The organism is Bacillus sp. FSL K6-1033 (assembly GCF_038630765.1).
GTDB lineage: Bacteria > Bacillota > Bacilli > Bacillales > Bacillaceae > Bacillus > Bacillus altitudinis.
On record NZ_CP152041.1, the window covers coordinates 2,319,842 to 2,377,512 of the forward strand.

The following is a 57,671-nucleotide window of genomic DNA, read 5'->3' on the forward strand; positions in this document are numbered from 1 at the left end:
CAGCTCAACATGGAGCTTGAAAAAGTAAAGGAGTATATCGACATTCTCGACGGCCGAGAAAAAGAAGTGATCGTCGGCCGGTTCGGTTTGGACTTAAAGAAAGAAAAAACGCAGCGGGAAATAGCCAAAGAACTTGGCATATCGCGGAGTTATGTGTCTCGGATTGAGAAGCGAGCGCTGATGAAGATGTTTCATGAGTTTTACCGGGCGGAGAAGGAGAAACGGAAGCGGGAGAAGGGGAAGTGAAAATGAACTTCCCCTAACTTCTAACAAAAACAGACCTTATTAGGTCTGTTTTTTATTTCGGCACTAAGCTACTGTCTCGCTGCATTTCTTTTGATAATAGCTGCCGCCTTAGCCCTCAAGAACAATGGCAAGATTTTGGTGATGAATTTTGGGTCATGCACTTAGACATGAAGGAAATCAACTGATTACACCCCACTGTTTAGAGAATTGTGGAAAATGAAGGACAAACGGTTTGCATATAAGTTTTGTATTTCAACTTTTATGTTTAGAAAAATAATAGCTATTCAGACTTATAATAATTTCACAAATGAAATATCAGCACTTTTTAATGTTACATACGAATTCACCACCGAACGTTTCGTGACTTTAAACCCGTGCTATAAGTCATGAATTATTTCGTCTAATTTTGTCGAAAATCATCACTTCAACATTTTTTGTATTATAATGTTTCCTGTATTACTAAAATATGTATATAAAAGGGTGTAGACAAATGAAAAAAGCTAAACTAATTTTATTCTTATGCTTTATGGCAGTTCTAACTGCTTGTGGTAACACTAACAGCTCAACTGAGCCGGCAAAAAAAGAAGAAACGAGTAAAGAGGCTTCAAAAGAATCAACACAAAAAGAGAATAAACCAACATCAGGACTTCTAACCGAAATTGGCCAATGGGATAAAGATAAAAATGGTTCAACACTAACTTTGAAAAAGATAAATAACAAACAAAAAGAAATAGATTTAAGTCCTATTAAGATGAAAATACACGATGTTAAAGTATTTGAATACAGTAATTTAGGTGAACAAGATAAAGAGCTTCTTTCTTATAATAATTTTGAAAAAGATAAATACCATAGAATACAAATCACTTATACGACTGAAAACACTTCCGATAAAGATGTTTTGTTTTCTGGTGTTGATATTATTACCACTAATACAAAGAAACAAATTGAAGTCTATAAGACTAATTTGACTACGGATACAGGTGTTGGTTCTTTGTATGGTAAAGTCGAAAATGAAGGTATGGTTGTAGTTCCTTTACTGGTAGATGATGTTTCGGATTTGAATTCAATCACACTTCACTTAAGTGATGTCTATCTAAATGACGAACCTGAATTATTGCATGATGGGGCAAAAGTTAAATTCGATTTTTAAATTCTGCACCCCCCTTTTGACTTTAATAATGAAATCCTGATGCATTTACGCGCACTTAAAAAAACAAAAAAAGACGTCTCTCTGCATGACCCCATCGGTCAGGATAAAGAAGGAAACGAAATTTCATTAATTGCCTTCTTACCATCTGAAAATGAAGATGTGACTGATACCATTCAGCTCTACATGACCGGTCCGGTTTGAAGTTAAAGAAAGAGAAGGCGAATTGAGCAGGGAATTTTAATAGAAAACATTTTGCAACAGAACAGGCCTTATAAGGTCTGTTTTTATTTGTTTAGGCTCTTACCATTTATGGATTATCTTTTAATTTTAAATATGGTTTTTGTATATTTTTTTGCCCTTCAAATCTGAAAAGTATATAATTAATATACTTGTATGACAAATAAAGAGGGGTGATTTCTATTACATTCAATCCTGTTTCCAATAAAAAATTATACATACAAATTTATAATCAGATCCTTTCTGAAATACAGTTAGGCTCTTTTCAAATAGGAGATAAACTTCCTTCAGAAAGGGAATTATGCGAACAATTTGGTGTCAGCCGCGCACCTGTTAGACAAGCCCTCAGTGCACTAGAAATGAATGGTATTATTTATTCACGTCAAGGAGAAGGTGTTTTCGTTAAGAGTACGACCATACACAATGAAGGGTCCATCTCTATGACATCGGCATCACCTGAGGATATCGTGGAAGCTAGAATGCATATCGAGCCTTTAATTATTCATTTTGCTGCTTTGAGAGCGACTGACGAAGATATTTTAGAACTGAAACAAACCATCAAAAAAATGGAAGAAGAAACACATTCAGGTGTATACGTCCCGGCAACTGACGAGCAGCTACATATGGGAATTGCAAAAGCGTCACATAATGATTTATTCATTACCTTTATGTCTTCCATTACGAATGCTATGAAGCAGCAGGAAATGTGGAGGTTTATACGTGATCGAACCGTTACCCGTTCTGACTATCGTGAGGTCAACTTTCAGGAGCATAAACTGATTATAGAAGCACTCGAAGAACGGAACGCAGCAGAAGCTGTGAAACGTATGACTGCCCACATGCAAAACCTATATGATCGATATTGGAAAAGCTAGGATCTTCCACTTCCAAATACGATATGAGAAGCTTCTTTTTATTTAATCGAAAAATAAGACGCATACAACAAGTAGAAGCCTTGCTGTTATGCGTCTTTGTCTTTTTAAGTTCGTTTATTTTCCGATGCTCGGCACCCTTCGCATATTCCGTATAAGACTTTAACCCCTTCAGAGCCATAAGCGATGTCAATGATTTCTCCACACTCCCGGCAAACGATCGTATTTTGTGGTACATTTGTCTCTTTTTCCATGAAAATTTCAGCTCCAATCGTTTTATCCTCATGTATTGTCTCGTTTTCTTTCAGAACTTCTCCTGACAGCTAAATCACCACAATATTTCCCCTTACTACTTCCATCATAGTTTTTTTATGACCCTCGTTTAAATAGACTTTTCTATACTGGATTTTTCTGTACTTGCTTTTACAACTAGTGCTTTTCCTGACTGTTTAACTAAAAACACAATAATAAAAGAAGCCAGTATCATACTAATACCTAAAAAAATCATACTGATGTGAAAAGAACCTGTGACATCCTTAATGTACCCGACAATATATGGCCCAAAGAAACCGCCAAGATTGCCAATACTGTTGATTAGTGCGATCGCTCCACCGGCGGCTGCTCCTGTTAGAAAAGAAGGGGGAATGGCCCAAAATGGAGAATAAGCACCAAAGGCTCCGCACAAGGCAATGGTTAAAAACACAAAGGATAAGATCACACTGGAATTTGCTATATAACTGCTAATGATCATGGCCATCGCACTGACAGTTAAGCAGGCAGATACATGCCATCGCCTCTCGTTTTTCTTGTCAGAATGATTCCCGACCAGCACCATTACAATGATAGCGACGGTATACATGAAACCTAACAGCCAGCCCATTCCCTGCGTACTTAAGGAAATGGTGTCAGATAATCCTTTAGAGATTGTCGGCAAAAACATATTGATGCCGTAAAATCCAACCATCCAGCAGAAATAGCCTGCCGATAAAATGAGTACATCTCGATCTTTTAAAGCTTGAGTGAATGTATATCGCTTGACCTGTTCTTTTTCAAGCTTTTCTTTTGTTGTGACATTAATCAGCCACTCTTTTTCATCTTGATTCAGCCATTTTACATCTTCAAGTTTGTCATCCAAATAAAAGAATGCAATTACTCCAAGAATGAGTGCTGGAATGGCTTCTAAAATAAACAGCCACTGCCATCCAGACATATCCAGCCAATCAACACCTAATAGAAATGTAGAAAGTGGTGCACCTAGGGCATTCGCTCCCGGAATCGCCAGCATAAATCCAGCAATGGCTTTGGCATGATGTTTGGTTTGATAAAAACCGCTCAAATAAAACACCATACATGGATAAAAGCTAGCTTCTGCCGCACCCAATAAGAAACGTGCTGTATAAAACTGCCATGGTTCTTGGACAAAAGCCATTAAAATCGCAATAATTGCCCATGTCACCATAATTCGGCTGATCCATTTACTCGCACCGATCTTTGCCATAATGGCACTTCCCGGAACTTCTAATAAAAAATACCCTAAAAAGAATATTCCAGCCCCAAGTCCAAATACAGCATTTGAAAACCCTAAATCTTCATTCATTTGAAGAGCAGCAAATCCAATATTCACACGATCTAAAATAGCGATAACAAAACATAAGGATAAAAATGGGATAAGGCGAAGTGTAACTTTACGAGTCGTCGACTTTTCTAATGCTTGTTGATTCAACATGATTCCCCCTTCAAGTTGCTTTATCCAACTGCGTGAAGATGTCTAAATGGCATGGCACATCTTTATTAAGCGCTTACAAAATATCATTTCATCAATCATTTTGACTGTGACTCTACTTCCTTTTTATTTAAAATAGAGTCAGGCATGTTCATGTGCCTGCTCCATTTCTTTCTACTAGTCCATATGTGAACCACCATTGATATCGATTTCTTCTCCTGTAATGTAGGATGCTTCTTTAGTAGCCAAAAATGTAATAGCGGCTGCGATTTCTTTCGTTTCACCTGGTCGGCCAAGTGGTATATTATCAATTACTTTTTCGGCTTCATCGATAGGAAGTGACTTCCAAATATCCGTATTCACAAGGCCTGGTGCCACACAATTCACTGTGATACCATCTTTCCCTACTTCACGGGCAAGGTTTTTAGAAAAACCTAATACTGCTGCTTTGGAAGCTGAGTAATGTGCTCCTCCAAATACGCCTCCTCCCCTTTTAGCCGATACAGAAGACAGGTTGATAATACGCCCATATTGCTGCTTGATCATTGGTTCTAGCACGGCTTGTGTACACAAGAACAAACCAAACATATTTACATTAAATACTCTTGTCATATCTTCAAGTGTCATGTTCTGAACGGTTATTTTTTGAGAAATACCTGCATTATTCACCAATATGTCAATGCGGCCAAACGCCTCAAGCGTTACAGCCACCATTTGATCAATTGATTCCTTATTTGTTACATTTACTACTACGCCTAACGCTTTTCCTCCGGCTTTTTGAATGGCTTCTACTGTGAAGCGAATCCCTTCTTCATTGATATCTGCTACCACGACAGCAGCACCCTGTTTAGCAAGTGTTAGAGCGATTGTTCGGCCAATTCCTTTTTCAGAACCGCTCCCTGTTACAATAGCTACTTGATTGTTTAATGTAAACATTGTAAATAACCTACTTTCAAATGTGATTGTTCAGCATGTCTTTTGCTGTATTTATGATGTTTTCGATTGTTATTCCATTTATTTCCAAAAGTTTTTCGTAAGGTGCAGATTCTCCAAAACGGTCTTGCACTCCGATCCGTTTGACTTTTCCTCGACCTTCTTCTGCTGCTACTTCACATACAGCACTGCCTAATCCGTTCAAAATGTTATGATCCTCTACAGTGATCATACGTCCAATATCAAGACACTCCACAACCGCCTCTCGATCTAGAGGTTTGATCGTATGCATATCTAAAAGTGATGCTTCAATCCCTTGTTCTTCTAATTTTTTAACCGCTTCCAAAGCAAGATATACTGTATCACCATTTGCAATGATCGCAATATCTTTGCCAGACCTTAATTTTTTGGCTTTTCCAATCACAAACTCCTCATGTTCATCATAAATCATCGGCACAGCATCTCGGGTAAAGCGCAAATACATGGGGCCATACGTATTCGCTGCCTCTTTGATCAATTTTCTCGTCGAATAGTAATCAGAGCCCATGATGACCGTCATGTTGGGAAATGTTCTTAAAACGCCCATATCTTCTATCGCTTGATGACTTCCACCGTCATTTCCCGGTGTCAATCCTCCGTGCGAGCAGGCAATCTTTACATTCAAATTCGGATAGCATATTTCTTGGCGGATTTGCTCTGCCATGCGCAGCGAGCCAAAAACTGCGTAAGTGCTTACAAATGGAATTTTTCCAGTTGTCGCAAGACCAGCTGCCAGCCCGGCACCATTTTGTTCGGCAATTCCAACGTTCACATGCTGATTGGGAAGCTGCTTAATGAATTCTCCTGTTTTGCATGATTTGCCGATATCAATATCAATCACGTAAATATGTTGATTCTCTTTTCCTAACTTAACAATTTCATCACCGAAGGCTTCACGTGTCGCTTTTTTCTTAATGACCGCTTTTTCAGTTTGGCTCATGATCTCAAACCTCCTGCTAATTCTTCTAATGCTTGTTCATACTCTTTCTCATTTGGCGCAACACCGTGCCATGAGCAGATATTTTCCATGTAGGAAACGCCTTTGCCTTTAATCGTGTCTGCTACAATACATTTCGGCTTTCCATTTTTCATGTTTTTCACTTGATTCAATGTTTCGACTATCTCTTTCATCGAATGTCCGTCAATTCGCTTTGTTTCAAACCCGAATACTTCAAACTTCATTTCTATGTCTTGCAGCGGCATGATTTCCTCGCAGAAACCATCAATTTGCAGACGGTTATTGTCAACAAAAACAATTAAATTATCAAGACGATATTTGACTGCGGTTTGAACCGCTTCCCAAATTTGTCCTTCTTGACATTCGCCATCGCCTACCATCGCAAATACCCGATAATCTTTTTCATCCCGTTTACCCGCAAGCGCCATACCAACCCCACAAGAAAGTCCTTGGCCTAATGAACCTGTTGAAATATCAATTCCAGGGCATTTCTTCATATCAGGATGACCTTGGAACGGTGAACCGTACTGTCTCAATTTGTATACGTTTTCAAAAGGGACATAACCTTTTAGCGCTAAGGCAGCATATTGAATAGGTGCAACATGGCCTTTCGATAAAACAAAACGATCACGATCTTCCCAGTTAGGATTTTGGGGATCGATATTCATCTCTTTGAAATAAAGGGCCGTGATGATATCAGCAGCTGATAAAGAGCCGCCAGGATGCCCCGATTGCGCTTCATAAATCATCGTAATCGCCGTTTGTCTAAGTTCAATCGCTTTTGCTTTTAAATTCGCCAAACTTACATCTTTCACTGGATCACCTCATTTTATTATTTGAAATCCAATCTTATATCCTTAGTTACTTGTTCACTTGTATGACAAGTAATTTATGAGAACACTATACAATTCTTGCAAGCATTTGTCTATCTATTTTTTGAATTTTTAAACAATCAATGTGAATTTGTATTAGATGCTCTTTAGATTACATAGAGCAAAATTTTATAAAATCAGTATCCAACATAAAAAAACATCACTCGTCATTTTCATTGAGTGATGTTTCACATTCTGTATTTATCTCACTACCCCGTTTTCTTTTAAAAAACGCTCAAACAGCTGATTTCCTTCACCTTCAATTTTGTCATCTTCAATAGAATACTCGCCAATCAACAGCCCTAAATCTTCATATTTTTCATAATGCTTTAAAAGCGTGATCCCATACCATGTATGGTCAAAGAATAATTGCCACTTTCCTGTTTCTAAACTCTTAAAAAACACCCCTTCAACATCAAGACCATGTTCGTAATAGCCAACATGTACATGCATGGTATCATCTATACGACACATTTTATTCTCCTTCTCGTTCCTCGTAAGAATTTATAGATCTTGCTGAAAATCAATCGTCCTCAACTCCACCCATTCAACACTATCAGGTACCGATTTTGTTTTTAGAAAATGTTGAACGATTTCATAAGCTTGATGTCGATCGACGTAGCTGCATGAAGGTACATACAATGGTGCGCCTGCAACGACATGCTTGATCGTTTCTATCTTCTCTACTTTTTTAAAAGGAACCAAAAAATCTGGATATCTCATGAGAAAAAAGCCATAAGGTTCATGATAAAAGAAAACAAGACTTTCCGTTTCCCAATCTTCATCCACTTCAATAGAAGATTCTCCATTCCCTTGTTTCCAATAGTCTTCACCCTTATGGAAGAAGATTTCTTTCATCCATTCTTCTCCTGGATTTTCCACTGGAGCACCGGTTGGTCCATAATACAAAAACATTCCATTCTCTCCTTATTCATTTATTGATCCCTTGTTCTCTTTCCTTCAAATGTGTAAAATGCACGCGTCTGTTTATTTAATTTTAGCATGCTGAATAACTGTGGATTTAATTTTTCAGCATCTTGGGTGCTTACCCATTTTACTTCTTCAATATCATGATCAGGATCTAAAATGTTCATCTCTCCCCCAATGATTTCCGCAAAAAACGTAAAAATAAGTGCATGATGCATGTTATCTTGAAAAAGTATTTCTCTAACAGAATGAAGTTCATTTACTTTGATCACATATCCTGTTTCTTCTCTCACCTCACGGATCACAGCTTGCTGCAGATGTTCTCCTTTTTCCACTGCACCACCGGGAAACTCCCAATAACCTTTCACATTTTTCACCATGAGAATATGTTCATCCATGTCATAAATCAAAGCTGACACCACGTCTACTCTCTTCAACTGAATCCTCCTCACCCATTGTCGAAAATATAAAACGAGCTGTTAATATCAATCTTTTCTCATTATACTGTATCCTTGTTACGAAAGATTGGAGGGCTTAGCTCGTGGATCATTATGCTCTTACTGATTGTCCAAATCAGATTTACGAGGAACATCGTCTCTCTTTTGAGACAATTCAAGAAGTCAAACGAGAAAATCATTGAAAAACAGACAAGTAAAAAACCTCCTTCATTTAGCGGGAGGTTTGTTTATTTGATTCTCTTTCAATTGTTTCTCATCGTATAACAAATATCTGATCCGCTGTAGATAATGGAGCGCAATATAACCGAGACAGAACATAAGCCCGATCATTGAAAGTATATAGATGGGCAGCATCAAACTAGGTACATTGTTTATGACAAAAGCCAAACCAACCACTGTCAGCATAACGAGACTTAAAAATCTTATCAATACCACTTGAAGTCCCCCTTCATATTCACCATAACAGATTTTCCCTTTATTTTCATGACCTGCCTAAAAAAAGATGCGAATCCGCTAAGATTCACACCAAAAGGGGTATTACCTATTCGACTCACTTCTCTTCTCACGCGCTTCCTTCCACTGCTCAAGCTCAGACACCGTCAATAATTGATATCCTTGTTTGGTGAGTTCTTTGATAATCGTGACGGCTGCGTTGGCTGAGGTGTCATAGATGTCGTGCATTAAAATCGTTTCACCGCTAGATGCATGAGTTAGAATGTAGTTCGCGACGTATTGGCTGTTTCGATATTTCCAGTCTTCAGGATCCACATCCCAAAGGGTCACTTTCATGTGAAGAGCTTCGTTGATTTGCCCGTTTGTCCCGCCATATGGTGGTCTAAAATGAGTCGGTGTGAACCCGCTCGCTTTTTCAATGATTTGCTGCGTGTCTTCTACTTGTTTGACCGCTTGTTTTAAAGGAAGTCTTGTGAGCAAAGGGTGGTTATAGGAATGGTTTCCAATTTCATTTCCACCCTTTCTGATTTCACTTAACATATCGGGATAATACTGAACCCTGCTGCCTAATACAAAAAATGTGGCATGTCCTTTGTTCTCTTTTAATGCTGTTAAAATTTTTGAGGTCGTTGATGGATTGGGCCCATCATCAAATGTGAGTGCAATGGCTTTTTGATTCGGATGAAATGTGGATGTTTTCGGCAGTTTCACAATCTTTCTTGTTGGAATCGGTTCTTTTTTCTCGTTTTTGTTCATTTCTTTCTTCATATATTCAGGTTTTAATATTCCTTTCAGCAGTGTTTTCTTAATCGCTAACACTTGAGGGCCTTGATGATTTGGAGCGATTTGTCCTCTTGGAAAGTAGAATTCGATATAGCGATCCTTGATGGCAAAATACTGATAGTTCTTCGCCACAGGAGACGTTCCCTGTTTGAGCAGCGGCTGATTTTCAGCTAGCGTTCGATCTTTTTTTAATTCCTCAAAAGTCATATGAGATAATTTTTGAAGATTGTCCTTCTTTGATAGAAAGATATCGTTGATTGATAAAAATGTCTGTTTCTTGAAATCAAAGTTCATCACCTTCGTTTGATTGACGCCTTGCTTTCCGCCCTTCACTTCATATGTATTGAATTTGATTGCGACTGTTTGCTTGGCATAATGAATGATCTCATAATCGATGTTTAGTTCGTATCGTTTCTCTTCATTGACATCACTCGCTTGACTAAACGATGTTTTAAACCTTTCTAATGCTGTCTCTGCAAATCTTTTGATCTCCTGATCTAGTTTTTCTTGATGAAACAGCGGATAGTTGACAGCATATCTCATGAATTTCCCGTCATTCACAAGTGTAACTATTTCAACTTGTTTGTAGCTCGCATCTTGTTCTACTTTTTTTCTCTCTGTCCCGCTTGCTTGCTGGTTATGATAAAACGCAGCGATACCGATGACGGTCGCAAGTACACATAGGACGAGGCTGATCTTCCCTTTCGTTGACACAATGATTCTCCTCTCGTGATGCCGTCATGCCTAAATGGCGTGTGTTTGTAGGATAGACTTTTCTCAGCCTCTTTTTAGTTTGCAAAAAACACATTTGTCACATTTTCGACATATTTTACGAGAGACATATAAAAAGGGCTTGATCGCTCAGCCCTTATTTTTGCATATACAGTTGGAATAACTTTGTTTCTTCATCAATAGAGCGTGCCTGGTCAAAAGCTGCTCTGACTGTCTTTGAGTTGTTCACCAGCTCATACAGCATGGTGAGAACAAAAATAAATGACGCATTTCCATCAATGTAGTCATCGGGCGCTGTATAGGATATCGCCCCTGTTTCTAAAAAAGCTTCTGCCACCTTTTTTTCACCTAGTGTACAGCCTGTACATATAATGTGGACTCCATTTAACGAAGCATACCGCTTTATGTCATCCGCACCAAAAGCAGCACCTCTCGGCTCACCCTCTTCGTATACATCTTCTCCTAACTCCGGTATGAGAAACGCTCCTTCTTCCCCGTGAAAGGATAAAAGAATGAAGTCCGTCTCGCCTCTATTTTTCCCTGATAAAACATCAATCAGGTCATTCGGTCTGCCTATCCAATGCATATCGACTTTTGCGCCAAAGTTTTCAAGTGCTGCACGAAGCGCAAAGGATTCTAACTCACTATTTGGTCCTGCTGCCAATGTGATGTGCATGACTGGCTGGCTCATGTATATCCCCTCCAAACGATGATAGCATTAACACCATTTTTTCCTCATCTACATATGTACCATTTATTTTTAGTGCTTTTTCCTCTACCGCATATGACCTAAATCCAACAGACCTGTAAAGATGTTTGGCTGAGTCGTTTGTTGTGACCACTGTTAAATACAGTTGTTCGATATCTTTTTTTTCGCGTGCAAAAGAAAGAACTTTTGTCAGGAGCGCCTTCCCCATTCCTTTTCCACGTCCATTAGCCGTTACATACATCGCTGCCACATTGGCACGGTGCTTTAATTTCTGCAAGGTTTCTTGTATGAGTGTAACCGAGCCGACCAGCTGACCTTGATGAAAGGCGCCGAATGTCCACATAGATTGTGTAGAGGCAAAACGAGCCTTATATTTATTCTTCGTATCTAGCTTCTCTTCCTCGTAACTCATAGCAAAACTCTCTGGATTTAATCGGAGTGCTTCTAATCTCAAGTTCGCATATTCTTGAGCATCTTCTGGTGTTAACAATCGAATATTCAGAAAATCGCCTCCATCAGAATGAATTGATACTTCCAATTTTATCTTGAAAGGCGCTTTTGATCAAAATTTTTATACAAAAATAAAAAGGCATCCCATCACAGGATGCCTCACTTCTTTTTTTTACTATTAAACTACCACTTACAGCGTTTGACCGGGCGGCAGCAAGGATTCTTGATATCGCTGCCACAGTCATATTCTTCAACAATATACTCATTTCGAGTAGATTGCGTCACAGGGTAGTAGTTTTCAATTCTTTTGATGTTTTTATTGACGTTTGTGATATGAGTTGGATGAATTTTTCTAATCGTTTGTTCATTTGTTGTCGTGTTGACAATTTGACGTGTAGGGGATACAACCGTTTCAACTTCTCCATGATTCCCTCTGCGAGGCCCAAAGAAAAAATTGTCTAATCGATTCCGGCTCATTCTCAACACCCCTTCAAGTTGTCTTTCACTTACACTCTATCGTATGTAAGAAAGCTCCTTCGTGACTAGATGCTTGTCTATTTTTTAAAAAATCCACTATCCATCTCGTTTTCTCTTTCTTTACAAAAGGGCAATTTTAACATATTATACAAATGATATCTTGCGAGAAAGGACATCCATGAAAACAAAACATAAGCTTTTTTTATTCATTATATTACTTGTCATCATTATTGCTCTTCCACTGCTGTCGCCTATGGTTTTTACAAATGCGACTGAAAGAGGAGCGATACGGCAGGCGATCTATCAAGAAGGCTACCCTTACCAAAGCTATTTTGCTATTTTGCAAAAAAAGGACGATGTAGACCCTCAATATGGTCAGCTGTATGATGTGTATTGGCAGGCTAGGAAAAGCGAGACAGGAATGACACCTTCCGTCTGTTATTCAAAAAAGATAGAAGACCATGAATATAAGGTCAGCTGCGGAACTGCACCATAACATTTTTCAATAACTTTAAAATTAGAGGTGAACGATTTGATCAACACAACACAAACCATCGAACGAAACAAACTGGACATTGCACTTGAACTGACGCAATTGCATTTAAATCGATATGAAGCAAATCATCCTGATCAACTGAGTGAAATTTATGCGAAATATTATGCGCTTCTTGAAGTACTGGACGTATCCTCATCTGATCAATTAATGGATTTACTGCCAGATGAACTGAAACAAATACTTGATTAAAAAAGCCATCTATCCTGTGTGGATAGATGGTTTCCTTTAGACACGTGCAGCCATATCGGTTTCGATTTGTTCTAAGCTTCTTCCTTTTGTTTCAACTAATACAAAGCGCGTGAACAACAGGCCAATTAAGCAGATGACACCAAATGAGGAGAAAATGACGCCAAAGCTGAATTGGTCAGCCAAGATAGGGAACACAAGGCCAACTGCTAATGATCCCGTCCAGTTAAAGGCAGAGGAAATGCCCGCTCCAATACCCCTGACAGAAAGCGGAAAAATTTCACCAATGATAATCCATGTGATCGGTGCCCATGAGAAGGCATAGCACAAAATAAAGCAGCAAAGTGAAATCAATGTGACCCAGTTTAATATGCCTTCACTCACTCCGAGCGCACCTAATGCCGCTGGTGCAAAGAAAGACAGGGCCATCCCCGTTCCCCCAACTGTGAGAATCGTTCGGCGGTCAAACCGGTCGACGAATTGTAAAAAGATCACGGTCGTCACAACAAATATGACACCAACAATGACGGTAAAACCTGCGGCAACTTGCGGAGCAAGACCTACATTTCTTGCGATACTCGTTGCATAATACACAATGGAGTTTGCCCCCTGTATTTGCTGGAGTGTCGCCATTCCGACCCCAATAAAGAGAGCCATTCGGAATTTCTTTTGAAATAATTCACGAATGCCTGAGCGTTCTTCTTTTGCCACTTCTAAAATTTCTTGCATTTCTGCTTCAATCTCTTCACGTGATGAACGAAGTGATCCTAATACTTCACGTGCCTTATGAGCCATTCCGTGTTTAATTAAATATCTTGGAGATTCAGGAAGTTTCAGCATGCCAATATAAAGCACGATCGCAAATAAAGCAGCACTTCCCAGCATCCAGCGCCAGCTGTCTGGAATTGGTTCAAACACAAATGCGACGATATAGCTAAGCAATAATCCACTCACAATCATCAGCTGATTCAGGCCGGACAATTTCCCACGAATTTTGGCCGGAGCGATTTCAGACATGTAAGCAGGCACGAGCGATGAGGCTGTCCCTACAGCTGTTCCTAAGAAAATCCGGGCAATGGTTAATGAGATTTCTTCTGGTGCAATGGCTGAGCCAAGCGCACCGACAAAAAAGATAATCGATGACACCAAAATGAGTTTTCTGCGGCCAAACTTATCCCCCATCAGACCGCTTAAAATGGAACCAATGATCGCCCCGCCCATTAATGAAGAAACGACGATGCCAAGCCATAACGGGCTGAGCTGAAATTCTTCCTGAATGTGCCCTTCTGCCCCTGCGATAATACCAATATCATATCCAAATAAGATACCTGCAAAGGACCCGAAAAAGAAGATAAATTTACTTGATACTTTTTTCTCCAAGTGGATGACCCCCCTCACTTAATAAACCGCTTTCATTTCTCCCTGCCATTCTACCGTTCACAGTAGAATGCATTTCACCCTTCTTTATAAAACCACATATTCTGCATTCACAAGCTTTGCAAAATGAACAATTTGATCAACCGTTAAATTGAGAGATACGACTGTATGATGACCTCCGCCGTGCTTAATCCATGCTTTGATGCCATCTTGAAAGTTCGGTTTGATTTTCCAGAGGACTCGTGCCACCGGTAAATGTGGTGCTGCTTCCTGCGGCTCAAAGGCTTCCACTTCTTGAATCAGCCATTTGAAATGTGTTCCAAAATCAGCAATGGAGACAACAACGCCCTCGCCTGCTTTTCCATCAAACACAAGACGTGCTGGGTCTTCCCGGTTTCCAATGCCTAGCGGAGACACGACAATGACAGGTTTTGTATGTGCAAGCGCAGGATCTACTTCTAGCATATGAGATTGCAGCACCGCTTCCTGACCAGCAGTCATTTCATATGTGTAATCTTCCATAAAACCAGTCGATTGATGATGGCTCATCACCTTTAATAAACGATCCAGTGCGGCGGTTTTCCAATCCCCTTCACCCGCAAAGCCATATCCCTTTGCCATCAGCCGCTGAACGGCTAAACCCGGAAGCTGCTTCATGCCATGTAAATCTTCAAAGTTTGTCGTAAAGGCATTGTAGCCGCCTTCATCTAAAAAACGTTTGATGGCAATTTCATATCGTGCCTGCACTTTCACACTTTGTTCCCATTCTTCCGCCGAATAGCTCCCATAATCCACGTCATATAATGTTAAGTACTCAGCAAACAGAGCATCAACTTCTGTTTCTTCCACAGCATTTACATAGTTCACAAGATCGCCAATTCCAAAGTAATCAACGGTCCATCCCAGCTGGATCTGCGCTTCAATTTTATCTCCTTCTGTCACCGCAACGTGGCGCATATTGTCACCAAACCGAGCCACTTTAATGTGGAAGCTCTCATGATAGGCAGCCGCAACGTCCATCCAATCAGCGATTTGCTGCTTCACCTCCTGCTTCGACCAATGACCTGCAACGATTTGGTTTTGCTTATTTAAACGTGCATTGATATAACCGTACTCTCTGTCTCCATGTGCCGATTGATGGAGATTCATATAGTCCATATCAATCGTGTCCCACGGAATGTTTTCATAGTATTGCGTGACGAGATGCAAAAGAGGCTTTTGCAAAAGAGACGTACCACGTATCCACATTTTTGCTGGAGAAAACGTATGCATCCAAGTCATCACACCGATGACCTCATCACGATAGTTGACCTCTTTCATCAGCTCTGTGATTTGATCCGCACTGACCGCCAGTTCCTGCAGAATAATTGGATAAGGCAGCAAACCGCTCTCATTTAAGGCATCTGTTATCTTTTGCGCATCTGCCTTCACTTGCTTCAGTGCCTCGTCCCCATATAAGTGCTGTGACCCGACGACAAACCAACATTCCTTCTTCTGACTTGTTAACATAGAAATCCCTCTTTTCTTTATCTTGAAGGTTTTTGTCCGTAATACGCATGTGTTCCATGTTTTCTTAAATAATGTTTATCTAAAATCACCTGCGGAAGAGGCTCTGCATATTCGTTCAATTGCTTTGCAAACAGGTTCATTTTCGCTACTTCATCTAAAATGACACTGTTCGTTACCGCACTTTTTGCATCTTTTCCCCACGTAAAGGGACCATGACCTTGTAGCAAAATACCAGGAACCGCCATGACATCTATCTGTCTTTTCTCAAACGTTTCAATGATCAAGTGTCCTGTTTCCACCTCATACCCGCGATTCACCTCTTCTTCTGTGAGAAATCGAGCGCACGGAACAGGTCCGTAAAATGTATCTGCATGTGTTGTGCCCATTGCTGGTAAATCAAGTCCAGCTTGCGCCCATACCGTTGCCCACATTGAATGGCTATGTGAAATGCCGCCAATTTCCTCAAAGTGTTTGTAAAGAACAGCATGTGTGGCAGTATCGGAAGAAGGATTGAATTCTCCCTCGACCACTTGACCGTCAAAATCGACCACGACCATGTCTTTTGCTGATAATTTGTCATACGCTATGCCGCTTGGCTTAATGACAAACAGTCTACTGTCACGATCGCACGCACTGACATTGCCCCATGTAAATTTCACAAGTCCGTACTTTGGTAGATCTAGATTCGCTTGAAACACTTCTTCTTTTAACCGCTCTAACATACAGGTGCCGCTCCTTTCTGTGGCGTCAAATGTTCTACTGCCGCTTTTTCTATCGGGAGTCCTTCTTGATAGCGCTTTATAAATTCCTCAAAACCTTTAACATCCAGTGGATCAGGATCAATAAGCTCTTCTAATGTATGGGCAAATACTTGATGCTTGAGAAAATGGCTCAGTGTTTGCTGCTGGTGATTGATCATATATGAAGCAAGGACCGCCATCCCAAACGCACCGCCTTCTCCCGCCGTTGATACGACGGATACAGGTGTCCCAAGTGCAGCAGCGACCATTTTTTGCCCAACTATCGGTGTTTTAAATAAACCGCCATGTCCTAGTAAGCGATCAATCTTGACTTGTTCATGTGCTTTTAACCGATCCATCCCGATTTTCATTGCGCCAAATGCAGAGAAGAGATGCGTCCGAATGAAATTAGCAAGGGTAAACCGGCTTTGAGGAGATCTAACAAAAAGGGGTCTTCCTTCTTTTAGTCTCGTAATATTTTCACCAGAATAATAGCCATAGCTTAAAAGCCCGCCCCCATCATGATCTGCTTCTAAAGCTTGATTTAATAGGGTTTCGTACAATCTTTCTGTTTCAACTGGCTGACCCATTGCTTCAAACGCTTCTCTGAATAGATTCATCCAAGCATTGAGGTCACTTGTACAATTGTTGGCATGAACCATCGCGACTGGCAGGCCATCTGGTGTCGTGACAAGGTCCACTTCTGGGTACACACCTTTTAGATGTTGCTCTAACACAATCATGGCAAATACAGATGTCCCAACTGAAATATTCCCAGTTCTCTTTTCCACACTGTTTGTTGCGACCATCCCTGTTCCTGCATCACCCTCTGGCGGGCAAAAAGGGATACCTGGCTGCAACTGTTTGCCTTGGTCTAAAATCGCTGCTCCAGCTGCTGTTAACACACCAGCTTCTTCGCCTGCTAAATAGATGCGCGGCAAAAGATGACGAAGCTTCCACGGGTAGCCTTTTTCTGCAATCAATGCTTCAAATTGATGAAGCATCACTTCGTTGTAATCCTTCGTTTTTTCATCAATGGGGAACATTCCCGACGCATCGCCAATTCCGATGGCCTGCTTCCCTGTTAACAGCCAGTGAATGTAGCCGGACAAAGTGGTCACATACTCTAACCGGGACAGATGTTTTTCCTCTCCTAGTATCGCTTGGTATAAGTGAGCGATACTCCATCTTTCTGGAATATGAAATTGGAATACATCTGTTAGCTTTTGACTCGCCTCGGTCGTTGTTCCATTCCGCCACGTTCGAAACGGGACGAGGAGCTCTCCTGTATGATGACAGGCGACGTAGCCATGCATCATCGCAGATATCCCGATGGAGCCAATGGTTTGAATCGTCACCCCATACAATTGTGCAGCCTGTTCTTTCATCTGACGGTACGCCACTTGAAGACCTGTAATGATCTCAATTAAGTTGTACGTCCATATTCCTTCTTGAAGAGAACTTTCCCATTCAAATGCACCTTGCGCAATTGGCTGAAACTCTTCATCTATTAAAATGGCTTTAATTCGTGTCGAACCAAATTCAATACCCAAAGATGTCCTGCCTTCTCTAATGGCTTTGGCCGTCTCTTCACGATTCATTTTGTTCACCCCCATGATGATAGCGGTTTCAAATATCTTTTTCGTTTGATCCATCTTTACTTGTGCACAAAAACAATATAATATTTGTCCGTACATATGTCAATAATAAATATAGTTGTGCATACATAATCAGACAAAAACTTTCATATTCTCTAAGGATTAGACGGTAGACACTGCAAGCGCCTGTTTTTGATTAAGCAACCATGTTAAAATATGTCCATACAAGTTCTTCTCAATCCGAGTAGAGGATCAACTGTGAAAGAAGTGAAACGATGAAAAAGAAGTACCAGATCATTATGGATGATATAAAAAGCAAAATACTGACAGGGGATTACCGGATCGGGGAGCGTATTCCAACCGAATCAAGCTTACAAGAGATGTATCAAGTAAGCCGGCATACGGTGCGAAAAGCCATCTTAGAATTATCGAGTGAAGGTTTTTTACGAAGCGAAAAAGGCTCGGGCACATTTGTCACCAATCAATATCAAACAAAACCTGCTGGACATGCTCATATGAAAACGATTGGCGTCATCACCACATACATATCCGATTACATTTTCCCGTCGATCATTCGGGGCATCGAAAGCCGATTAAATGAAGAGAACTATTCTTTGTTACTGGCGAGTACAAATAACGATGTGGAGCAGGAGAAAAAAGCGCTTGAAATGATGCTGTCCTTTGGTGTGGACGGATTAATTGTCGAACCGACAAAAAGCAATTTATATAATCCAAACATTTCGTACTACCTATCCTTTAAAGAGCAGGATGTCCCGCTTATTATGATCAATGCCTACTATGAGCAGTTAGAGGTTCCCTTCCTTTGTTTGGATGATGTGAAGTCCAGCTATTTAGCGACAAAGGAGCTGATCACCTCTGGACATCAGCACATTGGACTGATTTCAAAAACAGATGATTTACAAGGAAAATATCGAATGAAAGGCTATATTCAGGCACTCGGTGAAGCAAAGCTCAATTTCCTACCAGAGCATGTCCTTTTTTTCGATACAGAATCGAAGCAGTATTTGGGGGATCATATCAAAACCTTTTTACAAGCGCACCAGCTTGAGCTGACCGCCCTTGTTTGCTATAACGATGAAGTCGGATTAGAAGTAGCAAATGTATGTAGTGAAATGGGTTTATCTATTCCAGATGATCTTTCCATTATTGGACAGGATAACTCGTATATTGCCCAAAAAAATGCCCATGTGAAACTGACAACGCTGACACACCCTCAAGAGCAAATGGGACGAGATGCGGCAGACTGGATGATTAAAAAAGTACAAGGGAAAAAGAATCTCCCTGATCAAACATTTTATGAGCCTGAACTCGTTCCTGGTGAAACGATTAAAACGCTGAACGCAAGAAAAAATGAGCCCTCTTCATAGGAGGCTCATTTGGCTTTAGGCTCTTGTTCAAGCATATTCATCACGTCATAGGCAATTCGGTCAGGAGAATCTTGCGTGATACGATTGCGATAGTTAGACAAGACGACCACTCCTGTTTTTGAATGAGGGCGGAAGCCCATGAAGCTGGAGAAACCAGAAGTTGCACCATTATGGCAAATCAATCCCGTATCATCTATGACCCACCCGAGTCCCATTGACATGTTTTTCCCTATCTTCACCTTTGGCTCGTGGGTCATTTTCCATGGAGAAGCGACGTCTGCACTCATATGTGCAGAGAGAAATGAAAGCAAATCAGTGATCGTCGAACGAATCGCACCAGCCCCTTGATAGTCATGCATCAGAAGCGGAGGAACCTCTTTTCCATTCTCTTGATGACCGAGGATCATCTTCTCTTTGACGTCCTCCTTGATCGTAATCAAGGTGTTCGATAGTTTCAGCTCATCCACGATATATTCAGTCAGCAGCTCTTCATATGTTTTGTGAAGAGACCATCCCATGATCAACCCGAGGAGTCCCATCCCTACATTGGAGTAACGAGATGGGTATTCCTTTCGCTCATTCCATTTTTTCGAGTGTAACAGTTTCATTAATTCATCAAGAGAGTATTGACAGTACATATCTCTTCTCACTTTTGGAAGGAACCTTAGTTGTAAATCTCTGAGAAAACGATGTGAAGGAAGTCCAGACGTATGGGTTGCCAGCTGTTCCAATTGGATGGGGTGATTCTTTCTTATTTCGGGACAATACAGTGAAATGGAATCGTCTAGCTTCATCTGCCCTTTTTGAATCATGCTTGCCAATATACTTGTCGTAAAGACTTTTGAAATAGAGCCGATTTCAAAAGTGACCTCCTCAGGCTGCATGCGCTGCTGTATGGGGTGATCTCCGAAATGAAAAACGTGTCTTTCTCCTTGATGAATCAGGCCGATCACGAGCAGTGCCTGTTTCTTTTTCTCCGTATAAGAAGAGGCAATTCGCTGTACTTCTTGTTTGAGCATCATCAATGGATCATCATCCTTCCCCTTCATTTTGATCTACAATCAATTGATCAAGCTTTGTATAAATGGATGTCAATGTGTTGATCTCTTCGAGGCTTAATTTTGAATAGTATTTTTCAATGATCGCAAGTTCTATCTTTCTCATATTCTCCAAGTACGTCTTTGCCTTTTCAGAAAGTTCAACGTGCAATTCCCGACGATTTTGCGGGTTGATGCTGCGGCGAACCCATTCTTTTTTTTCAAGCGTGTTTAACAACTGGCTCACAGCACTTTGGGTGATGCCTAGTTGCTGAGCAATCTGAATAGGTGAGCTCCCCCCTTTTTGCTCTACGAAATCAAGGACAATATGCTGCTTATCAGTTAACTCATCTACAAATAACTCTTCAAACTCTAATCGGAGCTTTTGATGGATGCGCGCTTCGATTTGGTTTAATTCTTGGATCATCGTTGTTTTGGATGTCACTGTCATCACCTTCATAATTAAGATAACTTAAGTATAAAGATATATTAATTATTAATCAACAAAAATCCCTATCTTTTATCAAAGATAGGGAAAATGCCGATTATACTTCTTCTTTAGGTGAAGGTACTGCACATACGCCATCTGCACATGCTTCTTCAAATGAAGCATCAGCCGCTTTCTCCGTTTGCACTGCCTCTTCTGTCCAAGCCGTTTCAAGGGCACGAAGGAACGTATCTGCTGGCTGTGCACCAGCAACCGAATATTTGTCATTGATCAAGAAAAAAGGCACAGCAGAAATCCCGAGCTGTCTTGCTTCTTTTTCATCTTCTCGTACATCGTCTGCAAATTCTTGCCCGTCTAGAACCTTTTGTACTTCGTTCTGATCAAGGCCTGCTTTTTCTGCGATATCTAAAAGGATTTGACGATCACCAACATGCTTTCCATCTGTAAAATACGCTTGAAACAGCTCGCCCATGACGAGATCGCCTTTTCCCATTTTTCCAGCATATTGTGCGAGCTGGTGGGCATCAAAGGTGTTTGTCAAAACGAGTGGATCGAATTGAAAATCGATTCCTTTCTCCTTGCCCGCCTGTTTCACCTGTTCATTCATCGCGATGGCCCGGCTACGGCTCATGCCATATTTTTTGACAAGCATATCATGCACATCATAATCCACTGCAACAGGTGCATTCGGATCAAGCTCAAAGCTTTTAAACTCTACTTCTACCTGTTCTTTATGAGGGAATTGCTCAAGCGCTGTTTCCAACTGTTTTTTTCCTATATAACAAAAAGGACAGGCGATATCTGACCAAATTTGTACTTTCATCTTCATCTTCCTTCCGTTGCTTACGTTTTTTCTTTCAAGATGTAACTATTATAGTTACATCTTGTCCTTTATGTCAAGTGATCCTTCTTTTTAAGTTTAAGAACCATGTATTAAAAAAACCTTTCCTTCAAAAAAGGAAAGGTTTTCATCACGGCTATTCTAAGTTCGCATGGTGACCGTACATTTTATGGGTGTCGAGCTTCTTCATTTCCATCAATCTCAAGATGACCGCATCGTACATAAGAAGCAAAGTTTGCTCAAATAATGAGCCCATCGGCTGAATCGTATGATGGTTTCCTTCATGTTGATCCTTTGGCGCACCTGACAGTAAGATGACTTCATCCGATAGATCAGCTATGGGTGACTCAGCTGAAAGTGTGAACGACGCCACGCTTCCGCCAATCGCCCTTGCCTTTTTCGCGAGCACAAGCAGCGTCTCTGTTCGGCCAGAACCGCTCCCGACAATCAATAAATCCTCAGATGTAAAAGCAGGCGTATTCGTTTCACCGATCACATAAGCTTCGACACCAATATGCGTGAGTCTCATCGCAAACGATTTCCCCATCAAACCAGACCTGCCAGCCCCTGCGACGAAGACCTTTCGAGCCGCTAAAATGCTTTTGACAAGCTGCTCTGCTTGTTCGTCTTGAATCGCGGGCGAGTGCTCAGAAAGCTCGCTTAGAATCGCCCTCACATAGTCACTTGTTTTCATGATTGTGCGATCAACTGCTTCATTTGCGCAGCCACTTCTGCTTTATTGTCTTGGCTCGCAATACCGCCGCCGACAATAATCAAATCAGGGTTTAATTTGACGACTTCAGGTAATGTATCAAGCTTAATACCGCCTGCAATCGCTGTTTTCGCCTGTTTGACCACTTGTTTAATGGTCATGAGGTCAGCAAATGAGTTTTGACCAACCGCTTGCAGGTCATAGCCTGTGTGCACACAAATATAATCTACCCCAAGCTCATCAAGCTCTTTCGCGCGGCCGGCGATATCCTTGATACCAATCATATCGACTAAAATTTGTTTCCCTCTTGCTTTTGCTTCTTTCACCGCTCCTTGGATAGACATATCTTCCGCTGCCGCAAGAATGGTGACGATATCCGCTCCAGCTTCAGATGCCTGCTGCACTTCATAACCGGCAGCATCCATAATTTTGAGATCCGCCAGCACACGTAAATTCGGAAACGCCTGTTTGACTTCTTTTACAGCACGAAGTCCTTCGTTGATCACAACAGGTGTCCCAATTTCCACCACATCAATAGACGCTTCTACTTCTTTGATCAGCTCGATCGCTTCTGGTATATTCACTAAATCTAACGCTAATTGTAATTTCATCTACATTCACTCCTGTTTCATCATTTCATCTTCAAGAGCTCCGCGGATGATGCATCTTGAATCTTTCTTGCATGAAACGAGTATAACAACAGGAATGGCGCAATCCTAGTACGCACTTTTTTTTTACATACTATACTTTTTCGCATATGGGCACAAAAAAGATACTGTCTTTCGACCAGTATCTCAGCGTGTAGACAAACCCTCATATTCGGTGTCAGTCCTGCGTGCTGGTGCTCACGAATGTGAAATTCGCTCCGCACCAGTACTCGTCCTTCCTAGGGCTGCAAAGGTTTTCTATCACGCTGAAAGGAAAACAAAGGGCTAAAATCAATTCATTTTAGCCCTTTGTCAACAATCTGAGATACTGTCTCTCGTTCAGTATCTATTTGTAGGTATTTCTATTTATCGTCCTTTAAAAAATTGCTGTCGAGATATTGTTTGCCCCAATCATACATCGCCTCTAAAATTGGCATTAAGCTTTCTCCGAGTTCTGTGAGAGAATACTCAACCTTTGGCGGAACGACAGGATAAACCTCCCGGTGCACAATGTGATCTTCCTCTAATTCTCTTAGCTGATTGACAAGCATTCTTTGCGTAATTCCAGGCATTAACGACTTTAACTCACCAAACCGTTTTGTCCCTTCTCTGCCAAGGTGCCATAAGATCAACATTTTCCACTTCCCGCCGATAATATTCAGCGTCAGCTCTTTTTCGCAATTGAACACTTTATTTTCCATACGTGATGACAACAACATACACTCCTTTAATTTCAAACCACTTTATCATATACTTCGGCAAAATGGATTGCCCTAGCATACAGTCTTTGTTATTGATTTTGTTTTTTGACGAAAGCCATCACAGCCTTTGTCATCTCTTGCGCTTCTTTTGGCGCTCTGTCAGATCCAAACCATTTATTTAAATCACTGTGGCTCAGCGAATGAACCCGAAACACAAACCGAGAGCCTTGATCATGATTCAGTTTTTCTGCAAATCGGTACACTTCAGGATTTTCCCAGCCTGTGACCAAATAAACAGGCGGTACATTCGTTTGATTCATATAAGTGACAGGTGATGCCTTTGTCCAGTTCTTCTCCTGTTTGCCAAACACTTTTTTATACGATGGAATGGCTTGTATAAATTGATTGATGTTTAACGGCCCATCTAAAATCACGATAGAATTGATCGTTTTTGGCGACAGCCCCACACGTTTTAAGTAAGTCGAATCTGTAGCAACCAATGCCGTCAAATGACCGCCCGCTGAGTGACCCATGACATTGATTTTTGACGAATCGATTTGATATTCATCTGCATGATCCTTCACCCATTTAATAGCACTTGCCGTATCATCTGCCATCTGCTCGAAGTTGGCATCAGGATGAAGCCTATAATTCATTGAAACAAACACATATCCTTGACCCGTAAAATAATCAGCTTTTGAAGCGACTCTATTCTTATCGCCGCCCGACCAGCCGCCGCCATGGAGATAGATCATGACTGGATGCTTCTTCTTTTTGTCTTCTTCTTTTCCCTTTGGCATATACATATCGAGTGTTTGTTGTTTGTTTTGTGTGTCTGCATAATGGATGTTTGTCGTCGGCTTAGGCTGGTTGAAACGGAACACAAAGAATGCGCATACCAATAAGCCAGCGATGACCGCCGCAAATAAGAGCCATTTCATGATTCGATTCAATGTCATTGCACCTTTCTGTGTTGGGATGGGGAAGACTGAATGTCCAATAAAAACTAGAATCGTCTGTTAAGTACAAACCTTTGATTTAAACAGAAGGTAGATTGGTGAATTTTAGATGTATGTCGGCTTGAATCACAGATTCAAATGGGTTGTGCACGTCAATACAATAGATCAAGTCGTTATGTTCATTATACTCTTTAAAGTAGTGAAATTCATTGATTTGCTTTAGATGATTGATTTTGAAATCAGGGATTTGTTTCTGGATTTTTTCATATAAAAACCAAAACATAATAAGTGATACCGCTTAAAATATTTCCAATTAGATAATAAGAAAAGCTGCCAAGTTTCCTTGACAGCTAACAATGGTTGCTTCAAAAAAGTTTCTCAACAAATTGTCAAATGAAAAACAGTTACTTTTCTTAGATTTCCCAAATTTGTATATTAATCAAAAGCTAATTCAGGAATAATTACTGGCTAACTCTCCCCAAAACTCGTCAAATTTTTTTCCATCACTAAATAGTAGCGCTAACCACTCTTTCAAATTACTATTCAGAGGTTTCCAACCATCTTCTGATAATAAATTTTGCATAGAATATTTTTTAGATTTTGTGGCTAAAATACAAATTTCCAAATCCCTATCTCCCCAAATTGCCCAATCCAAAGAATGAGATAACCAAACAACGATATTTGAGTTAGTGAAAATATCATCAGCTATAGAATCTTCTGGGCTAGTCCAAAGTGCATTTACATAATCCTCACCAGAAATTTCAACACTTGTTCTTAGCCAATTATAATAACCAAATTCCTTCAAATAATATTCTACTGGATCTGGCTTAAGGACCGCCGTTAAAAAGTCCTTATCTTGTGTTAAAACTGATAGCTTTTTTATTGTTGTTAAAACCTCATCACTCAATGCCCAATCAAACTCTTGAAACAAAAAATAATTAAAATTCTCTCGAAATACTTGATGAGGCAAATGTTTTTTTGTATAAAAAGCTTTTTCAATCATAACTTTATATTTCTTGAATTCATTATCTGAATTAATAAATAAAGCTTTACTGTTAACCAATAAAGAACACCTACTTCTTTAATCTTATTTTAAGAGAAGGACGCTTGGCTCCTTTTGGAATGTAATCAGCAGAAGGGCCATCATAATCTCTTGACTTATTTCTCAGTGTATATCTTGATCCTTTTTTACTCATAATGATTACTTGCCTATCTTTACTTATTGACTTTTTCCATCCTTGCCTTCTAAGATTTTTCTCAAAATTCCTTTTTGTTACATTAGTAGCCCTGTTATTAACTATAGCTGTTTTCTTTTTTACATTTCTATAACTAGAATATGTTCTTTTTGCTTTAACTTTCTTCCTTGAAAGTTTATAAGACTTCTTCCCAGCACTAAATACCTTTTTCGCTCCCTTTAACTTTCCACCACCCAAAAATCCTGATGCTGCTGCAACTGCTGTACCTTTCCAGCCTTTACCCGATTTATAAGCTTTGTATCCATCATATACAGCAAATCCTGCATTGACAACAAACCATACCCAATGACCATCCGGGTCAACATTCATGACTGGGTTGTTGTTTCCATAGGTATATCCGTTTTGATCTAGTGCATCTCCATCGCTTCCTGGGTCTGGGTCAAGTGATAGGAATACGCCATTTTTTGGTTCATAGTAGCGGGCGATTAGATAGTAAAGTCCTGTTTCTTCGTCGAAGCGGTAACCAGCATAGCGATATGGGTTTCCTTTTACTTCTTCATCTTCTTTTACTTTTGTTGGAACGCCCCATGTATCGTATTCGTACTCAGCAACGATTTTTCCTGCACTATTTGTGATGGCAATGACATCACCGTGTGCATTGTAGTGATAAAAATATTTATTTCCATTTTGTGTGAATGCAAGGAGTTGTCCACTCTCACCGTATGTGTATGCTTTTGTGACTACGTTGTCTCCATCTGTTTCGTATAAAACATTCAGGCTGTCGCCGTCATAAAAGTAATTTGTTACTTTTTCATTCACTGTTTTTTGAATTCTGTATCCACGCTCATCATATTTGTAAGTGACAAATGGGTTGTCTTCCCCTTTTTTCGTAATGGCCGTTATGTTATCTTCTGCATCCCATTCATAAAGGAATTGCCCGTCAGACGTTCGGTTGCCATTTTTGTCATAAGTTAAAGTCTCATCATTTACCTTTGTCAGTTGGTTCATGATGTTGAATGATGCGTTGATTGTTTTTTTAGTGCCATTTTTTTCAGTCGTGACTGTTTTTCTATTTCCAAACCCATCATATGTGTACTCAATGACCGTGCCATCTGGATGAGTTTCTTTGATCAATTGATCTAATTTTCCATATTCATAACGAATCTTCCCGTTGCTTCCTTGATCAACCGTTATTCTGTTTCCATTTTGATCATATTCGTAAGCTTCGTTTAAGATCGTTACCCCTTGGCTTGTTCCAATGTGCAAATCATTGATTAAATTGCGCTCATCATAAGCAAAGCTAGCACCACTGCCGTTACCTGTAATAAAGGACTGAACATTTCCATTTTCATCATAATCAAACGAATACGTAGAACTCGAATCCTTCATCTGCGTCATTTGATCAAGCTTATTGTAACTGAATTGGTTCGTTCCTTTTTGATTTCCGTGTGTCCATTCAAAGGATTTCAGTTTATCTGAATTGGCTGGATACGTCCAAGTTTGGCTGCTGTCACGCTCTGTTAACTTTGTGATGCGGTTTTGTTGGTCGAACGTTCTGTTTTTGGTTGTGTTTTGTTCTTTGTTAACAACCGTTGTTTCGTTTCCGTTTTTATCATAGCTAAAGTTATATTTTTCTGTCCCATTGTATGACTTGGATTTCACTCGGTCTGTTCCATCATACGTGAGAGACACTTCATGTCCATTAGCAGAAATCGTTTTGATTAAGTTGCTATTCGCATCATATTCACTTTTCAACACATTCCCTAATGGATCAATGGTTTTTGTCAATTTGCCCATTAGGTCGTATTCGAATTGATACGTCTGATCTGACTCTGCACGAATGGTTTTCGACTGTTCATTGCCCTCTTTATCATACGTTCTCACAATGGATGTCCCGTTAGATAAAGTGATTTTCTTCAGCTGATCAGCCTGATCATATTCAAATGTTGTTTTTTCGCCTTTCGCATCTGTTTCAGAAAGTTTTTTGCCTGTTTCATCGTAGGCAGATTGAGATGAGTAACCAAGCTCGTCCTCTTCTTTAACTGCATAGTTCCCTTTTTCGTCGTAAGTGGTTTTCGTTAAAAGACTTCCTTCTACTAGACGGATATCATCAAACCAAGCCGTTCCCGTCGCACTTTTTTGGAAAACGATCTGTACGTCGACTTTTTTCAATGGTTTTGTTTTTGGTATGACAACCGCTGCTCGGTTCCATTCCTGTGTACCGGTTGGGAATTTCGCATTAAATGTTCCTGTTGTGCCATCTGTATACGTAACGAACGCTTGAAGTGAGTAATCATTTTCATTTGAGGCTTTGACATTTTCAGCCTTAGACATCCCAGTCAATGTGACATATACAGATTGATCATTCGCACTTTGTTCAATCGGTACAGATTGTTTATAGATGGCATTTGCTTGAGTTGAAGAGGTTCTTGTCATTTTTAACGAAACGTCATCGTTAAAGCCTTCTTCATTATCTAATGAACCACCTGTTCCGCTCCAGCTTGTTGTTTTATCCGTAAAGGAATTATTTTTGACTGGATTATAACTTGATGAAACTTCGCCTTTTTCTAGCTGAATTTCATCGAACCAGGCTTTTCCTTTTCCAGCCTTATCTCGATGATCCACTTCCATATAGATCACAGCTTTGCCTGCATGAGATGGCGTCGTAAACGTGACTTGGCGTTTGGTCCAATCATTTTTGCCTGATAATGTGCTGTAGCCGTTGCTGATCCATTGAATTCGTTTGTTGTTTGTATCTCTTAAATCGATGTTAAAAAATGCTCTTGCTTTCGTTAGCTCTGTCTTGATTTTTCCACTCAGTGTATACGTCGTATTTGGCTCTAGTGTCACTTCTTGAGTAGCAGAAGAATAGCCAAGTTCTGTTCCTTCAGTTGTCGACTGTGAACTGACCTCTAATACTCTGCCGCCAGATAACGGACCACTTTTTTCAGCTGTTTGCGCTAATTTCCCATCATCCTTAGATGCTGTAAGCTTCCAGCCAGTTAGCGTATCTTCAAAACTGCCATTTTTCAATATACTCGCACCTGCAGCAAGTTCTTTACTCGTTTGTACCAAATTCCCGTACGAGTCATAAATACTTGCTGAAGACATATTTCCACTTTGATCCGTTTCAGATACAGCATCTAATCCATCGTAGGCGATATCTGTAATATCTCCTTCTGTATCTTTCACTTTAGTAACATCATTGTTTTTGTTATACTCGTAGGTTTCTGTCCCGTAAGCATCCTTAGCTTGAATGACGTTGCCATTTTTGTCATACGAATAGCTTTCTGTAGCTTTTCCTTTTTCTACATCATTGGGATCAGTTTCTTCTACGATTTGGTTGCCTTCATATTTCGTTTTAGTAGTAATTTTAAGCCCTTCCGTATCATCTACAACTTGAATTGGATTGGCTGCTTCATTATACGTATACTGTATTTTCCGGCCGTTTGGCTGCGTCAGCATGAGTGTCTTTTTAGACATATCATATGCATACTCAAAAGTTTCTTTTTTTGCATTGATTGCCTTAACTAAACGGTGATTTTCATATTGGTATTCTGTAAAAACAGGCTGATCTTCTGTGCTGTTTTGAGAGAATTGTTTAATCAATTTTCCTTCTTTGTCATATTCATATGAGATACTCGTTCCATCAGAATCAATGACTTTTCTTAGGAAGCCTGCATCATACTCATATGAAAGCTTTTTTCCTTTTGGTCCTTGGACCGAGATGATATGACCATCTTCATCATATTCCATTGTTATTTTTCGTCCAGATGCATCTTCCATTGAAGTGAGCTGATTGTTTTCGTTATATTTGTATGTCGTTGTATTTTTATGTCCATCTACAATCTTGGTGATTTTCCCACCATTTTTACTAAAGTGTGCAAAGGTTTGATCCTTCGTTTTTAACATGTATTCATCTTTTGATTCCGTTAATTCAAGGAAAATACCTGTTGGTGGTTGATACGTACCATCTGCTTTTTTTGTAAAAACATGGGTTGTGGCATCCTCATCAAGATAGATGGCACCTTCTTTTGTTGGCGTGATACTAGTTTCTACATCTGCGTACCACCCTTGTCCAAACAGGTGGTCAGCTGCATCTAAACTGTTGTAAGTTCGACCAATTCCAAGTCCTGGTCCTCTTCCATCAATCGACATTTCTTCTTCACTGACAATCACATTACCAGTTGCACCATTCAGCTGGCCGTCTGGTATATCAATAATCGACCAGTAATCCTCTGTCCCAAGGAATTCGGCACCTTCATGGAATGTCGGGTTAAAGGCTGGTGTCGGAATGGTTTCTCCATTTGCATCGTAAGCGGAAAGGGTAAAGGAGTAGTTCTTGCGTCCTTTATAATTTCCATTCGCATTTTCATAAACTGGTGATGGGTCTAGCGCTAATTCCCCGCCTTTACCATCTGTATGAAGCACATATTTCCCACTTTTAACTTCAGTAGGAGTCGGCCAAATATTCTTATTTTGTGTTGTCCAATGATCGACATCACCAACATCAAATGATTGATATGCCTTACCATTATAGATGTTAATTTTATATCCTTTTGCATTTTTTACTTTGTCCCAATGTAAATTGATATAACCTGTTTGGCTCTCTTTCGTATTCGTATAAGCATATCCAGATAAAGCTTTCGGTTTAGATAGATCAGGTAAAGTTGGTCCAGATGGCGGTGAAGCAATAGCTTCTCCATCTTTATTGTAGGCAATCACTCTGAAGGAATAATGTTTTTGAGCCGCATCTCCTCCAGCATTTTTATAAGTCGCACCAGGATGAATTGGAAGCTCAGCCCCTTTTCCATCTTGGAGGTGCAATGCAAATTTACCTGCTTTAATCTCAGCAGCTGTTGGCCATACTTTTTTTCCTTTTGTTGACCATGATGTTTGATTCCCGAGATCCAATGTCTCATAGCTTTTCCCATTAAACATTTGTATTTTATAACCGGTCGCACCGGAAACTGAAGTCCAAGAAAGATCAAAGTAACCTGTTGCGTTATTATTATTGAATCCTTTTGTACTAGGTGCTTTCGCTCTAGCCACATTCGGCACGACAGGTTTTACTTTTGCTGACATTGCGCCTTCACCTTGGTCAAAAATCGCACTTACAGCTACCCAATAATTTTTGCTTGTCGCATAATTACCACCTGAGTTTTTGTAAACCGGGGAAGGATCAACTGCTAATTCTGTCCCCCCTTTTCCATCTAAATGAAGTTTATATTTCTTAGCTGCAATCTCGCTTGCTGTCGGCCAAATATTCTTTCCTTTTGTACTCCATGATGCCACATTTCCAACTGAAATGGCTTCATATTCTTTTCCGTTGTATAACCACACTTTGTAACCTTTTGCGCCAGACACCTTTTTCCAGCTTAAGTTTAAGTAACCTGTCCCATTTCCATTACTAAAACCTTTTACAGTTGGTGCATTTGCTTGTGGAATGGTATACGTGACTTCAATGACTGGTTTTTTGGTTGAGTTTGTTGATGAGATTATTTTTTTCCAATGGTCTTGTCCATTTCCATTAGCATGTAATTTAAAGCCGTAGTTAGCTGTTCCGCTATTCCAAGCTTTGATGGTCGATGTCACATCATAACTCGCCCATTGTCCTTTATATACGTTGGCCTTACCGATGTTTTTAGAACTTGGTTTATTGTTCCATGTTAGCTTTGTATGATCATAGTTGGCATTCACTGTATCAAGCCAAAGACCAGTTGCTTTCGTCCCGTAATATGAATGAGCAACATACGTTTTGAGCGTCGCTTTTGTTACATTCATATTTTGAATCGGTTTGAATGAATTAAACTTCATGAACGCGTAGTTTGTACCAGTTGTTTTATCATAATAACCGGTTTTCAGGACATAACTTTTCAGATTAGCATCCCATTTTTGCGTAGATGTTGAATAGTTTGTTGTTGGGTATGCACTCATAATGAATGTGTCTGATGAAACAGATAAAGAAGTCGATGGATCGATAGACACAGGATAAACTCGTTCAGGATCCTTGAGCCATTTCTCATCAGCAGTTACACGAAGTAAATAGCCATCATCTTCTTTTTGCAATTCAAAGCTCACATCTTCTGATCGAGCCACTTCGCCTGACTTTTCATCTAGATTTGAATCGGTCATAAACGGTTTTGGAACTTGAAAAATGGTCTGTTTTTTCTGATCAAAAAATCTAATAGAGCCATCTTCCTCAATTTCTCCAGTTAGATCTGTCTTTATTTTAAAAATAAAAGAATTGTAGCCATCATATCGTTTGAGTACAATATCTTCTTTGATATTTTCATTAAAAGTAAATGATCGTAAATCAATATGTGGAAATACCTCTTCGTATGTAAGTTCGTTGGTGTTCTCTTTAAATTGTGCAGAGGTATCTTTGGAACGAATTTCTGATTTGTTTGTTCCTGAAGCTTTTAAAATTGAAAATTCAATTTGATGCTTCTTGTGTTCGAATGTAGCATAGAGCCCTTGCTTCATTTGTTTTTGAAAGGTTGAATCTAACCTTGCATTTTCCGTTTCTATTTCTTTTTTCGAAGTTGCTTTTAACTCTGGAGAGATGTCCTCCCACTCAGCATCTGGTGACTCTTTTATATGAATGGGGTCAGGATATACTTCTTGCGTAAATACTCCCTCTCCTTCATAGAAAAGTTTGCTATTGGCTGTTCTTTCCGAAAGAACTTCTCCGTCTTTTCCAATTTCATCTTCATCAATCCCTGCTATTTCAAGGGTTTTTGAATCGTCTGTTTCTGGCATGCTGTTATGACTTGATTTTGTATTTTCTACATGTTCTTCTGCAAAAATGTCAGAAGGTAACATTGATATAAGCATCACAAAGGCTAGTAGTGCCGCAATATTCCTTTTCCATTTTACTTTTCTTTTTAGGTTCATATTAATCTCCTTATCATATATTTGTAACATTTGTAACATTACGCCATATATAATAATACATTTGAAATGATACTTCAATATATTTCTATAAATATATCATTCTTTCAAACTAATCCATATATCATCAACTTATCTATATATCCCCTTTTTCACACATAAAAAAGCACCCTAAACGGATGCTTCCAACAAATGATATTTTTTCAAAATGCGATAGGTGATGTCTTTTGCTTCTATGCCGGTGCCTTCGATATTTGTAGCGAAAATGTAGGTTTTATTTTCATGTTTGATAAAGCCTGCGTACCAGCCGATTCCTGATCCGGAGCCTGTTTTTCCGTATAGCGTGGCGTGTTTCTCTTCTTCTTGTATCATCATTCGTTTGACGGTTCTCATAACAGATAGGTCAAATGGGAGACTTTCTTCATATAGCTGTTTAAGGAAATGGACTTGTTCTACTGGAGAAATGCGCAACGTACTGCTTAGCCAAAACTGATCAATTCCGCCAGATATGTCTTGATTCCCATAATGAATGGCTTTTATCCAATGGCCCATGCGTTCTTCCCCGATGTCACGTGCCATGGCTTGATAATACCAGACGACTGAATCTCTCATACCAGAGCCCAGTGTATGGTCCTTATTCCAGTTATCAATCTCTCTTTTTACTCCGTCCCAATATTTGATGTCGTATTCATCTTTAACTGCGCCAGTTTGAAGTCCGATTAAGGCATTTGCTATTTTAAACGTTGATTGTGGTGCAAAGCGCTTGTTCGCTCTTTTTTTGTTATACACCCATGGTGATTTTTCTTTTACTTCTTGAATCACAAATGTGCCTTCCCGCTCTTTCATGAATTCATCGACGGACCATTTTGGAGATGTTCCTTCACTTGATGCAGGCTTGCTCATACAAAGTACTGCAAGCATCACGCCAGCAATCAGCCATTTCATCTTCTTTTTTTGCAAACAATCACCCTCTTTGCTCATGATTGCAATCGATTGTAGCATGCCGACTGATCAGAAATAAGAGCCGCTCGTCCTCTTTTTCAATAAAAAAAGCCGGTTTTATCCGGCTTTCTGTTTATTGTACGTTCAATTTTTTCTCTTCAATCGCTTGCTTTGCAATTTTCGAAATCGTCATATCGTCCATTGGTGGGTTATGAAGGCCAGCACGAATGTCTCGATAGTAACGTTGAAGCGGGCAGCTAAGGCTTAAGCTTTTTGCACCGACTAAACGCATGGCTTTATCGACCACTTGCAGACTATCATTGACGACTGTATGCTTCACAGCACCGAATTCATTGATTAACAGCTCTCTTTTCTCTGGCTGCTCATACAATGTTGTCGTTGAATAGATGACATGGCGTGCTTGCTTTAGTAGTAAATCAATTTCGCCAATCAGTGTTTGGACATTTGGCAGTTCGCTAATCGTTCCGTTAATACTGTTCGGTGAATGGGTGATGGCATACTGAACAGCATAGTCTCTTGCCGCTTGTGCAATCCCTAAATAACAGGAAGGGATATGTGCGATCCAAGGGTTTAACGTACCGCCCCGAGGTCCTTTTTGCACTTCAACCAACATGTCATCTGGAACTTCCACATGATCTAGAATTAAATCATGGCTCTCTGTTCCTCTCATGCCGACAACATCCCACGTTTCTTCTATAGAAACACCTTTTGTATCACGGTGAATTAAGAAGAAGCCCATCGCTTCTTTTTCTTCGATCCATACACCGACGAGAAAATATGTGAGTGCTGGTGACATCGTTGTGAATGTTTTCCTGCCGCTGATCACCCATTGATCTCCTGATCTCGTTGCAGTTGTTCCAGGTTTGCCTCCTCTTGTTGGACTCCCTGTCTGCGCTTCACTGACAGCCCGGTTCACAAGAGCCCCATTTTTGATTTCTTCAGCAAAAAATTGCAGCTGCTTCTCATTCCATAGTTTCTTTTCATAAATTTCGCCAACAACTCCTTGGTGCCAGCCGATCGATAAGGCAGTTGCTCCATCCATACTTCCTAGTGTTTCTTGAAAAAGGACCATATCCTTTACAGATTGACCCCCGCCCCCGTACTCAACAGGCAGAGACAACGTTGTATAACCCAGTTCTACTAATAATTCGATATTCTGTTTAGGAAAATAGGCACCCTCATCATGTTCTTTTGCAGATTGTTCGATCGTTTCACGAAGGGATTCTAGTTGATCTAGCCAATTTTTTTGAAAATCTGTATCGACAAATAATGCTTTAGACAAAACGTATCCAACTCCTCTGTTTCTCGCAATCTATCATATCCGATTTATCCAATAGGTATTATTAAAACACACTTTACTTATAGGATTTAATGTGTTAAATTTTATCAATATTAAGTACATATGTCAAAGGAACGTGATGCTTTTATGATTTCTGCTACTAATCTACATAAATCCTATGGGTCAACTCATGTGTTAAAAGGAATTGATTTCACCGTACAAGAAGGTGAAGTGGTCGCCATTATTGGACCGAGCGGATCAGGAAAAACAACCCTTCTCCGCAGTTTAAACAGCCTTGATATCCCAGACAAAGGAACGCTGACAGTTGGAGAAGCCACGATTCAATTTGAACAATATCGAAAAAAAGATCTTCTAAAACTCAGACAGCAATCGTCTATGGTGTTTCAGCATTATCACTTGTTTCAAAATAAACGAGCACTTGAAAACATCACAGAAGGATTGATTGTGTCTCAAAACATGTCTAAAAAAGAGGCGGAAAAAATCGGAGAGCAATTGTTAACGCGAATTGGGCTGCTTCATAAAAAAGATGCGTTTCCAAGTGAATTATCCGGCGGTCAACAGCAGCGGATTGGGATTGCCCGTGCTCTTGCCATGAATCCTGCGGTGCTTTTGTTTGATGAACCAACGTCTGCACTGGACCCAGAGATGGTCGGAGAAATCCTTGAAATGATGAAAGATATTGCGAGCCAAGGCATGACGATGGTCATTGTGACGCATGAAATCTCGTTTGCAAAAGATGTAGCGGATACAGTGATCTTTATGGCAGATGGGGAAATCGTTGAAAAAGGCTCACCAGAAGACGTCCTGATGAAGCCTCAGCATGAACGGACGAAACAATTTTTATCAAGAATTCATCGCGGGATGTGGCAAGGATTGGAGGAAGACAGATGAAGCGCAAGACTTTATTCACTGCCGCTAGTATCCTTCTGTTTCTCCTCTCTCTCATTGGCTGCAGCAGTGTGAAAACGACAACAGATGATGGCAGACAAATTGTCAAAGTCGCACTAAGCGCAGAAGTCAATCCGCCTTTTTTAGCCACAAATGACCGCAACGAACCGATTGGCTATAACATCGATTATTTAAATGAAGTCGAGAAACGTTTGCCACACATTCATTTTGATTATATCTTTGGCGAGGAAGAATCCAATTTAATTGGGATCGGCGCTGGGAAATTTGAAATGGCGGCTAATTGGTTTTTTAGTAATCCTGAACGTGAAAAACGCTTTCTTTATCCTAAGGTTCCATACGGCTATTCGATGACAGGTTTAATTGTGAATGAATCAGAGCAAGATATTCAATCTCTAGACGATATGACATCAAAAAAGCTCGCTCCCGTCAGTCCTAGCGGCGGCCTTCGTTCCATATTAAATCAATATAATGAAGAAAATGATCGGAAAATTCCGCTCACGACCATTGAAAGTCCTTCAAACGAACTCAATTTAAAACGAGTCGAAAGCGGACGGTCCGATGCGGCTTTTATGAATATTTCGACCTTTGATACGATTCAAAAACATCTTCACCTGAAAGTCAAAGTGGGCGGCATTGTCTCAAAGGAACCTATTTATCTTGTCTTACAGCCTAGTCAAAAGAAACTAGCATCACAATTGGACCGAGTGACACAAGAGATGATAGAAGACGGAACATTACCTGACCTTGCGAAGAAATGGTTTGGCGTTGATTTCTTTCAAGATATTGACTATATATCAGAGCAAGGCTATCAATATGAAGAAAGGAAGGAAGTGCCATGACGTTTACAGCTGGAGATTGGTTAAGAATCTTTTTACAGGTGGTTGATCGCCTGCCACTCACATTTCTGATGATTGTGGTGTCATTGTTTTTTGCCATCATCATCGGATTGCTGTTTGCTTGCATTCGAATCAAACAAATTCCAGTGCTGAAACAATTGGCGGTCATTTATTTGTCATTTACACGAAGTACGCCGCTCATTGTTCAGTTATTTCTGATTTATTTTGGCCTGCCTCAGCTTTTACTCATGGCCGGAATTCAAATCAATCATTGGGATCGTGTGTTATTTGTGATGATCACATTCTCGTTACATACGGGCGCTTATTTATCTGAAGTCTTTCGCAGTGCATATTCCTCTGTTGGGAAAGATCAGCTTGAAGCAGCTTACATTGTTGGGATGACAGATTCGCAGGCATTAATGAGGATCATTATTCCGCAAGCCTTTCTCATTGCACTTCCGAACCTCGGAAATTACACCATTGATCTCGTGAAAGATACCGCCATTGCATTTACAATCGGACTCATTGATATGATGGGACAGGTCAAAATCATCCTAGGCAATAACTACGGGATAGGGATGTTTGAAGTGTACGTCATCATTGCAATTGTGTATTGGCTGATTTGCATCAGTATTGAACTGATCACGATGCTACTGGAAAGAAAATTTGTAAAAGGCCGCACCAGCCTGTCACGCTAAGGAGGCGATTTGATGCAAACCATTGATATATCATTTGCGATTGACCATATACCACATATTCTAAAAGGCGTTCCCTTTACCTTATTGATTGCACTTGTTTCTATGGCTGTGAGCCTTTTGATTGGATCTGTTTTTGCTTTCATTCGCCTCTTTCGTATCCCTGTGCTCCGCCAGCTGGTCACGCTCTATGTATCATTTTTTAGAGGAACACCTCTCATTGTTCAGTTGTTTGCTTTCTTTTATGGCATTCCATTTGTTCTGACCAAAATGAATAGCACTTTTGGGTTGACCTTTCACCCGGATATGGTCTCCCCGCTTACCGTTGCCCTTATCACCTTCAGCCTGCATTCAGCCGCACATTTAACAGAAGTGGTCCGCAGCGCACTCCTTGCGGTAGACAGAGGGCAGCTTGAAGCGGCGAAAATCGTTGGCATGACCACCAGACAGGCGATGATGCGCATTATTTTACCGCAAGCGTTTGTGGTTGCCCTGCCAAACCTTGGGAATCAGCTCATTCAGCTGTTAAAAGCCACATCCCTTTCGTTTACAATTGGTGTACTGGAAATCATGGGAATCTCGCGCATCATTGCAAATGATGGCTACAAGTTTTTAGAAACGTATCTTGTCTCTGCTTTGATCTATTGGATGCTTAGTATTTTCTTTGAACTCGCTTTTGCTTTGTTAGAGAAACGAGTCAGCGTGTACGGAAAATCTCTTGGACGTTAAAAAAAGAGAACGGCATCTGCCATTCTCTTTATCGTCCTACTTATTCAGCACTAACTAAAATTTTCACTTGATCTTTTTCATTGATTAATGCATGGAAGCCATCTTCGATCACATCGTCCAGCTTGATTTTCTTCGTGACGAGTGTATCTGCAGAGAAATAGCCTTTTCTCATTAAGTTTAATACAGATGGGAAAACATCTCTGTAGCCGATGATTCCTTTGACTGTACGTTCTTTAATGACAATGTCATTCGGCATAATTTCTGCGCCTTTTTCCCAAATGCTTACAATGACTGTTTCACCTGAAATTCTAGTTGATTGGATTGCTTGCTTCAATACAACAGGTACACCTGTCACTTCAAAAGAAACATCGACTCCACCATTTGTACGGCGTGAGATTTCTTGAACAACATCTTCATACTGAGAAGGATCTACAATGATCGCTCCAAGTTCTTTTGCTTTTTCTTGGCGCTCTTTTGATAATTCCACTGCATAAATGTCAGTAGCACCAGCTGCTTTTAATGCTTCAATGACAAGTAAACCGATTGGTCCACAGCCAAACACAGCTGCTGTATCACCAGCTTGTACTTTACTTGAACGAACGGCATATAAAGCAACTGCAGAAGGTTCAACAAGTGCACCTTGCTCATATGAAATTTCGTCTGGTAACAAATGAAGTAATTCTTCATCGACAGATACATATTCAGAGAATCCTCCACCGCCACCAGCAAGTCCTAAGAAGCCCATGTTTTCATCTAAGTTGTAAGCACCTTGGTGCCCGTGAGTTGCAAAAATAGGTTCAACAACCACTCGATCGCCTACTTTGTAATTACTCACGCCTTCTCCAACTTCTACAATTTCACCAGAGAACTCGTGTCCCAGTGTAATGGGTGCTTTTTCTTTTGTAAGTGGATGAGGTTCATTCACAGGAATGAAGATCGGTCCGCCTAAATATTCATGTAAATCACTACCACAAATGCCGCACCATTTTACTTTCAGTTTCACTTTTCCTGGAGCAACTGTTGGTTCGTCAATTTCCTCTAGTCGAATGTCCTTTTGATCGTGCCAGCGTAGTGCTTTCATTTGTAAGACTCCTTTTCTCATCAATTTAATTAACTTACTTAAATAATGATAACATAATTTTTTTAATTTTCTAAGTAAGATGCACTATTTTTTTGACAGTCAATGGACGAAAAATGACAAAACATAGCAACAGACAAATAAGAAGCATACATAGGCAGCCAATCATGACAGAAGTACGTATCGATAAAACATGCGCCAATGCGCCGCATATTCCTGTCATCATCATCGTCAGAACAGCTTCACATAACGCATAAAAACTTGCCACTCTCCCCATAACCTCTACCGGGATATTCGTTTGATAAAAAGTCATAAAACCGGTGTTTGCAAATGCTAAAAAGAAAGCGAGAACAAAAAAGCCAACTGCTGCGACTGTCAATGTGCTTGAAAAAGCATAGATCAAGTATCCAAAAGCCACAAACAAACTCCCCGCACCAAGCATCACTGAAATAGGCAGCCTTTCGACAATGACCGTATTGAGACATGCCCCTGCGATAATCCCTGCTCCAGCTACACTGACAAGAAACCCATATTCGGTATTGGTCAACATCAGCACTTCCTTTGCAAAAGCTGCTTCAAGTGAGTCAATCGCAGTCGGCAGCACTGTGATGGCGGCACTAAATAATAAATACACGGCCATCACTTGCCGGGATGTGAGACTGAAACGAAATACAAGTTTTGCATCTTCCTTTAATACTGAGAGAGAAAAGCCTTTTTGTGCCCCGGCTGCTTTTGACAAAATCGGTAAACACATCGTCAAAACAGCAGATATCAAAAGGCAGATTGCATTTACATAAATTGAAAGGACTGGTGTACCAATGAGAAAAAGCAACCCTGCTACGGCGGGTCCGAGTAAAAATCCACCAGACTGAAGCAAAGATCGAATGGCATTAAACCGTTTTCGTTTATCCGCCGGGATTAGTGCTGTCATATACACCATCGAAGCTGGATGAAACATGGCTTGTGCCATATGAATGAGAAATAGCATCACATATACGATCAATAAGTGGCCTGAAAATAAGGCAAAGGGTAAACAAGCAATCAGAATGGCCCGGCATAGATCTAGACTGATCATGACATTCCGCTGATTCAGTCTATCTATTAAACTACCAGACCAGCTATTTGTTAAAAGAGCCGAGACAGGTCTTAACATATAGACGGCTGTTACAGCAAGAACGGAGCCCGTTTCCTGAAAAATCAGCAGATGGAGAGCAATTATATAAATCCATTCTCCTATGTTCGCAATACCAATCGCTCCAAGTAACATGCTCATATCCCGCCAATGTTTTTTCATCGTGGTGCCCTCCTTTTTGTCATAAAAAAATCCCGCCCCCAAGACATTTCTGTCTTGAGGACGGGATTGACTCCGCGTTGCCACCTCAGTTCATTCACCTGTTACCAGATGAACCTTAGCAGGTTATCGCTAACCCTTCTCTATAACGGGAGAATGCCGCTGCACCACCATCACAATGAATCCGGTGCAGAGCTAAGAGGCTTGGTTCTGTAACGCTTCCCAGCTCCTTCTCAGCTTCACGGAGTTCTCTGTGTGAGGCAGCCATTACATACTCTTCTCTATTTGCGCTTTATCTTTTTTTCATCACGATCAGCTGAATTGTTCTATATTGTACTGCGCCTTCGTCAAGACGTCAATGTTTTTTCATGTTAATCCGCATAAATCATTTTTCTCGTCATGCCGCCATCAACAACCAAATCGGTTCCTGTCACAAATTGATTGTCTTCATCTGTTAAATAAAAACAAGCTTTGACAATATCCTTTGGCGTTCCTACTCGATTGGAAAGGTGCTGCTGATGGTCAATTTCTCGCAGGCTTTTCTCATCCTTCGTTTCAATCCATCCAGGGGAAATGCTGTTTACTGTTATATGATCCTGACTAAAAGAAGCAGCCATCGCATGAGTAAGTGCTGATATCCCGCCTTTTGATGCAGCATACGCTTCTGTATCTGGTTCTGACATGGTCGCGCGAGTGGATGAGATATTAACGATAGAACCGCCTGATTGATTCTCTTTTATATAACGTGCCGCTTCCCTTGCACATAAAAAAGCACCTCGTAGGTTTGTATGCAGCACATGATCAAACTCATCAACCGTTAGCTCATAAGGCGATTTTGTACACATAACCCCTGCATTATTGATGAGAATATCGATCGTTTGATAACGAGCCACAGCAGCCGACATGATGTCTTGAATATCCTTCTCTTGTTTCACATCCGTTTTTAAAAAAAAAGCCTCAAAGGACTCCTTTTTCAGCTGATCTTCCAAGCGCTTGCCCTTCTCTTCGTCAATATCCGCAAGCACAACACGCGCCCCTTCTTTCGCATAACCATACGCGATCGACTCACCAATTCCATTGGCTGCGCCAGTGATAACGACTGTTTTATTGTGAAAGTTCATCGTTTATCCTATCCTTTCTCTCTTGAGATGTTGTCGTCTATCATACCACTCATGTATACACGATACCTAGTCAAATGGGACATAGAGAAACCACCACCTAAATCATACATTAGGAGGGTGGTATATTTGTAATTCTCCATATTGACGACATAGTCGTTTGCTTCTTGTGTAAAGTCTGGGAAAGTTTGTGTTTATCATTCAGTCATTCTATTCGGCTCTTTTTCTGTATGACTTAAAAAGCAGCCTTTAGTATATCTAAGTAGTCCGCTTTCGTAACGGCACGAACATTGCTTTTTGTAGAGTTGTTTTGTTCTGCCAGTTCAGCCATTTTTTCAAAATCTTCTACTTTTACATAAGATAATTCTTTTAGTGATGGAATACCTAAATTCTTTGTGAATGTATACATACCATCCATTAATTTTTGAATCGCCACATCATCTGCATCCGTTTTATCTGCAAAGCCCATGATGTTTGCAAGCTCTATGTGCAATGATTTGTTTTCAGTTGCATTAAATTGTATGACATAAGGTAAAAACACAGCATTTGCGATACCATGAGGCGTATCATAAAGACTGCCGAGCGCTTCGGCTAAACAATGCACGGCTGCTACATCAGCGGAACCGAAGCATAAGCCAGCGAGTAAACTGCCTTCCTGCATTTTGTATCTTGCTTCTAAATCAGACCCGTCTTCATACGCCTTCGGTAAATAGGTCACAATGGTTTTCATTGCGCTTGCCCCCATCGCCTTAGAAATAGGGTTTGTTTCTTTACATGTATAGCCTTCAATCGCATGGACCAGTGCATCAACACCTGTTGCCGCTGTTATACTTTTTGGCACAGTAGAAGTAAGAGCAGGATCCAAAATCGCAATAGTTGGTCGAAGCAAGGCATGTTTTAAGGTGATTTTTTTATGTGAAGCAGCTAACGTAATCACAGATGAACGGGTCACCTCAGAGCCAGTTCCAGCCGTGGTTGGAATACAAATTAAGGGTGATACATTTGTGTACGCTTTCTTGCCTGCTATATACTCTTCAGGATTACCGCCATTTGGACCTAATAAAGCAATGGCTTTTGCCGTATCCATTGGGCTTCCTCCACCAATCGCAATAACCGCTGATGCTTGTACTTTTCTAAAGAGCTCTGCACCCGTTAGACATTCATGATCTCTTGGGTTTGGAGATACTTGATCAAAGACGACAACGGAATAACCAGCTTCTTGCAAATATGCTTCAATAGGCGTCACCAATCCTGCGCTTTTTACACCAGGGTCAGTCACAATCATAATTGTAGCACTAGGCAATACAATGTCCTCTACAATAGAGGCAATTTCTTTAGATTTCCCCGCCCCCATGATCATTTTCGTATGACAATCATATTCAAAATTTATCATTGATTTTCTACCCCTTCATTTGTTGATTTAATCGCTTGTTTTTCTGCTCCCCACCATTCTATTCCTTTTAAACCTGGAATGGTAGAAGCGTAAAAAACAGGGTTCTTTCCTACCTTTCTTTGTCCCATGTAATCATTTAGAGCCGCAAAAGCAAATTTGCCTAAAATCGCAATGGCAACCAAGTTAACAATGGCCATAATCGCCATCGACAAGTCCGCTAACGTCCAAACGATTTGTAAGTTGGCGAGAGCACCAAACATAATCATCATTAAAACAGTGATTCGATACACGAATAGCGCGGTTACACTGTGATGAATAAAACTGATATTGGCTTCACCGTAATAGTAGCCACCTACAATGGAGCTAAATGCAAAAGTAAAGATCGCAAATGCTAAGAAAATACTAGCCCAAGAACCGAAATGCTGCGCCATTGCAGCTTGAGTAATTTCAATACCTGACAAATCACCTGCTGTTTCTACTGTTGATAGCATAATAATAAATGCTGTACAACTACAAACAACTAATGTATCAAAAAATACGCCTAATAATTGAACAAACCCTTGTTTTACTGGGTGTGAAACATGGGCAGCAGCAGCGGCATTTGGTGCACTTCCCATTCCTGCTTCATTGGAAAATAAACCGCGTTTGACACCGTTCATTATTGCAGCGCCGATTCCGCCTCCAACCATTTGCTCTAATCCAAACGCACTTTTCATAATACTTGCTAATGCTGCGGGTACATCAGCGATATTTGTCACAATCACATAAAGTGCTAAGATAATATAAAACGAGGACATGATTGGCACAATGATTTGGGTAAAGCGGGCAATTCTCTTTACACCACCAAAAATGATGAAAGCCGTAAGAATGGTTACGAATACCCCCATGCCAATTGGACTGATACCAAATGAATATCGAAAGGCATTTGTGATGGTGTTCGTTTGTACTGCATTAAAAATTAAGCCAAAACTAAGAATAACAGAAAAGGCAAAGATCCTACTTGGCCATTTCAGTCCAAATTGCTTTTGTATATAATAGCCTGGCCCCCCTTTAAAACCATCACTTGTTCTCACTTTATATATTTGAGCGAGTGTGCTTTCGACAAATGCAGAAGCTCCCCCTAAAACTGCTGCAAACCACATCCAGAAAATAGCTCCAGGACCACCAACTGTGATGGCAATAGCAACACCTGCCATATTTCCAGTTCCAATCCTCGTCGCTGCTCCGATAAAGAAAGCTTGCATTGAAGAAATGTCTTGACTCCCTTTTATTTTTGGGGCTTTTTCAAAAATAGAACGGAAGATCTCTTTTAGTAAGACAATTTGCATAAACTTCATTCTCACCGTAAAGTAGATTCCAATCCCTATTAACATAACGACTAAAATATATGTCCATAAAAAGTCATTTATTGAATTGACAATCGTTTCAAACAAAGCCATCCCCCCTATAAAATCTGAACATTCTAAATAATGAAAGCGCCTACTTTTATCATAGTAAAAATGTTATGATCTATCTATAGAAGTTTTCTGATTGCATCAATCGGCTCATCCGATTTAGGAGGGATTGACGTTGGAAATAAAGCAACTGATGATGTTCCAAACAGCATCAAAAGTATTAAACTTTACAAAAACAGCACAAATACTTGGCTATGCTCAATCTAGTATCACAGCAAATATCGCTGCATTAGAAGAAGAGCTAGGAACCCCTCTTTTTGAAAGGCTTGGAAAAAGGGTGATTTTAACAGAATCTGGCATGAAGTTTCAAGATTATACGGATAAGATTTTAGGTTTAACAGGAGAAGCATTAGAGGCTATTGGCGGAATGAGTGAGCCAAGCGGCATTTTGAGAATATGTGCATCTGAAACACAATGTACCTATCGACTTCCTCATATTTTAACGGACTTTCAAACAACGTACCCTAAAGTAGAACTAATTTTTCGTCCCGGAATAGCTGAAAAGGATGTTTTAAATCTATTACTGGAAGGACAAATTGATGTCGCCCTATTATCGATGAATCCTGTCGTATCCTCACATTTAATTGTAAAAGAATTAAAAGATGAACCGATGGCCATTGTATGCTGTCCAACAAATCCATTGAGCAAAAAACAAAAAGTACATCCTATCGATTTAGACGAGCAAAGATTGTTGTTAACTGAAGACTGCGATTATCGTTATGCCTTCGAACACTCTTTGACACAGGCAGGAGCAAAACCGAGAAGTAAACTAGAACTAGCAGATGTAGAAGCCATAAAAAAATGTGTAATGGCTGGTTTAGGAATTGCTGTACTTCCCGAAATTTCTATAAAAAGAGAAATAACAGAAGGCCATATGATTAAAATCAATTGGATGGGACCCTGTCTCACAACGAAAACCCAACTATTCTGGCATAAAAATAAATGGATGTCTCCTGCTTTGAAGGCGTTTGTTGATTTAACAGAGGATTATATCCTTCTCAATGGGTAATCTGAAATATTTATTTGGGCAGCCTTCCATTTCTTTCACCATTAAATATTAACGAGTTATCCAATCATTTAAAGTAAATCAGGTGTATACAAAAAGCCCTCTACATAGCTATAGAGGGCTTTTTAGAAGAACAGAGGATTAATAGGATCTGATACTCTTCAAACCAATGATCATAAAGATCACCGTAAAAGCAATTAAAACCGTCGCATCTAATAATAAGATAGAAAGATTAACATTGCCGCTCATGATCTCACCAAAACCAGACATCATCCTTGTTTGCGGTATAGTCAAAGAAATCTTCTTCATAATGTCTGGAACGATATCTAGAGGCCAATAAATACCACCCAGCATGCACGATCCTACAATGACAATTGCACTAAAGATTTCAGCTTGTTTTTTTGTTTGAGATAAAGTAGCTATCATAAACCCTAAACTTACGACAAGGCCTATAACAAATGATCCGAACAATAAAATAAGAAACAGGTTACCTAAGTAGACATTAAAGAAAATAGATAAGATGGTCAAAAGAACACCCAATTGTATCCATCCAAGAAGGAAATATGCCATTAAATAGCCCAGAAGTACATATATTTTATGGATTGGACTCGAAAGCAATCTTTGCCATGTATAATTTTTATACTCCAAATGTATAGATGACAAAGAGCTTGAAATCGCAAACATCATAAACATAATGGTAAAGCCAAGCGGTATTAAATTTGGTTGCTGGTTTGCTTGACCATCTTGATTTTTTTCAACCAACGAAATGGTGCCAGATTCATTTAACTTATTCAATGTAGTGGTGAGAGAAGCACTTCTCTGATCTTTCACACCGTAATTGATCTGATAAATGATCGCTGCTGCCTCTTTTAAATAGGGAGATAAGACTGCATATTCCTCAGTTTTCTTATAAACTGTCACATCAAAAATCTCTTTATTTTCTTTTAAATGGGACTCTAATTGATCAGAGACTTTAACCGACGCAATTACCTTTTCATCAGATACTAATTCTTCCGCTTCAATTTCAGACGCCTTTATCCAAAGAAATGTCGTGTTCTTTTTGAGCATTTTTAATATTTCCTGATTGAGTTCGTCTTGTTGAGGATTTTGAACAAAAGCAACTGTGGGTTTCTTTGTATCTGATGCCGTGCTGCCAAAGATAAAACTAAATATGATTGGCATAACAAATAAAAAAATGAGAGCCAATGGAGACTTTAATGTTTCTTTTAACTTTAACGTGATAATGGCTAATATTTTATGCATAGCGATGCTTCCTTTCAAAAGACATTCTTAATAAAGCAATGATGAAGAAAGCTAGTCCCATCCCACAGCTAAGTAATAATCCACTTTGAATTTCACTAAAATCAGCACCTGCCATACTTTTCAAAAACATTTGAAGTGCAAGAGAATTAGGTAAAAAATAGCTGATATTCATCACCCATTGTGGGAATAAGTATAAGGGCACCATACTCCCACCTAAAGCAGCTAACACTTGAGTTCCTAAAATCCCCACACTGTTAAACGTTTTTTCTCTATTGATAAAAGAACCAATCAGCACCCCTAAACCCGCAGCATTTAATATAAAACTAAATCCGATCATAACAACAGTAAAAGGCTCTCCCCAATTCACCTTAAAGACAAAACTAGTAAATAAAATAATGACCGCAAGTTGAATCATACTCATTAAAAAAATGCCCAATAACTTTCCAATGATATAACTAGTATTGCTTAACTTTGATACTAGTAGTCTTTTATAGACTTCTTCTTCTTTTTCCTCTATCATACTGCCAACCAAGAAAACAACAGTCATTAATAAAAAAAGCACACCCATCCCGCCTGCGTAGTATTGGAAGGATGTAATCGGCTGGCTGTTGATATGAATGTTCCTTTCGTTCACTAGTTCTTTTTTCAGTTGATCAGACACGATCTCCACTTCTTTACCTTGATTCAACGGCACCAGAATACGATTCATATGATAATTTTGAAAGAATTGCAAAACCACATTTTCTAGGACCATTTCCTGTAAGCTTGAATTAGGTCCTTTCAAAATATTCAATTGCACATGATCGTGATTTAATATGCTTTTTTCAAAATTCGGCTTGATGATTATACCCATTGTAATGTCTCTACTATTTAAATCTTTCTCTAGCTGATTTTTCGAGGTGACCTTCACTTCAAATATGTCACTGAGTTCACTCTTAGACAATGTTGAAAGAAACATTTTACTTGTAGCGGACTTATCTTGATCTGTTATTCCTACTCGAAATGAATTGATCCTAATTTCGCTATCTTTCTTCATGTTATCTCCAAATGCTGCACCTAATATAGCAATTAATATGATAGGCATAAAAAAAAGTGTAAAAAAGCTTTTCTTATCCCTAAAAAACAATAATAGATCTTTCAGTACAACCCAAATACTCATATACTCACCTCTATTCGATCTAGTCTCGTAATTTCTTACCTGTTAAATACAAGAAAACATTTTCTAAATTTGGTTCTACAACTTCTGCTGAAATTAATTGAACATTTAATGCGGTTACACCTTGAATAAGTTGACTTAGTAAATGCTGAGGATTGTCATCAAATAATTTGATTTGATTTCCCTGCACCATAAAGTCATTCAGTGGGTGATATTCATTTATATATTGGCACACTCGCTCCATATCCTTTTGTCCTTGTTCACATTTAATCGTAAAAATGATTTCTCTTTTTTCTCCAACAAGCTCAGCCAATTCACTTAAATCACCTACCTTAATGAAAGAACCTTGATCCATAATAGCTATTTTTTCACATAGATATTCGACTTCCTCCATGTAATGACTCGTATAAATAATCGTCATTCCTTCACTATTTAGCGTTTTAACTGTTTCTAATATATGATTTCTGGATTGCGGGTCTATACCCACTGTAGGCTCATCCATTATTAATAGTTTTGGCCGATGCAAAATCGCACATCCGATATTCACTCTTCTTTTCATCCCACCTGAGAATACTTTCACCTTATCATTCGCTCTATTGCCCAGACCAATTAATTCAAGGATTTCTTGTACTCTGCTTTTTAATTCTTCTCCTTTAAGTCCATACATTTTCCCCCAAAACGTTAAATTTTCTTTTGCTGACATATCTAAATATAAAGCGATCTCTTGCGGAACAATGCCAATCAATTGCTGTGCATGCTTTGTTTCTTTATGTAGATCAATGCCTCCAATCGTAATAGTCCCGCTCGTTGCATGTATAAGTCCTGTCATGATACCGATTAAGGTTGATTTCCCTGCACCATTAGGGCCCAACAGTCCAAATGATTCACCTTGTTTTAAGTGGAAGCTAACCCCTTTTAATACTTGTTTACCTTCATAATTTTTGATGATGTTTTGTACTTTTAGCAATCGCAATCTCTCCTCTATTCTTCCTATCTATCATAATCCTGTCCAATCATTGCCAACTGTTTTATGGTATGTCTTTCAACTAAAGATCATTTTTTCCAATTTACTCATTTTATCACGTTATGAAATGTAGAAGAACAGTATAGGTCTTTTTATATTTATAAACAAAAAAACTTACAGGAAAAATCCTGTAAGTTTTTTTCGATGGATCATTATTTAGAAATCATGCCATGCGGGTCAATCACAAATTTCTTCGCCACACCCGAATCAAAATCGCTATATCCTTTAGGGGCTTGATCAAGGGAAATGACGGTTGCATTAACGGCTTTGGCGATTTGTGCTCTTCCGCTTAAAATAGATTTCATCAAGCTGCGGTGATATTGCATGACAGGGGTTTGGCCTGTCACAAAAGTATGGGCTTTTGCCCAGCCAAGTCCAATTCGCACTTTCAGAGATCCAACTTTTGCATCTTCATCCACAGCACCTGGATCTTCTGTGACATAAAGTCCTGGAATTCCAAGCTTACCGCCAACTTTGGTAATATCCATAATTGTATTTAAAACGGTGGCTGGTGCTTCTCCTTGATCTCCATGACCTGAAGCTTCAAAACCGACACAATCGACCGCACAGTCGACTTCTGGCTCTCCAAGGATGTTTGTCATTTGTTCACCGATTCGATCATGTTTTCGTAAATTAATCGTTTCGCAGCCAAAGCTTCTCGCCTGCTCGAGCCTTTGTTCATTGAGATCGCCGACGATGACAGCAGAAGCGCCAAGGAGCTGAGCGGAATGCGCTGCTGCAAGACCTACTGGCCCTGCACCAGCAATATAGACGGTAGAGCCCGGCTTTACGCCAGCCGTATAAGCACCATGAAAACCTGTCGGGAATATATCAGAAAGCATCGTCAAATCAAGTATTTTCTCCATCGCCTGATCTTTGTCCGGAAATTTGAGTAGCTGGAAATCAGCATATGGCACCATGACGTACTCCGATTGGCCGCCAACCCATCCGCCCATATCTACATATCCATAAGCTGAGCCAGGTCGATCGGGGTTCACATTTAAACACACATGGGTTTTTTGTTCTTTACACATGACGCAGCGACCACAGGCAATATTAAATGGAACTGATACGAGATCACCCTTTTGGATAAACTCTACATCTCGTCCAACTTCAACGACTTCACCAGTAATTTCATGACCAAGGACAAGTCCTTCAGGCGCAGTTGTACGCCCTCTTACCATATGCTGGTCGCTCCCGCAAATGTTTGTTGTCACCACTTTTAAAATGACGCCATGCTCACACTTACGTCCAACATTGGCTTTAGGTACACCAGGGCCATCCCTTAAAACCAAATCAGGGTATCCAATATCCTCAACTGCTACATTTCCTGCTCCTTTGTAAACGACACCTTTGTTTCCCGACATGTTTTCATTCCTCCCTTTTTGTTTAAAAATGAAGTCTCTCCAAAATTCTCTCTTTCTCGGGCTTTTTCCTTCTTTTAACCGCACATTGACTCAAAAAATAAGTGACAAATGTCTATCTAGGATAGAAAAATGTATTTTCCAGTCAAATAAAAAAGAAAATATTGAAAAAAAAGCTAAACATTTGAAGAACATTGTCGATATAAGGAATAAGCCAGACAGGTATCCTTAATCGACAAACAAATTCCTTATATATACTATCATTCCTTACACACCTGGCTGGCCCCTACATATGAAATGAATGCAAAAGACTCTTCTTGTGAAGAGTCTTTTTTATTGATGAATGATCAATTCCCACATGCAAAAAAGGCCCTTCTGGCGAAGAGCCTTTTTTTGAGTGCTTGTTCATTACCTGGGAAATATTTTCATCATTTTAAGGCTTTGATACAGATGTATGTATCATAATGGTAAACAGAGACGTCTCTAAAGTGATACGCTGAAAAAAGACAGCTGATGTCTTCTTCACTGTACGTTGAAAGAGACTGTGAGCGTTTTTGTTCCTTCATTAGTTCCTGCTTTTGAAAAGATAAGAATACTTCTCCATCCACTTGAAGAACACGATATACCTCTTTCATGACTAGTTCGATATCTGGCAAGTAATAGATGGTCTGCACTGTGAACAATTTATTGAATGATCTGTCTTCAAAAGGTAATTGCTCAGCTTTTCCAAGTGTGATAACGGCTTTTTCCTGCTCGACAAGCCTCTTATGTTTTCTTTTCGCGTATTTTACCATATGACGCGAAGCATCGATTCCATATACTTTTCCTCGGTCAAGTTTTTCCGCTACTTTAGATAATGTCATACCTCTTCCAGTACCAATTTCTAAAATCCGGTCGTTTTCTTGTATATTTAAGAGTTGAATCGTCCATTGATTGATATTATGATGATTTTTTTCCATATAGCGGGCAACCCATTTTGAGAACAAGCCCTTTGGTTCCCTCATTTGTTTTCCAATCCAGCTTTGAATCAATGTCAACACCTGCTTTGCACCAGTAAATAAAACTATTTACGAATTTTCTTACTTTTCATATCGGCTCTCGCCTAACAAAAGTTAAGACCTAGTCCTAATTTCTTTGTCTTTTATTAGACGGCACCTTTTCTGAAAATGTTTCGCACGTAATGAAAAATATTTAAACAAATAGGCATTTTCATTAATTGTGCTCAGATTGATTTCGTTTTCCGCATGAGCTGCATATTTTATGAATGTATCTTGATTAGATAAAGGTGGTGCTAGATTATGGGCTTTGGCGGTTATTCTGGAGGCTACTGCGGTGGCTACGGTGGCGGTTTTGCAGGCGGATTCGCATTGCTTGTTGTACTGTTCATTTTGTTAATCATCATCGGTGCAAGCTGGATTTGCTAATGTAAAAGGAGCAGGAAACGATAACGTTTCCTGCTCCTTTTCTTTAATACCAATAGGTTGGATAATTGTACATATAGCGTCTGAGCATTTCTTCTTGCTCTCTTTGCATTCTGTATGGATTGCCGTACCCGTGCTTTAAAGAATGCGGAATAGACGCATACCCGTGCCCCACTGACGGAAACCTCATATATGGTGACATCGACATTCATTGATCACCTCACAATCTCCTTTTACGGTTATCATATGTGCAGGTGATCAATGTGGAGCGTGTCTAAACCTGGTCCTTCTCCCTTGTATAACAATCAAGCATTGCAAGCATCATAAACATGTCAATCTCCTCCTTTTCATGTTTTTATTGTCCTTTTTAGTTCATGTACTTTAGTTGTTTCTGCTTCATTTCTTCATAAAATGTTTCGACTTGTTGTTCATAAAGAACGGTTTCAATGTCCTTGTATTTACGTTGGATCGTCAAAGTAATAAAAAATAAATGGATTGTCATATACGCTCACCTCCCTTCAGTTCGCAGCACGCGAAATAGCCCGCAGATCTTCTTTATCAGTTGACCTGCGGGCACACAAAAATGCAGATCAAAAGACAGTGTCTTCTAACCTGCGATGGATGATACGTGAAATCCTCGTTTACTTAAACAGTTTTGTAGCGTGAACCGTAAAAGGTAAAGGAAGGACACGAGCTCTTCCACAGGCTGATGACATGATGAAATTGGTTGTTGAATTGATCACAAGTAGATACGAATAACATATTCTTCAGCCTCCTTTACGTTTTTAATTACTTTGTAAGTATATCCAGCAAGCACCATTTTGTAAACCTGTTTTTAGTAAATTAGATGATTTTTGTGTGTTTGACTAAATTTCTACAGACATTCTTGTCCGATTATCCAGTGCAATTAAAAAAAGTCTCCTCAACACATGAGGAGACTTTTCGACTTAATCTTCATCAAGTTCTTGCAATTTCTTTTGAAAAAAGATCGCACGTTTCACGCAAAGAAAAGCGGCTAATAAGAAAACAAAATCAACTGCCATCATCAGCATTTTTGGTGATGCTTCTATGTGCTGATTCGGTAAAATCGTACCAATATATAAAAAGGTGCTGACAGCAAGCAAAATAAAAGCGTATTGCTTGTAATCTGTCACTAAACCATCCCACTTTTTCTTCACTTGTTTCACCTTCCCGTTATCAATGTCTATTGATAGCTTACCATAGTGAGAGAAAGTGAGGGGCATGTAAATCTATCCATTCGTTACTGCGTCGAGTCCTTGTTCAATATCATGTAATAAGTCATCAATATCCTCAATACCGACAGAAATACGGATTAAACCATCTGTGATGCCAAGCTCTTCTCTGCGCTCTTTTGGTATGGATGCATGGGTCATGCGAGCAGGAACAGAGATTAAACTTTCAACCGCCCCTAGGCTTTCTGCGATTGTAAACAATTTTAATTGGCTTAAAAACACGTCGACATTTTCTTCTTTTCCAATATCAAAAGAAATCATACCGCCAAAGCCTGTTGCTTGAGTTTTTGCAAGCTCATGACCTGGGTGAGCGCTTAAACCTGGGTAATAGACACGTGTAATCGCAGGATGCTGTTCTAAAAACTCAGCGATTTTCTGCGCGTTTTGTTGATGTGCTTCCATTCTTAGCCCGAGCGTTTTCATCCCTCGCATTAGAAGCCACGCATCTTGCGGTCCAAGAATACCGCCTGTAGAGTTTTGAACAAAGTGCAATTCTTCACCAAGCTCTTCAGTAGCTGTCACGACAAGTCCGCCCACCACATCACTATGGCCGCCTAAATATTTTGTGGCACTGTGCAAGACAATGTCAGCCCCATATGAAATCGGCTTTTGAAAATATGGGGTAAAAAACGTATTATCGACAATCATCAAGATGCCAGCTTCTTTTGTGATCCGGCTTATGGCTTGTAGATCGGTCATTTTCAGCAATGGATTGGTTGGTGATTCAATATAGACGGCTTTTGTTTCTGGTAAAATTGCTTTTTTCACTGCTTCAGGATCACTTGTGTCTACAAATGTGGCTTTAATGCCAATCCGGTTGAGCACCTTTGTCATCACACGATAGGTTCCGCCGTACACGTCGTCAGTCAGTACGATATGATCTCCGCTGTTAAACAGCATCATCACAGCTGTAATTGCAGCCATCCCTGAACCGAATGCATAGCCGTTTGCCCCTCCTTCAAGATCACGAATGACTGTTTCCAGTGCTGTTCTTGTTGGATTCGCAGTTCTGGAATATTCATATCCAGTGTGCTCGCCTGCTTTAGGCTGCTTATAGGTGCTGACTTGGTAAATGGGAACAGACACGGCTCCTGTTTTTTCATCACCAGTGATTCCACTATGAATCATCATTGTTTTTGGCTTCATTTTATTTTCCTCCCTCATAAATACCTTTACTTAGATAACGTTCACTGCTATCAGGAAAAATAGTGACGATCACCGTCCCAGGTGATGCCTTTTTCGCTTCCTCTAAAGCGGCAAATAGAGCGGCTCCAGACGAGCTTCCGATCAGAACACCTTCCTTTTCAGCTGCTTCTTTCACCATTCGGAAAGCATCATCGTCACTGACGGTATAAATCTCGTCAAATAAAGTCGATTCCATATAATCTGGAATAAATTCAAGGCCAATTCCTTCCGTTCTATGCGGTCCCGGCTTTCCGCCATTTAAAATAGATCCTTCTGGTTCCACGATCACTGTTTTTAGCGCTTCTTTTTGCTCTTTTAAATAGGCAGCACAGCCTTGAAACGTTCCGCCAGAGCCCGCTCCTGCTACAAACACGTCTATGTTTCCCTGGAGGTCGGACCATATTTCTGGCCCGAGCGTTTTATAGTAAGTCAATGGATTTACTTGGTTTTTAAATTGTAAGACACAATACGCATTGTCAAGGCTTGCCTCTAGTTCAAGGGCTCGATCAATCGCACCCTTCATCCCATCTTTTCTTGGTGTATGAATAATCTCTGCACCAAGCGCCTTCATGAGCTGTTGTTTCTCTTGACTAAAATGTTCTGGTACACAGAAGATCGGATGCAATTGATGTTTTCTTGCACTTAGCGCAAGCCCGATGCCTGTGTTTCCTGCAGTTGCTTCAATAATGGTTCCGCCTGGGCGCAGTTTGCCCGATGCCAGCGCTTCTTTAATCAGCATATCACCTAAGCGATCCTTAATACTTCCGCCTGGGTTCATCATTTCAAGTTTTGCATAAACATCAACACCTGCCGGCACACCCATCCCTGACAGTTTTAAAAGCGGTGTGTGGCCAATTAATTCCGTAATATCATGTATGACAGCCATATAAATCCCTTCCTTTGTATGGAAAAGAAGGGGAAACCCCTTCTTTTATTGTGTTTGCTTTATCATACGCAGGACAAGGTCTGTTGAGTGAATCGCTGCTTGCTCTAGAAATTGATCAAAAGAGATATTGGATTCTTTCCCAGCAATATCTGACAACGCTCGAACGACCACAAATGGCGTTTCAAATAGATGGCAAACTTGCGCAACTGCTGCTGCCTCCATTTCCACTGCATACAGCTCTGGAAATTTCTCTCTCACAAACGCGACACGACCAGGATCATCCATAAATGAATCTCCTGTTGCAATCGTTCCTTTTGCCACTTGAATATGATCGATTTCTGAAGCAGATTCCTCTGCCAGCTTCACAAGCTGATCATCTGCGATGAATGCAGCTGGTAATCCTGGCACTTGTCCATATTCGTAATTAAAGATCGTCACGTCCACATCATGATGTCTAACATCAGTAGAGATGACAATATCACCTACATTTAATGAGTGATGGAAACCGCCAGCTGATCCTGTATTGATCACATAATCTGGCTGAAAGCGGTCAAGCAGAAGTGTTGTGCTGACCGCTGCATTCACTTTTCCAATCCCTGATTTTAATAAAATCACTTCTTTATCTTCATAAACACCTGTTGTAAATTCACACCCAGCGATGTTTTCTTGTGTGGCATTCTTTAGTTGGTCTCTTAAAATCGTCACTTCTTCTTCCATTGCACCTATCACTGCGATTTTCAAATCAAAAACATCCTTTCATTCCCTTTTCTTCGCTTCTACGATCCACACAAAATCATTCATTTGATGAAAAGATGTGCTAAAACCTTCTTCTTCAAAGATTTGCTTTAACACACCTATGGATGGATAATATTCCGTTTCTAAATCCTCTGCAAGCTGATCGAACCCAGCGGCTTTCGCTTTGTTCGTTGCAGCTTGATGTGCTGCTTGATTTTGAAACATTGTATCAGCAAAGACTATTTTACCACCTGAGGGAAGGATGTTGCCATAGGTGTGGATGGCTTGTTTTTTTTCTTCGTCCGTTAAATGATGGAAAGCATATGAACTGACGATCGTATCAGGCTCAAAAGGTGGGGCTGGAAACGATAAAAAATCTCCGTCATGAAATACATTTGGTATTCCTTTTTGAAGAGCCGCTTTCTTCATGGCCTCTGAAGGTTCAACGCCAAACACTTTCTTATCTGCTTGAAGCAGTGCCGCCGTTAGGTTTCCTGTGCCGCTTCCAAACTCAATGACATGTTGACCTGCACGGCGAGTAATCTCTTTTAGAATGGCCGGATACCGGCGAAACACTTCTTTATACTGCTCGTCATGACCACTTACAGTGTCATCATAAGATTCAGCCCAATGATCAAATAAAGAAAGAAACTCACGTCCCATTTTTCTTTCCCTCCACTTTATCTATTTATTCCTATCCGTATAGTATGTTTTATTCCGTCGAACAGTTCCTATCCTACCACATCTTCTGATTCTTTCCTACTAAAAAATACTGAGTGGGGTAGAAAAATATTTGCCCTTTTAAATGGGAGAGATTATGATGAATCTAGAGCATGGAGGGATGAATGAAATGGATTTTCAACTGGATTTTTTAAAGGACAAAATTGAATTTTTTGAAGCAACGTCTTTAAAAGAACTTGAACAAAAGATCCAAAAACAAATTGAACATAATCAGGCGATCTTGCTGACTGTTCATTCTGTGAGTCATCAAACGGCTGTCATTGATGATAAAATTTTGTATACAGCAGTTGTTCATTTTAAAGCGAATGTCTCATAAAAAAAGATCAGCGTGTAGGCAGTCAGGTCTGTGCGCCGGTGCTAGTCCTTCCTAGACTGCAAAGGTTTTCTATCACGCTGAAAAGAAGAAAAAGGCTAAAATGAAGTTCATTTTAGCCTTTTTGTATGCATCTTTTTTATTTTAATTTTTCAACCTTCACAGGTTTCCAGCCTTTTTCGTCCACCCACGTAATTTCTACACGGTAGCGTTCACCTGTTGATTTATCACGGATGGTTCCTTTTGCATCTTGAGGTCCTCCGTTATTTCCTAACCAAATAACAGTCATTTGATCTTCTGAGATTCCTGTCGCATAGGACATGGCTTTGATCATTTCTTTCCAGTCTTTTGAGTTAGCATCATAGGTTGCTGTATGTGATCCCGATTGCTCTGTTCCTACAGGCTCCCAGTTATCGTTTTCATATGTTTTGTCTACGTCACTTGTTTTACCGCCATCTGTTTCTGTGGCATCTTTTAACGCATCTTTGTTTGGCTCTTCTTCATCATCTGTTTTCTTTGTATCGTCTTTTTTGTCAGATGAATCGTCTTTTTTCGCATCCGCATCATCGGATGTATCTTTCTTTTGATCTTTCACATCTTCTTCTGAGTTTTGTTTATTTTCACTCGATGCAGGTGCTGTTTTGGATGGTTCGTTGGCTACATCTTTCGGTGGTCTATTAAAAATTAACAAACTCGATGCGACAACCAAAATAAGCACCACAACGATACCAATTAATATGTTAAGCACCA

At 39.9% G+C, this 57,671-nt stretch carries 58 protein-coding genes, 2 pseudogenes and 1 other annotated feature (2 of these 61 running past the window's edge); of the genes and pseudogenes, 14 read left to right on the top strand and 46 right to left on the bottom strand.

Annotated elements, in window-relative coordinates:
* The 4 genes and pseudogenes from sigK to MHH31_RS11920 form a co-directional block, all read left to right on the top strand.
* Nucleotides 1-246, top strand: the 3' end of a protein-coding gene (sigK, locus tag MHH31_RS11905; RefSeq protein WP_159145846.1) for an RNA polymerase sporulation sigma factor SigK. Its footprint begins 483 nt before the window's first position; the window shows 246 of its 729 coding nt (coding positions 484-729); its start codon lies off the left edge, out of view; the stop codon is at nucleotides 244-246.
* 490 nt (nucleotides 247-736) lie between these two features.
* Nucleotides 737-1,396 (top strand): hypothetical protein, encoded by a 660-nt coding sequence (locus MHH31_RS11910; protein WP_065460726.1) that lies wholly within the window; start codon nucleotides 737-739, stop codon nucleotides 1,394-1,396.
* A 27-nt stretch (nucleotides 1,397-1,423) separates the two neighbouring features.
* Nucleotides 1,424-1,675, top strand: a pseudogene (locus MHH31_RS11915) (hypothetical protein); the annotation flags it as partial.
* 131 nt (nucleotides 1,676-1,806) lie between these two features.
* Nucleotides 1,807-2,508: a FadR/GntR family transcriptional regulator gene (locus MHH31_RS11920; protein WP_178930350.1), complete on the top strand. Its 702-nt coding sequence runs from the start codon at nucleotides 1,807-1,809 to the stop codon at nucleotides 2,506-2,508.
* A gap of 104 nt (nucleotides 2,509-2,612) precedes the next feature.
* On the opposite strand, the gene MHH31_RS11925 is transcribed toward MHH31_RS11920, so the two are convergent.
* The 13 genes from MHH31_RS11925 to MHH31_RS11985 form a co-directional block, all read right to left on the bottom strand.
* Nucleotides 2,613-2,759 carry a GapA-binding peptide SR1P gene (locus MHH31_RS11925; protein WP_008342524.1) on the bottom strand — a complete coding sequence of 49 codons (147 nt, stop codon included), beginning with the start codon at nucleotides 2,757-2,759 and terminating at the stop codon, nucleotides 2,613-2,615.
* A gap of 128 nt (nucleotides 2,760-2,887) precedes the next feature.
* The gene (locus tag MHH31_RS11930) at nucleotides 2,888-4,228 is read right to left on the bottom strand and encodes an MFS transporter (RefSeq protein ID WP_342494829.1); all 1,341 of its coding nucleotides are present in this window, start codon (nucleotides 4,226-4,228) and stop codon (nucleotides 2,888-2,890) included.
* A 177-nt stretch (nucleotides 4,229-4,405) separates the two neighbouring features.
* Entirely contained in the window at nucleotides 4,406-5,164 is a 759-nt protein-coding gene (locus MHH31_RS11935) for a 3-oxoacyl-ACP reductase family protein (RefSeq protein ID WP_045034074.1), read from the bottom strand.
* A gap of 16 nt (nucleotides 5,165-5,180) precedes the next feature.
* The gene (locus tag MHH31_RS11940; RefSeq protein ID WP_017358040.1) at nucleotides 5,181-6,140 is read right to left on the bottom strand and encodes a transketolase C-terminal domain-containing protein; all 960 of its coding nucleotides are present in this window, start codon (nucleotides 6,138-6,140) and stop codon (nucleotides 5,181-5,183) included.
* Nucleotides 6,137-6,973 carry a transketolase gene (locus MHH31_RS11945; RefSeq protein WP_342494830.1) on the bottom strand — a complete coding sequence of 279 codons (837 nt, stop codon included), beginning with the start codon at nucleotides 6,971-6,973 and terminating at the stop codon, nucleotides 6,137-6,139. Before MHH31_RS11945 ends, MHH31_RS11940 begins: the two co-directional genes overlap by 4 nt.
* Nucleotides 6,974-7,231: 258 nt before the next feature.
* Entirely contained in the window at nucleotides 7,232-7,504 is a 273-nt protein-coding gene (locus tag MHH31_RS11950) for a DUF3986 family protein (protein ID WP_058336614.1), read from the bottom strand.
* Between the two features lie 30 nt (nucleotides 7,505-7,534).
* A complete protein-coding gene (locus MHH31_RS11955; RefSeq protein ID WP_144668553.1) occupies nucleotides 7,535-7,945 on the bottom strand; it encodes an Imm1 family immunity protein in 411 nt (136 codons plus the stop codon).
* 20 nt (nucleotides 7,946-7,965) lie between these two features.
* Nucleotides 7,966-8,394 carry an NUDIX hydrolase gene (locus MHH31_RS11960; RefSeq protein ID WP_058336612.1) on the bottom strand — a complete coding sequence of 143 codons (429 nt, stop codon included), beginning with the start codon at nucleotides 8,392-8,394 and terminating at the stop codon, nucleotides 7,966-7,968.
* 228 nt (nucleotides 8,395-8,622) lie between these two features.
* A complete protein-coding gene (locus MHH31_RS11965; RefSeq protein ID WP_144668572.1) occupies nucleotides 8,623-8,850 on the bottom strand; it encodes a hypothetical protein in 228 nt (75 codons plus the stop codon).
* A 102-nt stretch (nucleotides 8,851-8,952) separates the two neighbouring features.
* Nucleotides 8,953-10,365 (bottom strand): polysaccharide deacetylase family protein, encoded by a 1,413-nt coding sequence (locus MHH31_RS11970; RefSeq protein ID WP_342494831.1) that lies wholly within the window; start codon nucleotides 10,363-10,365, stop codon nucleotides 8,953-8,955.
* A 154-nt stretch (nucleotides 10,366-10,519) separates the two neighbouring features.
* A complete protein-coding gene (locus MHH31_RS11975; protein WP_058336609.1) occupies nucleotides 10,520-11,074 on the bottom strand; it encodes a hypothetical protein in 555 nt (184 codons plus the stop codon).
* Nucleotides 11,028-11,582, bottom strand: coding sequence for a GNAT family N-acetyltransferase (locus tag MHH31_RS11980; protein ID WP_058336608.1), 555 nt, complete (start codon nucleotides 11,580-11,582; stop codon nucleotides 11,028-11,030). Before MHH31_RS11980 ends, MHH31_RS11975 begins: the two co-directional genes overlap by 47 nt.
* A gap of 143 nt (nucleotides 11,583-11,725) precedes the next feature.
* On the bottom strand, nucleotides 11,726-12,019 hold the full coding sequence (locus MHH31_RS11985; RefSeq protein WP_008342559.1) for a CotD family spore coat protein: 294 nt from the start codon (nucleotides 12,017-12,019) through the stop codon (nucleotides 11,726-11,728).
* A 178-nt stretch (nucleotides 12,020-12,197) separates the two neighbouring features.
* Between MHH31_RS11985 and MHH31_RS11990 the strand changes: the two genes are divergently transcribed.
* Nucleotides 12,198-12,515 (top strand): hypothetical protein, encoded by a 318-nt coding sequence (locus tag MHH31_RS11990; RefSeq protein ID WP_282745295.1) that lies wholly within the window; start codon nucleotides 12,198-12,200, stop codon nucleotides 12,513-12,515.
* Nucleotides 12,516-12,542: 27 nt separating this feature from the next.
* On the top strand, nucleotides 12,543-12,764 hold the full coding sequence (locus MHH31_RS11995) for a hypothetical protein (RefSeq protein ID WP_224558471.1): 222 nt from the start codon (nucleotides 12,543-12,545) through the stop codon (nucleotides 12,762-12,764).
* Nucleotides 12,765-12,800: 36 nt separating this feature from the next.
* Here the strand turns inward: MHH31_RS11995 and MHH31_RS12000 are convergent, their stop codons facing one another.
* The 4 genes from MHH31_RS12000 to MHH31_RS12015 all read right to left on the bottom strand — a co-directional run bounded on the left by MHH31_RS12000 (nucleotide 12,801) and on the right by MHH31_RS12015 (nucleotide 17,988).
* A complete protein-coding gene (locus tag MHH31_RS12000) occupies nucleotides 12,801-14,141 on the bottom strand; it encodes a sugar porter family MFS transporter (RefSeq protein WP_007501378.1) in 1,341 nt (446 codons plus the stop codon).
* An 84-nt stretch (nucleotides 14,142-14,225) separates the two neighbouring features.
* Nucleotides 14,226-15,647: an L-arabinose isomerase gene (gene araA, locus MHH31_RS12005; RefSeq protein WP_048001506.1), complete on the bottom strand. Its 1,422-nt coding sequence runs from the start codon at nucleotides 15,645-15,647 to the stop codon at nucleotides 14,226-14,228.
* Nucleotides 15,648-15,664: 17 nt separating this feature from the next.
* Nucleotides 15,665-16,369, bottom strand: a complete 705-nt coding sequence (locus MHH31_RS12010; protein ID WP_041506853.1) for an L-ribulose-5-phosphate 4-epimerase — start codon at nucleotides 16,367-16,369, stop codon at nucleotides 15,665-15,667.
* Entirely contained in the window at nucleotides 16,363-17,988 is a 1,626-nt protein-coding gene (locus tag MHH31_RS12015; RefSeq protein WP_041506852.1) for an FGGY-family carbohydrate kinase, read from the bottom strand. The genes MHH31_RS12010 and MHH31_RS12015 overlap by 7 nt, the downstream gene beginning before the upstream one ends.
* Before the next feature lie 272 nt (nucleotides 17,989-18,260).
* On the opposite strand from MHH31_RS12015, the gene MHH31_RS12020 reads away from it, so the two are divergent.
* Nucleotides 18,261-19,373, top strand: coding sequence for a GntR family transcriptional regulator (locus MHH31_RS12020; protein WP_342494832.1), 1,113 nt, complete (start codon nucleotides 18,261-18,263; stop codon nucleotides 19,371-19,373).
* A gap of 5 nt (nucleotides 19,374-19,378) precedes the next feature.
* On the opposite strand, the gene MHH31_RS12025 is transcribed toward MHH31_RS12020, so the two are convergent.
* The 11 genes from MHH31_RS12025 to MHH31_RS12075 form a co-directional block, all read right to left on the bottom strand.
* Nucleotides 19,379-20,395 (bottom strand): serine hydrolase, encoded by a 1,017-nt coding sequence (locus MHH31_RS12025; RefSeq protein WP_342495497.1) that lies wholly within the window; start codon nucleotides 20,393-20,395, stop codon nucleotides 19,379-19,381.
* A gap of 10 nt (nucleotides 20,396-20,405) precedes the next feature.
* On the bottom strand, nucleotides 20,406-20,861 hold the full coding sequence (locus MHH31_RS12030; protein WP_234784231.1) for a MarR family transcriptional regulator: 456 nt from the start codon (nucleotides 20,859-20,861) through the stop codon (nucleotides 20,406-20,408).
* Nucleotides 20,862-20,955: 94 nt separating this feature from the next.
* On the bottom strand, nucleotides 20,956-21,681 hold the full coding sequence (locus tag MHH31_RS12035) for a DsbA family oxidoreductase (protein WP_039167166.1): 726 nt from the start codon (nucleotides 21,679-21,681) through the stop codon (nucleotides 20,956-20,958).
* Between the two features lie 154 nt (nucleotides 21,682-21,835).
* Complete coding sequence (gene hxlB, locus MHH31_RS12040; protein ID WP_045034094.1) at nucleotides 21,836-22,393, bottom strand: 6-phospho-3-hexuloisomerase; 558 nt, start codon at nucleotides 22,391-22,393, stop codon at nucleotides 21,836-21,838.
* Complete coding sequence (hxlA, locus tag MHH31_RS12045; RefSeq protein ID WP_024718772.1) at nucleotides 22,390-23,022, bottom strand: 3-hexulose-6-phosphate synthase; 633 nt, start codon at nucleotides 23,020-23,022, stop codon at nucleotides 22,390-22,392. The genes hxlB and hxlA overlap by 4 nt, the downstream gene beginning before the upstream one ends.
* 398 nt (nucleotides 23,023-23,420) lie before the next feature.
* Nucleotides 23,421-23,777 carry a winged helix-turn-helix transcriptional regulator gene (locus tag MHH31_RS12050; protein ID WP_029708013.1) on the bottom strand — a complete coding sequence of 119 codons (357 nt, stop codon included), beginning with the start codon at nucleotides 23,775-23,777 and terminating at the stop codon, nucleotides 23,421-23,423.
* Nucleotides 23,778-23,848: 71 nt separating this feature from the next.
* Nucleotides 23,849-24,718 (bottom strand): alpha/beta hydrolase, encoded by an 870-nt coding sequence (locus MHH31_RS12055; protein ID WP_337902830.1) that lies wholly within the window; start codon nucleotides 24,716-24,718, stop codon nucleotides 23,849-23,851.
* A gap of 451 nt (nucleotides 24,719-25,169) precedes the next feature.
* Nucleotides 25,170-25,781, bottom strand: a complete 612-nt coding sequence (locus MHH31_RS12060) for a hypothetical protein (RefSeq protein ID WP_135009332.1) — start codon at nucleotides 25,779-25,781, stop codon at nucleotides 25,170-25,172.
* A 10-nt stretch (nucleotides 25,782-25,791) separates the two neighbouring features.
* Nucleotides 25,792-32,811, bottom strand: coding sequence for a DNRLRE domain-containing protein (locus MHH31_RS12065; protein ID WP_342494833.1), 7,020 nt, complete (start codon nucleotides 32,809-32,811; stop codon nucleotides 25,792-25,794).
* A gap of 168 nt (nucleotides 32,812-32,979) precedes the next feature.
* Nucleotides 32,980-33,768 carry a BPU family class D beta-lactamase gene (blaBPU, locus tag MHH31_RS12070; RefSeq protein WP_342494834.1) on the bottom strand — a complete coding sequence of 263 codons (789 nt, stop codon included), beginning with the start codon at nucleotides 33,766-33,768 and terminating at the stop codon, nucleotides 32,980-32,982.
* A gap of 115 nt (nucleotides 33,769-33,883) precedes the next feature.
* On the bottom strand, nucleotides 33,884-35,053 hold the full coding sequence (locus MHH31_RS12075) for an acyl-CoA dehydrogenase family protein (protein WP_342494835.1): 1,170 nt from the start codon (nucleotides 35,051-35,053) through the stop codon (nucleotides 33,884-33,886).
* A 120-nt stretch (nucleotides 35,054-35,173) separates the two neighbouring features.
* Here MHH31_RS12075 and MHH31_RS12080 point away from each other — a divergent pair, with 120 nt between their 5' ends.
* The 4 genes from MHH31_RS12080 to MHH31_RS12095 are packed head-to-tail and all read left to right on the top strand — an operon-like array spanning nucleotide 35,174 to nucleotide 38,240.
* Complete coding sequence (locus MHH31_RS12080) at nucleotides 35,174-35,962, top strand: amino acid ABC transporter ATP-binding protein (RefSeq protein ID WP_008342612.1); 789 nt, start codon at nucleotides 35,174-35,176, stop codon at nucleotides 35,960-35,962.
* Entirely contained in the window at nucleotides 35,959-36,819 is an 861-nt protein-coding gene (locus MHH31_RS12085; protein WP_125589849.1) for an amino acid ABC transporter substrate-binding protein, read from the top strand. The genes MHH31_RS12080 and MHH31_RS12085 overlap by 4 nt, the downstream gene beginning before the upstream one ends.
* Entirely contained in the window at nucleotides 36,816-37,514 is a 699-nt protein-coding gene (locus tag MHH31_RS12090; protein ID WP_041506838.1) for an amino acid ABC transporter permease, read from the top strand. The genes MHH31_RS12085 and MHH31_RS12090 overlap by 4 nt, the downstream gene beginning before the upstream one ends.
* A gap of 12 nt (nucleotides 37,515-37,526) precedes the next feature.
* Nucleotides 37,527-38,240, top strand: coding sequence for an amino acid ABC transporter permease (locus tag MHH31_RS12095; protein WP_342494836.1), 714 nt, complete (start codon nucleotides 37,527-37,529; stop codon nucleotides 38,238-38,240).
* A 40-nt stretch (nucleotides 38,241-38,280) separates the two neighbouring features.
* On the opposite strand, the gene MHH31_RS12100 is transcribed toward MHH31_RS12095, so the two are convergent.
* The 5 genes from MHH31_RS12100 to MHH31_RS12120 form a co-directional block, all read right to left on the bottom strand.
* Nucleotides 38,281-39,321 (bottom strand): 2,3-butanediol dehydrogenase, encoded by a 1,041-nt coding sequence (locus MHH31_RS12100; protein WP_058336599.1) that lies wholly within the window; start codon nucleotides 39,319-39,321, stop codon nucleotides 38,281-38,283.
* Between the two features lie 70 nt (nucleotides 39,322-39,391).
* On the bottom strand, nucleotides 39,392-40,612 hold the full coding sequence (locus MHH31_RS12105; protein WP_342494837.1) for an MFS transporter: 1,221 nt from the start codon (nucleotides 40,610-40,612) through the stop codon (nucleotides 39,392-39,394).
* A 53-nt stretch (nucleotides 40,613-40,665) separates the two neighbouring features.
* Nucleotides 40,666-40,906 (bottom strand) — a binding site (T-box leader).
* A gap of 74 nt (nucleotides 40,907-40,980) precedes the next feature.
* Nucleotides 40,981-41,730 carry a glucose 1-dehydrogenase gene (locus tag MHH31_RS12110; RefSeq protein WP_342494838.1) on the bottom strand — a complete coding sequence of 250 codons (750 nt, stop codon included), beginning with the start codon at nucleotides 41,728-41,730 and terminating at the stop codon, nucleotides 40,981-40,983.
* Between the two features lie 232 nt (nucleotides 41,731-41,962).
* The gene (locus tag MHH31_RS12115) at nucleotides 41,963-43,120 is read right to left on the bottom strand and encodes an iron-containing alcohol dehydrogenase (RefSeq protein ID WP_342494839.1); all 1,158 of its coding nucleotides are present in this window, start codon (nucleotides 43,118-43,120) and stop codon (nucleotides 41,963-41,965) included.
* Nucleotides 43,117-44,559: an alanine/glycine:cation symporter family protein gene (locus MHH31_RS12120; RefSeq protein WP_342494840.1), complete on the bottom strand. Its 1,443-nt coding sequence runs from the start codon at nucleotides 44,557-44,559 to the stop codon at nucleotides 43,117-43,119. Before MHH31_RS12120 ends, MHH31_RS12115 begins: the two co-directional genes overlap by 4 nt.
* Nucleotides 44,560-44,689: 130 nt before the next feature.
* Here MHH31_RS12120 and MHH31_RS12125 point away from each other — a divergent pair, with 130 nt between their 5' ends.
* The gene (locus tag MHH31_RS12125) at nucleotides 44,690-45,583 is read left to right on the top strand and encodes a LysR family transcriptional regulator (RefSeq protein ID WP_342494841.1); all 894 of its coding nucleotides are present in this window, start codon (nucleotides 44,690-44,692) and stop codon (nucleotides 45,581-45,583) included.
* A 138-nt stretch (nucleotides 45,584-45,721) separates the two neighbouring features.
* Here the strand turns inward: MHH31_RS12125 and MHH31_RS12130 are convergent, their stop codons facing one another.
* From MHH31_RS12130 to MHH31_RS12150, 5 genes are all read right to left on the bottom strand, one after another.
* On the bottom strand, nucleotides 45,722-46,843 hold the full coding sequence (locus MHH31_RS12130; protein WP_342494842.1) for an ABC transporter permease: 1,122 nt from the start codon (nucleotides 46,841-46,843) through the stop codon (nucleotides 45,722-45,724).
* The gene (locus MHH31_RS12135) at nucleotides 46,836-48,002 is read right to left on the bottom strand and encodes an ABC transporter permease (protein ID WP_096881670.1); all 1,167 of its coding nucleotides are present in this window, start codon (nucleotides 48,000-48,002) and stop codon (nucleotides 46,836-46,838) included. Before MHH31_RS12135 ends, MHH31_RS12130 begins: the two co-directional genes overlap by 8 nt.
* 19 nt (nucleotides 48,003-48,021) lie before the next feature.
* Nucleotides 48,022-48,966 carry an ABC transporter ATP-binding protein gene (locus MHH31_RS12140; RefSeq protein WP_327861744.1) on the bottom strand — a complete coding sequence of 315 codons (945 nt, stop codon included), beginning with the start codon at nucleotides 48,964-48,966 and terminating at the stop codon, nucleotides 48,022-48,024.
* Between the two features lie 209 nt (nucleotides 48,967-49,175).
* The gene (gene fdhA, locus MHH31_RS12145) at nucleotides 49,176-50,390 is read right to left on the bottom strand and encodes a formaldehyde dehydrogenase, glutathione-independent (RefSeq protein WP_017358089.1); all 1,215 of its coding nucleotides are present in this window, start codon (nucleotides 50,388-50,390) and stop codon (nucleotides 49,176-49,178) included.
* Nucleotides 50,391-50,815: 425 nt separating this feature from the next.
* A complete protein-coding gene (locus MHH31_RS12150; RefSeq protein WP_342494843.1) occupies nucleotides 50,816-51,418 on the bottom strand; it encodes a methyltransferase domain-containing protein in 603 nt (200 codons plus the stop codon).
* A 318-nt stretch (nucleotides 51,419-51,736) separates the two neighbouring features.
* Between MHH31_RS12150 and MHH31_RS12155 the strand changes: the two are divergent.
* Nucleotides 51,737-51,811, top strand: a pseudogene (locus tag MHH31_RS12155) (YjcZ family sporulation protein); the annotation flags it as partial.
* Nucleotides 51,812-51,854: 43 nt separating this feature from the next.
* On the opposite strand, the gene MHH31_RS12160 reads toward MHH31_RS12155, so the two are convergent.
* The 7 genes from MHH31_RS12160 to MHH31_RS12190 all read right to left on the bottom strand — a co-directional run bounded on the left by MHH31_RS12160 (nucleotide 51,855) and on the right by MHH31_RS12190 (nucleotide 56,530).
* Entirely contained in the window at nucleotides 51,855-52,010 is a 156-nt protein-coding gene (locus MHH31_RS12160; RefSeq protein ID WP_223255651.1) for a hypothetical protein, read from the bottom strand.
* A gap of 165 nt (nucleotides 52,011-52,175) precedes the next feature.
* Nucleotides 52,176-52,310 (bottom strand): YrzI family small protein, encoded by a 135-nt coding sequence (locus MHH31_RS12165; RefSeq protein WP_008342648.1) that lies wholly within the window; start codon nucleotides 52,308-52,310, stop codon nucleotides 52,176-52,178.
* 445 nt (nucleotides 52,311-52,755) lie between these two features.
* Entirely contained in the window at nucleotides 52,756-52,986 is a 231-nt protein-coding gene (locus MHH31_RS12170) for a YrhC family protein (RefSeq protein ID WP_342494844.1), read from the bottom strand.
* Nucleotides 52,987-53,058: 72 nt separating this feature from the next.
* On the bottom strand, nucleotides 53,059-54,207 hold the full coding sequence (locus tag MHH31_RS12175) for a bifunctional cystathionine gamma-lyase/homocysteine desulfhydrase (protein WP_008342652.1): 1,149 nt from the start codon (nucleotides 54,205-54,207) through the stop codon (nucleotides 53,059-53,061).
* Between the two features lies 1 nt (nucleotide 54,208).
* Nucleotides 54,209-55,132, bottom strand: coding sequence for a cysteine synthase family protein (locus MHH31_RS12180; RefSeq protein WP_007501427.1), 924 nt, complete (start codon nucleotides 55,130-55,132; stop codon nucleotides 54,209-54,211).
* A 45-nt stretch (nucleotides 55,133-55,177) separates the two neighbouring features.
* Nucleotides 55,178-55,873 (bottom strand): 5'-methylthioadenosine/S-adenosylhomocysteine nucleosidase, encoded by a 696-nt coding sequence (mtnN, locus tag MHH31_RS12185; protein ID WP_019743016.1) that lies wholly within the window; start codon nucleotides 55,871-55,873, stop codon nucleotides 55,178-55,180.
* A gap of 15 nt (nucleotides 55,874-55,888) precedes the next feature.
* Entirely contained in the window at nucleotides 55,889-56,530 is a 642-nt protein-coding gene (locus MHH31_RS12190; RefSeq protein WP_041506826.1) for a class I SAM-dependent methyltransferase, read from the bottom strand.
* A gap of 187 nt (nucleotides 56,531-56,717) precedes the next feature.
* On the opposite strand from MHH31_RS12190, the gene MHH31_RS12195 reads away from it, so the two are divergent.
* On the top strand, nucleotides 56,718-56,924 hold the full coding sequence (locus MHH31_RS12195; protein ID WP_058336777.1) for a YrzA family protein: 207 nt from the start codon (nucleotides 56,718-56,720) through the stop codon (nucleotides 56,922-56,924).
* Between the two features lie 136 nt (nucleotides 56,925-57,060).
* Here the strand turns inward: MHH31_RS12195 and MHH31_RS12200 are convergent, their stop codons facing one another.
* Nucleotides 57,061-57,671, bottom strand: partial view of a YrrS family protein gene (locus MHH31_RS12200; RefSeq protein ID WP_007501430.1) — the 3' portion only. The gene runs 52 nt beyond the window's last position; only the last 611 of its 663 coding nucleotides appear in the window; its start codon lies beyond the right edge, outside the window — the gene reads right to left on this strand; the stop codon is at nucleotides 57,061-57,063.

Bases quoted from the DNA above. Each gene is read 5' to 3' on its own strand.
- MHH31_RS11910 (WP_065460726.1), top strand. From the start codon at position 737: ATGAAAAAAGCTAAACTAATTTTATTCTTATGCTTTATGGCAGTTCTA.
- MHH31_RS11925 (WP_008342524.1), bottom strand. From the start codon at position 2,759: ATGGAAAAAGAGACAAATGTACCACAAAATACGATCGTTTGCCGGGAG.
- MHH31_RS11935 (WP_045034074.1), bottom strand. From the start codon at position 5,164: ATGTTTACATTAAACAATCAAGTAGCTATTGTAACAGGGAGCGGTTCT.
- MHH31_RS11940 (WP_017358040.1), bottom strand. From the start codon at position 6,140: ATGAGCCAAACTGAAAAAGCGGTCATTAAGAAAAAAGCGACACGTGAA.
- MHH31_RS11950 (WP_058336614.1), bottom strand. From the start codon at position 7,504: ATGTGTCGTATAGATGATACCATGCATGTACATGTTGGCTATTACGAA.
- MHH31_RS11955 (WP_144668553.1), bottom strand. From the start codon at position 7,945: ATGTTTTTGTATTATGGACCAACCGGTGCTCCAGTGGAAAATCCAGGA.
- MHH31_RS11975 (WP_058336609.1), bottom strand. From the start codon at position 11,074: ATGAGCCAGCCAGTCATGCACATCACATTGGCAGCAGGACCAAATAGT.
- MHH31_RS11985 (WP_008342559.1), bottom strand. From the start codon at position 12,019: ATGAGCCGGAATCGATTAGACAATTTTTTCTTTGGGCCTCGCAGAGGG.
- MHH31_RS11990 (WP_282745295.1), top strand. From the start codon at position 12,198: ATGAAAACAAAACATAAGCTTTTTTTATTCATTATATTACTTGTCATC.
- araA (WP_048001506.1), bottom strand. From the start codon at position 15,647: ATGTTAACAAGTCAGAAGAAGGAATGTTGGTTTGTCGTCGGGTCACAG.
- MHH31_RS12010 (WP_041506853.1), bottom strand. From the start codon at position 16,369: ATGTTAGAGCGGTTAAAAGAAGAAGTGTTTCAAGCGAATCTAGATCTA.
- MHH31_RS12015 (WP_041506852.1), bottom strand. From the start codon at position 17,988: ATGAATCGTGAAGAGACGGCCAAAGCCATTAGAGAAGGCAGGACATCT.
- MHH31_RS12020 (WP_342494832.1), top strand. From the start codon at position 18,261: ATGAAAAAGAAGTACCAGATCATTATGGATGATATAAAAAGCAAAATA.
- MHH31_RS12025 (WP_342495497.1), bottom strand. From the start codon at position 20,395: ATGATGCTCAAACAAGAAGTACAGCGAATTGCCTCTTCTTATACGGAG.
- MHH31_RS12030 (WP_234784231.1), bottom strand. From the start codon at position 20,861: ATGACAGTGACATCCAAAACAACGATGATCCAAGAATTAAACCAAATC.
- MHH31_RS12035 (WP_039167166.1), bottom strand. From the start codon at position 21,681: ATGAAAGTACAAATTTGGTCAGATATCGCCTGTCCTTTTTGTTATATA.
- hxlB (WP_045034094.1), bottom strand. From the start codon at position 22,393: ATGAAAACAAGTGACTATGTGAGGGCGATTCTAAGCGAGCTTTCTGAG.
- hxlA (WP_024718772.1), bottom strand. From the start codon at position 23,022: ATGAAATTACAATTAGCGTTAGATTTAGTGAATATACCAGAAGCGATC.
- MHH31_RS12050 (WP_029708013.1), bottom strand. From the start codon at position 23,777: ATGTTGTTGTCATCACGTATGGAAAATAAAGTGTTCAATTGCGAAAAA.
- MHH31_RS12055 (WP_337902830.1), bottom strand. From the start codon at position 24,718: ATGACATTGAATCGAATCATGAAATGGCTCTTATTTGCGGCGGTCATC.
- MHH31_RS12065 (WP_342494833.1), bottom strand. From the start codon at position 32,811: ATGAACCTAAAAAGAAAAGTAAAATGGAAAAGGAATATTGCGGCACTA.
- MHH31_RS12080 (WP_008342612.1), top strand. From the start codon at position 35,174: ATGTCAAAGGAACGTGATGCTTTTATGATTTCTGCTACTAATCTACAT.
- MHH31_RS12085 (WP_125589849.1), top strand. From the start codon at position 35,959: ATGAAGCGCAAGACTTTATTCACTGCCGCTAGTATCCTTCTGTTTCTC.
- MHH31_RS12090 (WP_041506838.1), top strand. From the start codon at position 36,816: ATGACGTTTACAGCTGGAGATTGGTTAAGAATCTTTTTACAGGTGGTT.
- MHH31_RS12095 (WP_342494836.1), top strand. From the start codon at position 37,527: ATGCAAACCATTGATATATCATTTGCGATTGACCATATACCACATATT.
- MHH31_RS12100 (WP_058336599.1), bottom strand. From the start codon at position 39,321: ATGAAAGCACTACGCTGGCACGATCAAAAGGACATTCGACTAGAGGAA.
- MHH31_RS12105 (WP_342494837.1), bottom strand. From the start codon at position 40,612: ATGAAAAAACATTGGCGGGATATGAGCATGTTACTTGGAGCGATTGGT.
- MHH31_RS12110 (WP_342494838.1), bottom strand. From the start codon at position 41,730: ATGAACTTTCACAATAAAACAGTCGTTATCACTGGCGCAGCCAATGGA.
- MHH31_RS12115 (WP_342494839.1), bottom strand. From the start codon at position 43,120: ATGATAAATTTTGAATATGATTGTCATACGAAAATGATCATGGGGGCG.
- MHH31_RS12120 (WP_342494840.1), bottom strand. From the start codon at position 44,559: ATGGCTTTGTTTGAAACGATTGTCAATTCAATAAATGACTTTTTATGG.
- MHH31_RS12130 (WP_342494842.1), bottom strand. From the start codon at position 46,843: ATGCATAAAATATTAGCCATTATCACGTTAAAGTTAAAAGAAACATTA.
- MHH31_RS12135 (WP_096881670.1), bottom strand. From the start codon at position 48,002: ATGAGTATTTGGGTTGTACTGAAAGATCTATTATTGTTTTTTAGGGAT.
- fdhA (WP_017358089.1), bottom strand. From the start codon at position 50,390: ATGTCGGGAAACAAAGGTGTCGTTTACAAAGGAGCAGGAAATGTAGCA.
- MHH31_RS12160 (WP_223255651.1), bottom strand. From the start codon at position 52,010: ATGTCACCATATATGAGGTTTCCGTCAGTGGGGCACGGGTATGCGTCT.
- MHH31_RS12165 (WP_008342648.1), bottom strand. From the start codon at position 52,310: ATGACAATCCATTTATTTTTTATTACTTTGACGATCCAACGTAAATAC.
- MHH31_RS12175 (WP_008342652.1), bottom strand. From the start codon at position 54,207: ATGAAGCCAAAAACAATGATGATTCATAGTGGAATCACTGGTGATGAA.
- MHH31_RS12180 (WP_007501427.1), bottom strand. From the start codon at position 55,132: ATGGCTGTCATACATGATATTACGGAATTAATTGGCCACACACCGCTT.
- MHH31_RS12190 (WP_041506826.1), bottom strand. From the start codon at position 56,530: ATGGGACGTGAGTTTCTTTCTTTATTTGATCATTGGGCTGAATCTTAT.
- MHH31_RS12195 (WP_058336777.1), top strand. From the start codon at position 56,718: ATGGATTTTCAACTGGATTTTTTAAAGGACAAAATTGAATTTTTTGAA.